The sequence below is a fragment of the Chryseobacterium daecheongense genome, assembly GCF_003729955.1.
GTDB classification, from domain to species: Bacteria; Bacteroidota; Bacteroidia; order Flavobacteriales; family Weeksellaceae; genus Chryseobacterium; species Chryseobacterium daecheongense.
Map to the genome: position 1 here is coordinate 576716 of NZ_RJTX01000002.1, position 57671 is coordinate 634386.

General features: G+C 35.0%; 53 protein-coding genes and 1 tRNA gene (2 of these 54 running past the window's edge). 24 read left to right on the plus strand and 30 right to left on the minus strand.

What is annotated here, in order from left to right; translation table 11 throughout:
• A protein-coding gene (locus EGI05_RS11165; protein WP_123263104.1) for a hypothetical protein crosses the window boundary here: on the minus strand, nt 1-260 show its 5' portion. 7 nt of this gene lie to the left of the window's left edge; the window shows 260 of its 267 coding nt (coding positions 1-260); its start codon is at nt 258-260; its stop codon lies off the left edge, out of view.
• A 159-nt stretch (nt 261-419) separates the two neighbouring features.
• On the opposite strand from EGI05_RS11165, the gene EGI05_RS11170 reads away from it, so the two are divergent.
• The 3 genes from EGI05_RS11170 to EGI05_RS11180 all read left to right on the plus strand — a co-directional run bounded on the left by EGI05_RS11170 (nt 420) and on the right by EGI05_RS11180 (nt 4359).
• Nucleotides 420-701 (plus strand): helix-turn-helix domain-containing protein, encoded by a 282-nt coding sequence (locus EGI05_RS11170; protein WP_002980966.1) that lies wholly within the window; start codon nt 420-422, stop codon nt 699-701.
• 98 nt (nt 702-799) lie between these two features.
• On the plus strand, nt 800-2251 hold the full coding sequence (locus EGI05_RS11175) for a DUF3945 domain-containing protein (protein ID WP_123263105.1): 1452 nt from the start codon (nt 800-802) through the stop codon (nt 2249-2251).
• Between the two features lie 20 nt (nt 2252-2271).
• On the plus strand, nt 2272-4359 hold the full coding sequence (locus EGI05_RS11180) for a type IA DNA topoisomerase (RefSeq protein ID WP_123263106.1): 2088 nt from the start codon (nt 2272-2274) through the stop codon (nt 4357-4359).
• Nucleotides 4360-4427: 68 nt separating this feature from the next.
• Here the strand turns inward: EGI05_RS11180 and EGI05_RS17985 are convergent, their stop codons facing one another.
• Nucleotides 4428-4568, minus strand: a complete 141-nt coding sequence (locus tag EGI05_RS17985) for a hypothetical protein (protein WP_002980963.1) — start codon at nt 4566-4568, stop codon at nt 4428-4430.
• A gap of 738 nt (nt 4569-5306) precedes the next feature.
• Between EGI05_RS17985 and EGI05_RS11190 the strand changes: the two genes are divergently transcribed.
• Nucleotides 5307-6779 carry an SEC-C metal-binding domain-containing protein gene (locus EGI05_RS11190; protein ID WP_123263108.1) on the plus strand — a complete coding sequence of 491 codons (1473 nt, stop codon included), beginning with the start codon at nt 5307-5309 and terminating at the stop codon, nt 6777-6779.
• A 128-nt stretch (nt 6780-6907) separates the two neighbouring features.
• On the opposite strand, the gene EGI05_RS11195 is transcribed toward EGI05_RS11190, so the two are convergent.
• The 10 genes from EGI05_RS11195 to EGI05_RS11240 all read right to left on the minus strand — a co-directional run bounded on the left by EGI05_RS11195 (nt 6908) and on the right by EGI05_RS11240 (nt 17523).
• Nucleotides 6908-9466, minus strand: a complete 2559-nt coding sequence (locus tag EGI05_RS11195; RefSeq protein ID WP_123263109.1) for an AAA domain-containing protein — start codon at nt 9464-9466, stop codon at nt 6908-6910.
• Between the two features lie 147 nt (nt 9467-9613).
• Nucleotides 9614-10081 (minus strand): Mov34/MPN/PAD-1 family protein, encoded by a 468-nt coding sequence (locus EGI05_RS11200; protein ID WP_123263110.1) that lies wholly within the window; start codon nt 10079-10081, stop codon nt 9614-9616.
• Complete coding sequence (locus EGI05_RS11205) at nt 10071-10514, minus strand: hypothetical protein (protein ID WP_123263111.1); 444 nt, start codon at nt 10512-10514, stop codon at nt 10071-10073. The genes EGI05_RS11200 and EGI05_RS11205 overlap by 11 nt, the downstream gene beginning before the upstream one ends.
• A complete protein-coding gene (locus EGI05_RS11210; protein ID WP_123263112.1) occupies nt 10507-11124 on the minus strand; it encodes a Cap15 family cyclic dinucleotide receptor domain-containing protein in 618 nt (205 codons plus the stop codon). Before EGI05_RS11210 ends, EGI05_RS11205 begins: the two co-directional genes overlap by 8 nt.
• Nucleotides 11114-12817, minus strand: a complete 1704-nt coding sequence (locus EGI05_RS11215; protein WP_123263113.1) for a ThiF family adenylyltransferase — start codon at nt 12815-12817, stop codon at nt 11114-11116. The genes EGI05_RS11210 and EGI05_RS11215 overlap by 11 nt, the downstream gene beginning before the upstream one ends.
• Nucleotides 12814-13821: a CBASS cGAMP synthase gene (locus EGI05_RS11220; protein ID WP_123263114.1), complete on the minus strand. Its 1008-nt coding sequence runs from the start codon at nt 13819-13821 to the stop codon at nt 12814-12816. The genes EGI05_RS11215 and EGI05_RS11220 overlap by 4 nt, the downstream gene beginning before the upstream one ends.
• Nucleotides 13814-14848: a CBASS cGAMP-activated phospholipase gene (locus EGI05_RS11225; protein ID WP_123263115.1), complete on the minus strand. Its 1035-nt coding sequence runs from the start codon at nt 14846-14848 to the stop codon at nt 13814-13816. The genes EGI05_RS11220 and EGI05_RS11225 overlap by 8 nt, the downstream gene beginning before the upstream one ends.
• 156 nt (nt 14849-15004) lie before the next feature.
• A complete protein-coding gene (locus tag EGI05_RS11230) occupies nt 15005-15541 on the minus strand; it encodes a hypothetical protein (protein WP_123263116.1) in 537 nt (178 codons plus the stop codon).
• 353 nt (nt 15542-15894) lie between these two features.
• Nucleotides 15895-16995 carry a putative phage abortive infection protein gene (locus tag EGI05_RS11235; protein ID WP_123263117.1) on the minus strand — a complete coding sequence of 367 codons (1101 nt, stop codon included), beginning with the start codon at nt 16993-16995 and terminating at the stop codon, nt 15895-15897.
• 348 nt (nt 16996-17343) lie between these two features.
• The gene (locus EGI05_RS11240; RefSeq protein ID WP_228428597.1) at nt 17344-17523 is read right to left on the minus strand and encodes a helix-turn-helix domain-containing protein; all 180 of its coding nucleotides are present in this window, start codon (nt 17521-17523) and stop codon (nt 17344-17346) included.
• On the opposite strand from EGI05_RS11240, the gene EGI05_RS11245 reads away from it, so the two are divergent.
• The 9 genes from EGI05_RS11245 to EGI05_RS11285 all read left to right on the plus strand — a co-directional run bounded on the left by EGI05_RS11245 (nt 17523) and on the right by EGI05_RS11285 (nt 25401).
• On the plus strand, nt 17523-19589 hold the full coding sequence (locus EGI05_RS11245) for a TraG family conjugative transposon ATPase (RefSeq protein WP_228428598.1): 2067 nt from the start codon (nt 17523-17525) through the stop codon (nt 19587-19589). The genes EGI05_RS11240 and EGI05_RS11245 overlap by 1 nt on opposite strands.
• A 21-nt stretch (nt 19590-19610) precedes the next feature.
• Nucleotides 19611-20243: a DUF4141 domain-containing protein gene (locus EGI05_RS11250; RefSeq protein ID WP_123263119.1), complete on the plus strand. Its 633-nt coding sequence runs from the start codon at nt 19611-19613 to the stop codon at nt 20241-20243.
• Nucleotide 20244: 1 nt separating this feature from the next.
• Nucleotides 20245-21237: a conjugative transposon protein TraJ gene (gene traJ / locus EGI05_RS11255; RefSeq protein WP_123263120.1), complete on the plus strand. Its 993-nt coding sequence runs from the start codon at nt 20245-20247 to the stop codon at nt 21235-21237.
• A gap of 13 nt (nt 21238-21250) precedes the next feature.
• Nucleotides 21251-21874 carry a conjugative transposon protein TraK gene (traK, locus tag EGI05_RS11260; RefSeq protein WP_123263121.1) on the plus strand — a complete coding sequence of 208 codons (624 nt, stop codon included), beginning with the start codon at nt 21251-21253 and terminating at the stop codon, nt 21872-21874.
• Between the two features lie 52 nt (nt 21875-21926).
• Nucleotides 21927-22154: a hypothetical protein gene (locus tag EGI05_RS11265; protein ID WP_134197423.1), complete on the plus strand. Its 228-nt coding sequence runs from the start codon at nt 21927-21929 to the stop codon at nt 22152-22154.
• 3 nt (nt 22155-22157) lie between these two features.
• Complete coding sequence (gene traM / locus EGI05_RS11270) at nt 22158-23456, plus strand: conjugative transposon protein TraM (protein WP_123263122.1); 1299 nt, start codon at nt 22158-22160, stop codon at nt 23454-23456.
• 15 nt (nt 23457-23471) lie between these two features.
• Nucleotides 23472-24374, plus strand: coding sequence for a conjugative transposon protein TraN (gene traN, locus EGI05_RS11275; protein WP_123263123.1), 903 nt, complete (start codon nt 23472-23474; stop codon nt 24372-24374).
• A gap of 1 nt (nt 24375) precedes the next feature.
• Nucleotides 24376-24936 (plus strand): conjugal transfer protein TraO, encoded by a 561-nt coding sequence (locus tag EGI05_RS11280; protein ID WP_123263124.1) that lies wholly within the window; start codon nt 24376-24378, stop codon nt 24934-24936.
• Nucleotides 24937-25008: 72 nt separating this feature from the next.
• On the plus strand, nt 25009-25401 hold the full coding sequence (locus EGI05_RS11285; protein WP_262694395.1) for a DUF3872 domain-containing protein: 393 nt from the start codon (nt 25009-25011) through the stop codon (nt 25399-25401).
• Between the two features lie 255 nt (nt 25402-25656).
• On the opposite strand, the gene EGI05_RS11290 is transcribed toward EGI05_RS11285, so the two are convergent.
• Complete coding sequence (locus tag EGI05_RS11290; RefSeq protein WP_042719913.1) at nt 25657-26100, minus strand: JAB domain-containing protein; 444 nt, start codon at nt 26098-26100, stop codon at nt 25657-25659.
• Nucleotides 26101-26717: 617 nt separating this feature from the next.
• On the opposite strand from EGI05_RS11290, the gene EGI05_RS17990 reads away from it, so the two are divergent.
• Nucleotides 26718-26879 (plus strand): hypothetical protein, encoded by a 162-nt coding sequence (locus tag EGI05_RS17990; protein ID WP_166668338.1) that lies wholly within the window; start codon nt 26718-26720, stop codon nt 26877-26879.
• A 19-nt stretch (nt 26880-26898) separates the two neighbouring features.
• The gene (locus EGI05_RS11300) at nt 26899-28473 is read left to right on the plus strand and encodes a recombinase family protein (RefSeq protein WP_123263390.1); all 1575 of its coding nucleotides are present in this window, start codon (nt 26899-26901) and stop codon (nt 28471-28473) included.
• Here the strand turns inward: EGI05_RS11300 and EGI05_RS11305 are convergent.
• Together EGI05_RS11305 and EGI05_RS11310 are read right to left on the minus strand one after the other, a co-directional pair.
• Nucleotides 28427-28506 (minus strand) — tRNA-Leu (locus EGI05_RS11305). The genes EGI05_RS11300 and EGI05_RS11305 overlap by 47 nt on opposite strands.
• A 67-nt stretch (nt 28507-28573) precedes the next feature.
• A complete protein-coding gene (locus EGI05_RS11310) occupies nt 28574-29341 on the minus strand; it encodes an MBL fold metallo-hydrolase (protein WP_123263127.1) in 768 nt (255 codons plus the stop codon).
• A gap of 55 nt (nt 29342-29396) precedes the next feature.
• Between EGI05_RS11310 and EGI05_RS11315 the strand changes: the two genes are divergently transcribed.
• Both EGI05_RS11315 and EGI05_RS11320 read left to right on the plus strand, forming a co-directional pair.
• Nucleotides 29397-30824: a TonB-dependent receptor gene (locus EGI05_RS11315; RefSeq protein ID WP_123263128.1), complete on the plus strand. Its 1428-nt coding sequence runs from the start codon at nt 29397-29399 to the stop codon at nt 30822-30824.
• A gap of 12 nt (nt 30825-30836) precedes the next feature.
• Complete coding sequence (locus EGI05_RS11320) at nt 30837-31286, plus strand: GAF domain-containing protein (RefSeq protein WP_123263129.1); 450 nt, start codon at nt 30837-30839, stop codon at nt 31284-31286.
• Nucleotides 31287-31316: 30 nt separating this feature from the next.
• Here the strand turns inward: EGI05_RS11320 and EGI05_RS11325 are convergent, their stop codons facing one another.
• The 6 genes from EGI05_RS11325 to EGI05_RS11335 all read right to left on the minus strand — a co-directional run bounded on the left by EGI05_RS11325 (nt 31317) and on the right by EGI05_RS11335 (nt 34984).
• Nucleotides 31317-32051, minus strand: a complete 735-nt coding sequence (locus tag EGI05_RS11325; protein ID WP_123263130.1) for an ABC transporter substrate-binding protein — start codon at nt 32049-32051, stop codon at nt 31317-31319.
• A gap of 21 nt (nt 32052-32072) precedes the next feature.
• Nucleotides 32073-33395, minus strand: a complete 1323-nt coding sequence (mgtE, locus tag EGI05_RS11330) for a magnesium transporter (RefSeq protein WP_123263131.1) — start codon at nt 33393-33395, stop codon at nt 32073-32075.
• A 168-nt stretch (nt 33396-33563) separates the two neighbouring features.
• Nucleotides 33564-33731, minus strand: coding sequence for a bacteriocin-like protein (locus EGI05_RS17995; RefSeq protein WP_166668337.1), 168 nt, complete (start codon nt 33729-33731; stop codon nt 33564-33566).
• A gap of 12 nt (nt 33732-33743) precedes the next feature.
• A complete protein-coding gene (locus EGI05_RS18255; RefSeq protein ID WP_245141797.1) occupies nt 33744-33893 on the minus strand; it encodes a bacteriocin-like protein in 150 nt (49 codons plus the stop codon).
• A 167-nt stretch (nt 33894-34060) separates the two neighbouring features.
• Nucleotides 34061-34210: a bacteriocin-like protein gene (locus tag EGI05_RS18000; RefSeq protein ID WP_166668336.1), complete on the minus strand. Its 150-nt coding sequence runs from the start codon at nt 34208-34210 to the stop codon at nt 34061-34063.
• A 219-nt stretch (nt 34211-34429) separates the two neighbouring features.
• A complete protein-coding gene (locus tag EGI05_RS11335; protein ID WP_123263132.1) occupies nt 34430-34984 on the minus strand; it encodes a pyruvate decarboxylase in 555 nt (184 codons plus the stop codon).
• 174 nt (nt 34985-35158) lie between these two features.
• On the opposite strand from EGI05_RS11335, the gene rpsO reads away from it, so the two are divergent.
• On the plus strand, nt 35159-35428 hold the full coding sequence (gene rpsO / locus EGI05_RS11340; RefSeq protein ID WP_123263133.1) for a 30S ribosomal protein S15: 270 nt from the start codon (nt 35159-35161) through the stop codon (nt 35426-35428).
• A 57-nt stretch (nt 35429-35485) separates the two neighbouring features.
• Here rpsO and EGI05_RS11345 read toward each other — a convergent pair whose 3' ends face one another.
• Nucleotides 35486-35845, minus strand: a complete 360-nt coding sequence (locus tag EGI05_RS11345) for a DUF4260 domain-containing protein (RefSeq protein ID WP_123263134.1) — start codon at nt 35843-35845, stop codon at nt 35486-35488.
• 189 nt (nt 35846-36034) lie between these two features.
• On the opposite strand from EGI05_RS11345, the gene EGI05_RS11350 reads away from it, so the two are divergent.
• Nucleotides 36035-38242 (plus strand): polyribonucleotide nucleotidyltransferase, encoded by a 2208-nt coding sequence (locus EGI05_RS11350; RefSeq protein ID WP_123263135.1) that lies wholly within the window; start codon nt 36035-36037, stop codon nt 38240-38242.
• A 92-nt stretch (nt 38243-38334) separates the two neighbouring features.
• The gene (locus EGI05_RS11355) at nt 38335-38688 is read left to right on the plus strand and encodes a hypothetical protein (RefSeq protein WP_123263136.1); all 354 of its coding nucleotides are present in this window, start codon (nt 38335-38337) and stop codon (nt 38686-38688) included.
• A gap of 27 nt (nt 38689-38715) precedes the next feature.
• Here EGI05_RS11355 and EGI05_RS11360 read toward each other — a convergent pair whose 3' ends face one another.
• The 7 genes from EGI05_RS11360 to EGI05_RS11390 all read right to left on the minus strand — a co-directional run bounded on the left by EGI05_RS11360 (nt 38716) and on the right by EGI05_RS11390 (nt 47679).
• Nucleotides 38716-39555 (minus strand): hypothetical protein, encoded by an 840-nt coding sequence (locus tag EGI05_RS11360; RefSeq protein ID WP_134197421.1) that lies wholly within the window; start codon nt 39553-39555, stop codon nt 38716-38718.
• Nucleotides 39556-39696: 141 nt separating this feature from the next.
• Nucleotides 39697-42114 carry a TonB-dependent receptor gene (locus tag EGI05_RS11365; RefSeq protein ID WP_123263138.1) on the minus strand — a complete coding sequence of 806 codons (2418 nt, stop codon included), beginning with the start codon at nt 42112-42114 and terminating at the stop codon, nt 39697-39699.
• 4 nt (nt 42115-42118) lie between these two features.
• A complete protein-coding gene (locus EGI05_RS11370; RefSeq protein ID WP_123263139.1) occupies nt 42119-42559 on the minus strand; it encodes a MarR family winged helix-turn-helix transcriptional regulator in 441 nt (146 codons plus the stop codon).
• Between the two features lie 137 nt (nt 42560-42696).
• On the minus strand, nt 42697-45864 hold the full coding sequence (locus EGI05_RS11375) for a M1 family aminopeptidase (protein ID WP_123263140.1): 3168 nt from the start codon (nt 45862-45864) through the stop codon (nt 42697-42699).
• Between the two features lie 2 nt (nt 45865-45866).
• Nucleotides 45867-46739: an ABC transporter ATP-binding protein gene (locus tag EGI05_RS11380; RefSeq protein WP_123263391.1), complete on the minus strand. Its 873-nt coding sequence runs from the start codon at nt 46737-46739 to the stop codon at nt 45867-45869.
• Between the two features lie 219 nt (nt 46740-46958).
• On the minus strand, nt 46959-47162 hold the full coding sequence (locus tag EGI05_RS11385; RefSeq protein ID WP_045494476.1) for a helix-turn-helix domain-containing protein: 204 nt from the start codon (nt 47160-47162) through the stop codon (nt 46959-46961).
• 1 nt (nt 47163) lies between these two features.
• Nucleotides 47164-47679 carry a DUF2975 domain-containing protein gene (locus EGI05_RS11390; RefSeq protein ID WP_123263141.1) on the minus strand — a complete coding sequence of 172 codons (516 nt, stop codon included), beginning with the start codon at nt 47677-47679 and terminating at the stop codon, nt 47164-47166.
• Between the two features lie 167 nt (nt 47680-47846).
• Between EGI05_RS11390 and EGI05_RS11395 the strand changes: the two genes are divergently transcribed.
• Complete coding sequence (locus EGI05_RS11395; RefSeq protein ID WP_123263142.1) at nt 47847-48200, plus strand: TfoX/Sxy family protein; 354 nt, start codon at nt 47847-47849, stop codon at nt 48198-48200.
• Between the two features lie 136 nt (nt 48201-48336).
• Here the strand turns inward: EGI05_RS11395 and EGI05_RS11400 are convergent, their stop codons facing one another.
• Nucleotides 48337-49719, minus strand: coding sequence for an RtcB family protein (locus tag EGI05_RS11400; RefSeq protein ID WP_123263143.1), 1383 nt, complete (start codon nt 49717-49719; stop codon nt 48337-48339).
• 431 nt (nt 49720-50150) lie between these two features.
• Between EGI05_RS11400 and EGI05_RS11405 the strand changes: the two genes are divergently transcribed.
• The 3 genes in view from EGI05_RS11405 to EGI05_RS11415 are tightly spaced (at most 10 nt apart) and all read left to right on the plus strand, a layout consistent with a single transcriptional unit that may run on beyond the window.
• Nucleotides 50151-51689: a T9SS type A sorting domain-containing protein gene (locus EGI05_RS11405; protein ID WP_123263144.1), complete on the plus strand. Its 1539-nt coding sequence runs from the start codon at nt 50151-50153 to the stop codon at nt 51687-51689.
• A gap of 6 nt (nt 51690-51695) precedes the next feature.
• Nucleotides 51696-54614, plus strand: coding sequence for a hypothetical protein (locus tag EGI05_RS11410; RefSeq protein ID WP_134197417.1), 2919 nt, complete (start codon nt 51696-51698; stop codon nt 54612-54614).
• Between the two features lie 10 nt (nt 54615-54624).
• A protein-coding gene (locus EGI05_RS11415; protein WP_166668335.1) for a DUF6443 domain-containing protein crosses the window boundary here: on the plus strand, nt 54625-57671 show its 5' portion. Its footprint extends 586 nt past the window's final position; 3047 of the gene's 3633 nt are visible here — the first part of the coding sequence; the start codon lies at nt 54625-54627; its stop codon lies off the right edge, out of view.

Below are 57671 nucleotides of genomic sequence, written 5' to 3' on the forward strand. Positions count from 1 at the left end.
GAACTTCTCATCTTATAGTCTAAAAGCCCGCCCTTGTCAGGGAATAGATCTTCGTTTAATTTCAAAAGTATGTCAGGTGATTCAACAATAATGCCTGATATTTGCGTATACTTAAAATTTTGAGTAGTTAATTCTAGATTCTTGTTCGTAGCAAAGTGTATAAACTCAAGAATTATTTTTTCATTGTCTTTTAATGCTTTTTCTGCCTCTCTTTCAAGTTGTTTAATATAATTTTCTCTAAAATCAGACATTTCACTCATAGTCGGTAGTCATTACTATTAAATAATTTGTAAGTTACAATCCTGTGGGTTAAGGTTTCTATCAATCGATATTTTTTTTCATTACTATGAAAAAGTAGTGATTTTATATGATTTCTCTTGTTCAATTTTACATCACCAGCAATCATAAAAATCACAGTTATGAATATCGAAAGAACAGAATTTATAGCCTGGATGGAAAGAATCATGGAAAGATTTGACCTACTGAAAGAACAGATGCTTAAGAACCAATCCAGATTTATAGAAGTAGACGGAGAGCAGCTTCTGGATAACCAGGATGTTTTACAGCTTTTAAAAATAAGTTCCCGATCATTACAGCGGTACCGGACTGATAAGAAACTGCCTTACTATACTATCAGCGGAAAGCTGTATTATAAGCTTTCTGATGTCCATCAATTGATCCGGGAGTGTTTAAACTCTTGATAGTAGCAAGACATCCACCGCCAAATCATTCATCACCATTCCAATCTTTACGAGTCACTTAATTAAGCCTATACCTTCGTTCCATTAAATAAAATACAATGGAAGATGAATTGATAAATTCACAGGAATCTGGTGGACTCAAACCATCAACAGACACTTTGATAGTGCTGAACATTCATACCAACCAGGTTGAAATGGTTAAAGGAATTGATCAGGATGGCAATCTGCAAAAGGTTCCTCCACAGGAAAAAAAGGATAATGAGCAGTTGATCAGGGTTGATAAACACGGCGATCTATTCTCCAATTTCTTTTCCAACTTTTACCGGCAGCTTAAAAACCCCACGCATTTCAACTTTTTCAAAGTTTCAGAATATGATGCTGTCAATACCGCCAAGGATCTTCAAAAATATGTTGATCAGGCATCCCCCGAAGAAAAAGAAAAGCTGAAAGACTACGAAGTTTTACCTCGACACAACAACAATCCAAAAAATCAATATACGATGGACAACAACACAGACAATCAGGAATATCGTTTTCAGCCAGAACAGATCGACTGGAAAACGATGGAAAAGTTCGGCCTTAATCAGGAGAAGCTTGAAAAGATGAACGCTATGGATTCATTACTCAGAGGTTTTAAAACCAATACATTAATTCCCATCACCATAAACCTTGGAACGGCGGTCAGTAAGATGGATGTCAGGCTTTCCCTTCAGACAGGAGATACAGGGCAGGTTGCCGTTCATCTGCACGGTATTCGGAAAGAACCTAACCTCAATAATAAATTCCTGGGTCATCAGTTTAGTGATGAAGACAAAAAGAACCTGAAAGAAACCGGGAATATGGGCAGGGTAGTGGATCTGGTCAATCCTAAAACCGATGAAATCATTCCATCAGTCATCAGCCGTGACCGTTTAACCAATGAACTGGTAGCTTACAGGGCGGAGTACATGAAAGTTCCAGATGAAATCAAAGGTATACAGCTCAATGAACATCAAAAACAAATCTTACTGGAAGGAAAACCTTTATATCTTGAAGGCATGACCTCCAAAAAAGGTGAGCTTTTCGATGCCATCGTACAATTCAATGCAGATAAGCGGTATGTGGAATTTCTGTTTGGCAATAACCAGGCACCGAAGCAAAGTCAACATCATCATTATAACCAACAGCAAACCCAGCATACGGATCCAGAAGCACCTAAAGTATTCAGAGGAAAAGAACTGGACGATTCACAGTATGAAAAGTTCAAAGCCGGGCAAACCATTTATATTGACGGCCTTACGGATGCCAAAGGCAAAGCCTATCAGGGGTATATTACCTTCAACAAAGAAACCTCCAAAACCGAATTCTCCTTTACCCATCCTAATAAACTTAAAGAGGCAAAACCTACAGAGGATCACAACACCCAAACCGCGGTTAACACCCAGGGTAAAACCAATGAAGCTACTAAAAATGTGAAGGAGCCTTTAGAATCAAAACAGCAGCAGCCTGCCAATCAACAGCAGGAAGATCAGCAAAAAAAGGTTAGAAAACCAAGGGGGCTAAAACTATAATCAATATTTAAATCCTTCATATGAAAGCAATCATCGCAGAAAAACCGAGCGTCGCAAGAGAAATTGCACATTTGTTAGGAGCTCATGAAAAAAAAGACGGTTACTTGTCCGGTAACGGATATTGTGTCACCTGGGCATTGGGACATCTGATCGCATTGGGAATGCCGGAAGATTATGGTATAAAAGGCTTTAACAAAACCTCTTTGCCTATCTTTCCAGACCCTTTTATTCTGACTCCTAAAAAACTAAAGAAAGCAAACGGCTATGAGCCTGATCCTTCCGCTTTAAAACAACTCAACACCATAAAACAAGTCATCAATCAATGCAGCAGTATTATTGTCGCCACAGATGCTGGAAGGGAAGGAGAGCTGATCTTCCGCTATATCTATCACTACCTACAATGCAACAAACCTTTTGAGAGACTATGGATAAGCTCCCTTACCGAAAAGGCAATACAGGAAGGTTTTACGAATCTTCAGCCAGGCGATGCTTTTGACGGTTTGTACGAAGCTGCTAAAGCCAGAAGCGAAGCGGACTGGCTGGTAGGAATCAACGCTACCCAGGCATTAACCATCGCCGGAAACCAAGATGTTTATTCATTAGGCAGAGTGCAAACACCAACCCTTGCTTTAATCTGTCAACGGTTTCTTCATCATCAAAACTTCAACAAGCAAAAGTACTTTCAAATCCAGCTGAGCCATAGAAAAGAATATACAGACTTCACCAGCCTTTCACAGCTGCAGTGGGAAGAAAAGAAGCAAGCAGAACAAATCCAAAAATTCATAGAGCGGGAGGGAAGAGGTGTCGTAGAGGATGTATCCATTCAAACAGTGCAGGAACAATCTCCGTTACTTTTCGATCTCACGGAATTACAGAAAGAAGCCAACAGAAAGCTTGGCCTTTCTGCCGATGAGGTTTTACAGATTGCCCAAAGCTTGTATGAAAAGAAATTTATTACCTATCCCAGAACCGGCAGCAAGTATATTCCTGAAGATTTATGGCCTGAAATTTCTGAGCTGGTCAGAATCCTTAATACATCCGACCCATTCAAAACTGCCATAACCCATTTAAAATTTGGAAACTTCAACAAGCGGATCGTCAATGATGTAAAAGTTACCGACCATCACGGATTACTCATAACAACCAAAACACCTTCTGCACTTAGTACTACCGAAAAAGCCATTTATGAGATGATTGCTTACCGCTTATTGGAATCCCTATCCCATGCCTGTACAAAGCAAGTCAGTCACATCACCATCAAAGTTCATCATTATGAATTCCAAATCAAGGGATCAAAAATACTCAGCAAAGGCTGGCGAGCGATAAAAGGAATCCTTTCTGACAATGAAAATACCAATAATGGTGACGAAGTCCTTACTGAACTTCCGGAACTCAAAATCGGCGATGAACTGAAGATCACAAAAACCGACCTATTGGAAAAAACTACACAACCTCCCAATCTTTATACAGAAGCTGATCTCTTATCAGCGATGGAAAACGCAGGCAGATCTATTGAAAACAAAGAAGAACAGAAAGCGCTATCCAATATCGGCATCGGAACCCCAGCCACCAGAGCTTCCATTATTGAAACCCTGCTCAGCAGAAACTATATCATCAGAAAAAATAAAATCCTGCATCCCACCGATAAAGGTTTACAGGTCTATAACCTTGTCAAAGACCAGAAAATTGCTAACGTCCAAATGACCGCAGAGTGGGAAATAGCACTGGATAGAATTGAAAAAGGTGAACTCAACAAAGACCAATTCATCAACGACATCCAACACTACACAGCAGAAATCACCAGCGAACTTTTATCACTCCATATTCCTCAAGAAAATATTCCACAACTCAACTGCCCCAAATGCCAACAGCATACTCTTATTATCAAAGACAAAATCGTAAAATGCCCGGATGAACAATGCAGTTGGATTCTCTTTAGAACTATCTGTGGAATACAGCTAACTATTAAAGATCTTACTTTATTATTAACTCAAAATAAAACATCACTCGTCAAGAACATGAAAAGTAAAAACGGGAAGAAGTTTGATGCTTTTATAGTTCTTAAAGAAGATTTTAGTACATCATTTGAATTTGGAATCAGAAATTAATTTCAAAAAAATAATATAGTAAAGAAGCAGCCGATGAGCTGCTTCTACATTTTACTTTTTATCCAAGTCTAATCCCCTTTTTCGTGTTCGTGAGGTTTTAGCTTTGGATGTTTCGGTTGATTGGGGGGTGTTACCCTTCTTCTTCTGTCAGGTTCTCCATCCGGTTTTTTAGGCTTAGGGCCTGGCTTGATTGCTTCGATTGTATTCATAGTACAATAAAGATTAATTAATAATTATTTTGATATTAAAACAGATTAATACCAGATCAAAAGTAAATTTTTGGTCATCATTTTCATTACGGAAATCCGTAATCATTGCTTTCTGAAAGGATTGACAAAACAATTTTGATTGCAACTATCTCCTTCTCGGTGCACTCCTTGTATGAGGTCGCACATAAGTTCCATCTTTTCGCGTATAACCTTTAACATGTACTGAACCACCTGAATTTGATTGAGAACTGTAACTAGAGGATGATCTTATTGGTGAAGAAGAATACGATGAGGTTTTAGAATAACCGCTATAAGCTGTGTAGCTGGGTTTATAGGCCCACCCGTAATAATTTTCCCATTTAAGTTTGCTGTAATTTTTCTTACCAGCTTTTGAAGACAAGAAAACTTCCGTATCTTTAGGAATAATGGTAACTGATCTACTGCTGTCACTGCTGTAGTAAAGAGGTGTATCTTCCTGTAGTCTAACAGTGTAATAGTTTGTACATGAAATAACGGAGAGAAGTAATACCAGATAAAGTAACGATTTTTTCATTGTAGTTAATTTTATGTCTACAAATCTAAATGAACTTTAAAGGAACTAATTACGGTTTTCCGTAGTCTCAAAAATTTAACGTTAGTAATGTTTAAAACCTTGATTAACGAATAAAAAAAAATTAAAACTATAGTAGACTCACTAAATAATTGCTACCTTACATTATCTTTTAAAGATTAAAACTAATGGCAATTGAAAAATCTACGGGTTATACTGAAACAGAAAGGATATTAGCAAAACTATGTGATGCTACTTTCTTAAAACTATGGTCTTATCCAAATCCTTATAAAGAAGATACAAAGGAATTGTGCGATTTAATGGCTGTCTTTGACAATAAGATTTTTTTATTTTTTGATCGTGAAAGCAGGAAATTCGATAATTTAAAAGGAGATATTAATGTGCAATGGAAACGCTGGTACAAAAATGTAATTGAGAACCAAATAAGAACAGCGGAAGGAGCAAGAAGATATGTACTTGAAAATCCCGATAAAATATATTTGGACAGTAAAAAAACAATACCTTTTCCTATACTCATACCTCATGACAATCTAACTATATATAGTATTATTATTGCTCATGGAGCAGCGGAAGCTTGTTTGCGACATTCCCCCGAAAATATTAACGGAAGTCTTGCTGTAACTTACAGTAAAATGGAAAAATTAGGGCTTGATATTCCTTTTCTCGTGGAGCTTGATAGTAATAAACCTATTCATATTTTTGATACCTTTAATTTAGAAATCATTCTTAAAGAATTAGATACTGTATACGATTTTTCTGAATATCTTTCAGAGAAAGAGAAGGCTTTAAAACACTATGATAGTATTATTTATTGCGGAGAAGAAGACCTGTTAGCTAATTACTTTCAAAACTTTGATTCGGTAAAGCAAAAACATTTTGTTGGAGTAACAGATGAAAAAGCAACCAGTATTATGATTTCCGAAGGTGCATGGAACTCCTTTGAAAATTCAGCTTTGTACAAAAGGAGAAAAGAAGCAAATAAAACATCTGAGCTGTGGGATAATCTACTTCAATATACTACTCAAAATGCCTTAGATCAAACTCTTAAAGGAAATAGTAACATCTTTAAAGGTGAAAGCGCCATTTGTGAAATGGCCAAAGAGCCTAGATTTTTTAGAAGAACGTTGTCTGATCTTATGACACGAGCTATAGAGGGATTTCCTGGAGATGGGACAACGCTTATGCGTAATTTATCTATTATGCCATCCTTTTATAAAAATACAGTTTATGTCTTTTTACAATTACACGATCCCAGAAATAAGGATTACGATAATGAATATAGACCTAAAAGACAAGCGCTGCTTGAAATCGCCTGTGGTGTTACAAAAAACAAATTTCCTAAATATGAAAAAATAATAGGGATTGCTATCGACGCTCCTAAATTTACTCAAACCAATTCTGAGGATTTCATTCTACTTAACGCAACGGATTGGTCCGAAGACGATATTTTGTATTATTCGGACGCAAATAAAAACATTAATTTCTTAGAAACTAAAAAAATGGTTCGGGAAACATTAACTGTTAGGGATTTTCCAATTAACAATAATTTGAGTCGTCATAAAAAAATTGGTAGAAATGACCAATGTCCTTGCGGCTCTGGAAAAAAGTATAAGAAATGCTGTATTGGTCTCAAGAAGTAATATAGTTGGTCTATTCATTGGTACAGAGATGTTTTTATTAAATACTTATCTATCTGTGTCGTTAAGCATTATATAATTTTATCTTCCAAAAAAGAAACCGATTTGCAACTTTTATGAGGGGTTTATTATTAGCCTATTAATGTTTTTAGGATGCTTATCAGCTTTTCTCTTTCCCCACTTCCCGTAGTCGAAAACCTTACCAACGGAATTCCATACTTTTTTAAAATTTCATTTTTCATGACATCTCTTTCAGCTTGTCTGCTTTCCAATTTATGGTACTCATAACCATCAACTTCTATTGCTAATATTGGATTTTTCCCGAGCCTATTGTAGATCAGAAAATCCAGATGAGTTGCGTGATGTCTTGCATATTTTTCTTCGTCGGAACTTAATCTGGAAAAATCTAACAGTAAATTTCTCAATGGATGATGCAGGATAACTCCATATTTTGAAAATTGATCATCAGATAAAACTTCCTTGATTAACGCATACATCAGATTCTCGCTGTCGAAAACAGATTTCTTTTTTTGATCCAATAAAAGTGCTCTTCTTTTTTCTTCATATCCTTTGTACAGGTAATCAAAAATAGAATGTACCTCACTGTTGATCGTGCTGAAATTATTGTAATCAATATAGCGTATCAGATCTGAGATATTCGTGTCATTGTCACTTTCATTTCCGTTTACCAATAGAATCAGCTGATCTTTGGCTCTGGAAATGGCTACATTCAGTCGGTTCGGATTGTCGGTGAATTCAGAGATTTCATTATCTACTGTAGAGAGAATGATCACATCATTTTCTCTTCCCTGAAATTTATCTACCGTATCGGCTTTGATATCTGTTCCCTGAAATGTTCCTTGCAGTGCTAAGGTCTGATTACGGTATGGCGTTACAATTCCCAGATTCACACCTTCCAGCTTTTGCTGTGGAATGATTTCCTGAATAATCACATCAATCTGTCGCTGATTCTCTCGTTGACGGGCATGATTGCCTTCAGTTGTTTTATAGACTAATAAAGGTTCTCTTTCCGTCTGTCCTTCTGAAAGGATGATCAACTGATCATTATAAAACTTACGGTTACAAAAATCAATGATTTTAGGATGGCAGCGGTAATGTTCCTTTAACAGTGTTTTAGACACCTTGGGAAATACTTCTATCACCGAAGAAAGCAGGCTATGGTTAGAATACCGATAAGGTTCCGGAATATAATAGTTCTTAAAAATCTGATCTGTATTTTCTGCTGTTTCAGAATCCACTACATTGGGGAGCTGTTTTAAATCTCCCACAATGACGGCCTGTTTTGCACAGGATAATGCGAGCACACCTGTTGCAAGATCTACCTGCGAAGATTCATCAACAATGACATAATCGTAGACTACATTTTCAGCAAGGCTTCTTCTTAATGAGTAGGTTGTACTCATGATGACGGGATAATCTTTAATAAATTCTTCTGATTTAAAACGAAGATCCCATTCAGTATATTCTGAACGTTCCTGTCCTTTATATTTTTGGTAGAGTTTGTTTTTAAACAGCTGCATCGATCCTTCCGTATATTCTTTCATTTTATCATGGAAGGAAAAATGCTGTAACGTAGTTTGCAGCTCCTGCTTTCTAAATTCAAGCTCTGAAATTTTTATCCCATAGTATTTTGATTGAACAATCCTGATCATCTCTTCATACGATAAGGTATAAAAAATCTTATCTCTCACTCCGTACAGAAAAGGAAATATAAGTTTACGCCACCAGTAAAATCTCTTACCAGTTTTCTCATAGTCTTCCAACGTCACCCATAATGAAAGCAGCTGGTCTGAACTGATATTCTTTTTAAAACGGATTTCCGTTGCCAAAGCGACATCATCTGTAAAATGCTGTTGCTCTGTTTTGATCTTATCTATTTCCAGCGTAAGTAAAGCCAGTTCATTCTTTAATTCCAACTTTTCAGCAAGCTCGGCAAAAAGAAGGGGAGTAGACTTAATAAGAGATTGTTCCTGTTTCTCCTCTAATCTAAAATCTGATAGATCCGGGATTTCAGTCTGAGCATCGATAAATTCTTTTTTATTCTGGCTGCTTCCCAACAATGCCGCTATAAAAGAAACTCCATTGCTCTCCAACTTTTCAAAAACATTTTTGGTCGCCGAATTATTGCTTGAAACAACAGCCACACTCTGATTATTCATCACCGCATTGGCAATAATATTAAGAATCGTCTGGGTCTTTCCAGTACCGGGAGGCCCTTCAATAACACTTAGCGGATTTGAAAATGCATGATCAACTCCTTTTCTCTGGCTCAGATTAAAACCAAAAGGAAAGATGTCAATAGGAGAGGCGTGGTAATTCTTATTGGGATCTTTTCCATTAAGGAAATTATACAGAATAGAAGTCTCAGGAATAAAAGATATCTTCCCATAGCTATTGGCAAGAATATTATTGCCTTCCTCTGTCTTCAAACCAATACTTTCTGCAATCGCCTTTAGATAAGAAAAAATATTTCTTGCTCTCTCACTTTGAATAGCAGATCTCACCATCTTAATTCTATGTTGAGGATAAGAATAGGCCTTACCACTGCTTTTATACACCACGACACACTTATTGCCCTCAAAAGAATAAGATTCTATCTCATCAGTTTTGTCTTTACCATCAATGTAGATGGCTTCTTTTCTAAAGGTATGTGGAGTGGGTTTTTGCATCAATTATAAGTTGTTTACAAATATAACAACTCAAGGTGGAATTTTTAAATCGAAAATAAATTACATTATTTATTGTAATCATTATTTTTTATATAAATAATTTATAAAATATTCATATTAATATTGCGAAATTTTTTGATGTCCTATTTATTCTAATGGTATTTTGCTTTCATAACAAACTTTTCCTTTTTTGTTATATATAGCTAAATAATAGCCTTTTGTCCCGACTATAATCATGAAAAATAATTCGGAATAAAATTTATTGGTTTTAATTGTTTTTTTAAAGCTCACAATGTCACAATAAGATGGGGTAGGATATTGCTCTGGATGAGTATGCCATTCTCCTAGGTAGATTTCTCGACCATCACTTATCTTAAATCGATTAATAAGAAATTCTTGTGCAGCGATTTTTGACCGAACAAAATTATATCTGCTACGTCTATCATGTGAACTTGGGACTGAACAATTACATACTTCCACCATATCCTTATAGATTAACCCTGTCAATATTCCCCCAGCTTCATTTTTTTTTTGATCATCTTGAATATATTCATTAAATATATCCAGCAAGCTCTCATCTATAGTAATCTTAATATTTTCAAACTTAAAATTCATCTAATGATAGTTCTTTTCCTTTTACAAAAAATATAGGCTCATAAGAATATCCAATTATGACAGTACATTGTACATCGCCTAATAATGAACCATAGAATGCTGTTCTATACCTGCTTCCTCTTTCCAATTTAGGTTTGAATGTTTTATTAATTGGCGTTGAAAAATAGTAGGATAGATGTGTTAAATTTATATTTTTATCTAAAAGATGAAAACCATCATGATAGATACAACTTTTTTTATTTATTAATAGAAGTTTTTTAACTATATCATTATCATCAGTAATATCCGATTCTATTAAATTATTATTTATCAATGGTTCTACAGGTAAGGAAGGTAAATTTTCATATATAATTAGTCCTGTACCACTGAAAGATTTATCCTTATTCTCATTAATAAGATTAATTATCTTTTTTAATTTATATTTATTATACATTAAATCTACCTTTTAATTTTTTAGATTTTAAATTTACTTCAATAGAACCAGTATTGCTTCTATCGTTAAAATACTTACCCTTCAATGTTTTTATATCAGGAAAAAATTCAAGATATGCTGTACCTTTATGACCTCCTTTGTTTGGTTGGCTAGACTCATTCTCATAATTATAATAAAGCCTATAAAATCCATTTTTTTGCTTTTCTAATTCTTCACAAATTGTTATGGATTTTGATGATTGAATATTTTGAAAATCACCTACATATGTGCATACATGCACTGTAGATGCTGTTTGTGTAATCTCCATTACACATTTAAGTTTTATATTATTATATGAAGATATCATTTCTCCCTCATATCTTCCATTCAAGTCAGGAATATTTATAATTAAGTTGGATATTTTATACTTCCAAAACTCGTGGTCAATTAGTTTCAAGCATAAAGTAATTAATCCTAAAACGGAAAATATTGAAATATAGCTAGAAATACTTTTCAAAGTTTCATTACTATTTATTAAACCTTCAAATTGATTATAAAATAGTGTAAGTAAAATTGTTAAAATGGGTACAAAAGCAATTAAGTTATTTGTTTTATAATATTTAAAATTCATGGTTTATTATTTTAAATGAAAATGATTCATCAATATTATCTTTTAAAGTCAGCTCTAAGCTGTTTAAAAAATTAATATCACCATACCAACTTATGGTACATGATTTATTATTGCTATTTCTAAAAATTATATCATAAATATATGGAAAACACGATGATAAAAACAATACTAAATAACTTTCTGAATATGGATAATAACCAGATTGACACGATCCTTCTTTTATATATAATTTATCCAAATTCTCTGCTGATTTTAATATATGATGTGGATAATTTAGTAACAAATCTTTTGCTTTCACTATATCCTTAGGCTCAATATACATTACTTGTCCACTTGCCATATATGGTTCTACCCAGATAATAAACAAGGGCTTGTCAGTATTAGTTTTTTGCAAGTAATCCAAAATATATAATTCTGATCTCGTATTTCCGGTTATGAGGAAGCTGTAATCATTATCACTAAAAAAAGAAGGTCTTTTTTTTATCACATCAGTAATATTCTTCTCAAATGTATTTATTTCTAAGAAAGGATTTTTATTAAGTAAATTATATTGTATAACTCTGGTTTTGTATTCATGTATGAAGTCTAACCCATAATTATATCTATATATATTTTCGATACTTAATATGTCAGGATCAACCAAATTGATTTCTTGGATATTTAATTTTGATAGAAAATGTAAGAAATTTGATCCCACGCTGCCTAGTCCAATCACATTTATTGATAAATCTCTACTTCTGTTTACACCATCTGTCCTTTTAATTAAACGGTTGGGAGTGATTTCCGAAAATGCAACTCTATCAACTTTTTTCTCTTTTATTATTGGAGATGTTAGTTTTTCCCAGTTGCTCTTATTTCTAAATCCATTAATTTTTTCAAAGTGGGGATATTTCCATCCATAATATTCATTTTGAATATTTTTAAAAATAATAAGAAAATCATTACCCTTGAATTTATTAAATTGTTTTTTTATATTTGGAAAACTATCATTTCCTAAATATTTTTTGGATTCTTCATATGTTATATCAAATGGAGGAATCTCTTTATTATAATTAACTTGAAATATTGGAATTGGAATATATGCAATCTTTCGCTTCCTTAAATAATCCGAAAATTTATAAAAAAGATTCTGATCATTATAAATTAAATATTTATAATTTCCAATTCCTCCTGCAAAATAAATTGCTTGTATTTCATTATCAATAGTATGGTCTATTAATGCTAATCCGTTTTGATTGCATTTATCGTCTTTTGAATATGAAATGCTCCAATAAGCTTGAAATTCTCGAGCAAATTCTTGTTTGGAATATTCCTTATTCTCTGTATCTCTAATAATAGCTTTTGCTTTCGAAATCAACTGTAAAACAATTGATGGAAGTTCATCGGAATTATAAAAAAAATTCAATGATTCATCAATAGTACAAACACTTAAATCACTATTTATGTGGGGAATATACTTTAATGGTTCATAAGATAATTTGTCGATGTATACTTTTGGTAAGTTTATTTCTAAGTTCTCTTCAAAACAAATGTATAGCGTTATCTCAATTAGTCTATGATCAAAAGATATTTCAGTATCAACGGAAATTATAGTATGATACCCGTTAAATTTTTTGTCATTTAAGGTACTTTTATCTACGTATTTGCAGTTTTCTGTTTTACTTAATTTATCAAAGATTGCACTAATCATCATGCAGACCTATTATCAATAAGGATTCTTTCAACTTGACTGAATTTTTTAGCTGATGATTTAGATTCATCATCAGTAATATTTGAACATGGGAATCTATCTCCTAAATGTTTTTGCCATTTTGAGCATGCATCTTTTTTTGATTCCAATTCTATAGCCTGATCTCCTGATTTAATGAAACTATCTAATGCATCTAAAAAGTTACTTTTTGTAGTGTTCGCAGAATATTTATCAAGTAAATTCTCAGAAGTATCTGTTGTTGGTCTATAACAAGAATAACTGGTGAAAAACTTATTGTTATCAATTTTTTTCTGAATTGCTTTTAATGTTTCCAATAAAGAAATATCATCCCTTGTATCAGCATAATAGTTTTCGCTAGCCAAAATTGTAAAAATCATTCCACTAGGAAATTTTAAAGAATTATTATCTTGTTGTTTTTTGTTTGACCAAGCTTTGAAATATCTAACTATTCTTTTTAACTGAGGTTTATCTTTAGCTTGTTCATCAAACCAAATTTTAAATTTATATGGGTCACTTTCAATCCATCCTTTTGATTTATGAGCTAATAAAGGTGGTTCTTCTAAAAAAGTATACTGGTCTTCATTTCTATCAAATATATAGTAAATAGGTAAATCAACATGGTAATCATTTTTATATATTACTCTAACACAAGTATTTTTATCTAAAGGCTCAGAACTCGTTCTATTTTTGACTGCGTCATAAATCCAATTATGTGCTGTTTGTACAGAAGGTTTATCTTCTTCTTTTCCAAAAATATATACTCCATCATCTATGTCAAATTCTTTGGACAATGGTTCGATAGTAGTATTCATCATATATGACCCTTGCCCTTTGAAACTGACAGTGTGCTTATCACGATTATTATTAAAATATGTACGGATATCTGTTCTTACAGAATTCCTAGATGTTTTTAATTGTTTTTTTTCTGTAGAATTTAATTTTATACAGTCATTAAATTCAATAAATGTAGAATGTAAATCAGCCATGGTTAATTGTATATGTTTTTTTTGTTGTAAATAATTTGTTTATTTTTTCATCTTTTTCATAAACTAAAGATTGTTCTTCAGCTTTTATTTTCATTAAATCATACGCCTCTTTGTTTGCAACATCTAGTTGTATTAAACTTTCTTGATCTTTTGAGATGCTAACAGACGGTATTCGGATATAATCAATGTTTATATCACTTATTTCGGTAATTTTTTTTAAGAAAAAATCCGTGAAATATGATTGTCCATTCATAGAAGTTTCAAATAAATCAGATCCCCAATCTTTGAAAGACCGCTCATTTTTTAAGCCTACTGGATTTCCTCCTGTAATGCTCAAACTACTTAATGATAAAATACTTATTTTATTATAATTCTTATTTGTTCCTACAAAATTGTTTAAGGCTTCCAATAAACCCACTAATGTTGGATTATTAGCCCAAACACCCCCGTCTATGAATTGTTCATTATGGTAATATTCTAGTTCCGCCATTGGAAAATACGTAGGCGCCGCAGACGTTGCTAATGCAATATCATACATAAGAGCACCATTATCACGGGATAAATTACCTTCAAGATGATCGTATTTAAAAACCTTTGGTTTTGCTTCTGTTACTGAATAACTAGGTATGCATAATAAGTTATTAGAATCTCCAATTTTTCTGTCTTCAAAAATTTCTATAAGAGATTTTTTTAGACCTTCTTGTTTATATTTACCTCCTTTTGCTATCTGCTTTAAAAATCCTATATCTATTTTACCGATAAAAGGAAGAGTTCTTACGGGATGCTTTGGGAATATTAATTCTCCTTTTTCCTCATAAAACTTACATATTTTATCAGCCGGTATCTTAGATGCTATAGCCAAAGCGATAAGACCTCCTGTAGATGTTCCACAAATCATATCGAAATGATCTGATGTTAAGCAATTAAATTTTGCTTCTAATCTTTTTAATATAGATGCAGAGTATAAACCTTTTATTCCTCCACCATCTACGGATAGTATTTTAAATACTTTTTCGTCTGGATTCATTATTAGTGTAATATTGTTAGCACTTTAAAGAATGCTTGACACCATGGTTACTGTGCAATTTAATAACAGAGAATTATAATTAAAAGTAATAAATCCCATCGTCCATTGGTGTTTTAAATCGTATACTTTGTTTCTAATGCAAAACATTTATATTTTTTAATAAAATTTTATTGTATCAAGTTTATTAAATAAATTTTTATGTCGCAAATAGTCACAATAGCCTACAAAATACTGGTTTTTAATACTATCTAAAGTGAAATCTTGATAGATATTTATTTTCTTTCTAAAGATCTCAATTTCTTGTCCATAAAGTGTATTTAGATCTATTTTTGAAAAATCAGGTCTAATTTCTAAGTATGCTTCTTCTTTTGGTCTATTGATAAAATGTAAAATCCTTTCGGAATCAGAATCGAAAATTATTTGATAGTTCGTAATAAAAGAATTAGGATATTTATCTCTAATTGAGTTTAATATTATATCATCAATTTCATCTGTTGGAAAACAGTTTTGCTTTGGATAGTTTATTAATTTCGTTATTCTATGTTCATCCGATCCATCATTATACTTGTATTCATCATTTATATCTCTTTCATAAATTATTTGCCCAATAGCAATGTCAACAGCATAAGAATTTTTTGAGATGATATTAATTTGTTTAATAATTTTCCACTCATTCGATTCAAGTAATTTCATATTTATCAGTATATTTTGTATATATCAAATTTATAAAACATTATTTACAATATTTTATGGATTCCCGCAAACAACAAAAATAAAAAATAGCGTAAAGTTTTGAGTCAGTATTTTCACGGAATTTCTCTAAGATTTCAAATGCTTTTCAAAAAAAATCCCGACTTTCGTCAGGATTATCGATAATCATTAAATTTTGAATATTATTATTAATATTTCCGAAGGGGAATCACTTAAGAATTATTAACATTAATATTTGCAATAGTACGAACATCATTGTCAATACTAACACAGTTTTGTATGTATCAGTTAAGCTAATAGTAATTAGATTCAAGAATTCTATTTCTAGTTAATTATTACTTTCTTCTATCGGATTCATAAAGATAATCCTGATCATCCAGCATGGTATATTTAGGATTTGAAATTCTTATCGACTGCTTGACTGCCTTAAAATGTTCCTTATCAAAATCAAAAAAAATATTATTCGGTAAATTGTGTATCATTCTAAATTCAGAAAAAAATTTATTTTTCTCCCAATTATAACCATAACCAGAATACCAATTGTAAAATAGCATTAACTGCTCGTAATTGCTTAACTGAGCTCTTAGTAATCTTAAATATTTTCTTTTATCTCTGTATTTTAAGACTGCAGAATCATAGTTTGCGACAAACTTAACAGACTGATATAGGTGTCGATAATAATGGCCTAATTGATTTTCGTGCCCCTGAAATAATTCATATTTTGCAATTACAAAAATACCTTCGAAGATGTTTTGCTGTTTTATTCTAGTAGGCTCTAAAAAGGCATCTCTAAATCTTTGTCGAAAACCTGTCAATTCTAGTAGATTATCTTCAGCTATATCTAAACCATTAAAAAAGATTCCGTACGCTTCTTCAAATGCTATTTTTTTGTGTTCTACATATTTTAAGACGTTTCTGTAGGTCATCTCCAATTCATTAGATAAAATTTTAAAAACTTCCCGACCTTTAATTGATTTTGATTTAGGCATAAATGATAATGGTGTCCCAGTACTACTTAATAATCTTTCCATCTCAATTTGAGTAATTTCAAGCTCGTTAACATTTTCCTTGTGTAATCTAATCATTTCATAAAATTGTGATTCAAATTGCTGAATTTTAAATTGATTTGTAATTTTTCGATTTGCAACGAATTGAATGTAAAAAGCTAAAAATGTTATAAATGCCGCAGTAATTCCTATAAGAGGATTCATTACTCCACCGAAATAATCACCATACTCATTTGGATCAAGTTGCTGTTTGTTAGATATATTAAAGTTTGTAAAATCTAAAATACAATCTACAGTTGAATAATAGCTATAAAGTAATTTACTTGAGAAGATAAATAATATGAGACCAAAAATTGAAAGTATAAATGAACCAAAGTTTTCTTTAATAATTGAAAACAATTGTCGCAGAGACGAATTTAAAATTTTCATGTTTGTTTTAATGTTATTAGTTGTTTCACAAATTTAGGGATTTTAGACCCCGATAATTTCTGAACTCGAAAAATTATGATGAGTTCTAGATGTTATTGGAATTTAGAAGGATTCTTATATTTTGATGAATTATAGTGTAATTATTCAAACAACTTTTTTTAAAGTTGCTGTTTATTAACAAAGATTTGAAAAAAAATATTTTCACTTGTTTTTTTTAATGAGTTTGAAATACTTTTCTTACTACATCAAAGCCAAAAAAGAATTTAAAGAAACAGAAAAAGTTCTAAAACAATGTTCCGAACCTTACTACGAAGCATTTCGTAAATAAAAGAAAATCCTAACTGGAAGTTAGGATTTTTCAGTATCGTATTTTTCAAAATTAAATTTAAAATCTAGCAAATCTTTCGGTTTGACTTTTAATGCGCTTGATAATTTAATTAGAGTTTTCATAGTTAGGTTTATTTTACCTAACTCATATTTGTTAATGTCACTTGAATCAATTCCTGTCAAAAATTCAATATCATCCAATGTTTGTTCTAGAAGCTGTGGACCAGTTGGAACGGATAATGAATGACAGCGGTTATATCCATCTCGAAAGAATAAATGAAGATGAGATATCAGGAACTTCAGAAAGCTCAGGTTTACTGGAACAGTATCTCACTTTATCTCGTGAAGCCAATCCCTCATTGCAGGACATTAAGTTGGGATCTGAAGAAATGCGGATTGGTAACAACCGTATTAGTATGCATACGTTGTCTGACACTGAAGATTTGCCAGGCACTGTTTCATCACACAGCCGTTATGAAAAGTTGAGTACGGACCGCAGTGATTGTCTGCTGTCATTTGCTTCCCCTGTGGGACTTCTACTAAACTGCAATCATATATACAACCAGTATCTGTTCATTGACAACAGTGATGAAAATCTTAGGCAGTTTGAAAGATCCGCAAGGAAAATGCATTCACTCGCAAGATACAGCAGAGCCAATCAGATCAATAAAGAGTGGATTGAAAAGTATCTGAATGAAGCCCATTCTTATGGTTTACAGTCTATACGTGCTCATTTCAATGTGATGTCGTGGTCTGACAATCCTCATGAGCTAAAGCAGTTAAAGAATGATACAGGCAGTGCGTTAGCATTGATGGAATGTAAGCCCCGCCATAATACTACCGATACAGCGACATTATATTGGGCTGGAATTCCGGGCAATGCAGGAGATTTTCCAAGTGAAGAAAGTTTCTACACGTTTATTGAACCTGCATTGTGCTTTTTTATCGAGGAAACCAATTATCAGGATTCACCGTCACCATTTGGTATTAAAATGGCAGATCGCCTGACCGGAAAACCGATTCATTTGGATATTTCTGATCTGCCGATGAAGCAAGGGATCATTACCAACCGGAATAAGTTCATCCTCGGACCTTCAGGCAGCGGTAAGTCTTTCTTTACAAACCACATGGTGCGTCAGTATTATGAACAGGGTGCTCATGTTCTTTTGGTTGATACCGGAAATTCCTACCAGGGATTATGTGAATTGATTAAAGGAAAAACCAAAGGAGAGGACGGGGTTTATTTTACCTATACAGAGGATAATCCCATTGCTTTCAATCCATTCTATACTGATGACGGCGTCTTTGATATCGAAAAAAGAGAGAGTATTAAAACCTTGATTTTAACGCTTTGGAAAAGAGATGATGAACCACCGACCCGTTCTGAGGAAGTGGCATTATCCAATGCAGTAAGCGGTTATATCGAAAAGATTAAATCCGACGAACAACAACCCTCTTTCAATGGATTCTATGACTTTGTCAAAGAGGATTATCAGAAAGTACTTGAGCGAAAAAAGGTCAGAGAAAAGGATTTTGATATTGCGAACTTTCTCAATGTGTTGGAACCTTACTACATAGGAGGGGAGTATGACTATTTGCTCAATTCGGAAAAGCAGCTGGACCTCTTATCAAAACGTTTCATTGTCTTTGAAATCGATGCTATTAAAGATCATAAAATTCTCTTTCCAATAGTTACCATTATCATTATGGAGGTCTTCATCAATAAGATGCGAAGACTTAAAGGAATTAGAAAACTAATACTAATTGAAGAAGCATGGAAAGCGATTGCTAAAGAAGGAATGGCGGAGTACATCAAGTATTTATTCAAAACGGTAAGGAAATTCTTCGGGGAAGCCATAGTAGTGACGCAGGAAGTCGATGATATTATCCAGTCACCGATTGTGAAAGAAAGTATCATTAACAATTCGGATTGTAAGATTCTTCTTGACCAAAGGAAGTACATGAACAAGTTCGATGATATCCAGGCAATGCTCGGATTGACTGATAAAGAAAAATCCCAGGTTCTTTCAATTAATATGAACAATGATCCAAAGCGACTGTACAAAGAGGTTTGGATAGGATTAGGCGGAACGCACTCTGCGGTCTATGCCACTGAAGTGTCCAGTGAGGAATATCTGGCTTATACCACCGAAGAAACTGAAAAAATGGAAGTGATGAATCTTGCATCAGAACTTGACGGTAATGTAGAACATGCCATCAGGAGGATATCTCTTAAGAGAATCAAATCGAATACAAAAGACCATTAAATCATTTAAAATTTTATAACAATGAAAAATTTAATCATTAAAACAGTAATGGTAGCATTCTTCGCTACCGTAACATTTGCGAAAGCACAATTTGTAGTGACTGATCCAGCTAATCTGGCATCAGGTATTTTGAACTCTGCCAACGAAATTGTACAGACTTCGTCAACGGTGTCCAACGTTGTTAAGAACTTCAACGAGGTCAAAAAGGTGTACGAGCAGGGTAAAGAGTATTATGATAAGCTCAAAGCTGTCAATAATCTGGTAAAAGATGCCAGAAAGGTCCAGCAAACTGTTCTTTTAGTGGGTGATGTTTCTGAAATGTATGTCAATAATTTCGGCAAAATGCTCAATGACCCCAACTTTAATGCGCAGGAATTAGCATCTATTGCGAATGGTTATTCTGCTCTTTTGACGGAGAGCACGGAGCTGCTGAAAGAACTCAAAGAAATTATCTCATCCAACGGCCTTTCCCTCAACGACAAAGAAAGAATGGATGTTATTGATCGAGTGTACAAAGAAGTGAAAGCATATCATAATCTTGTACGCTACTATACCAATAAGAATATTTCAGTAAGCTATCTGAGGGCAAAAAAACAGAACAACACCCAAAGGGTGTTAGATCTTTACGGAACCTCCAATCAAAAATACTGGTAAGATGGAACCGAACAATTTACACGAAGTACTGCGTTCCGTTTATGAAGAAATGATGCCGATGTGCGCTGATATGGCTGCTGTAGCAAAAGGAGTCGCAGGATTAGGCGCTTTATTCTATGTGGCATTAAAAGTTTGGCAGTCATTGAGCCGTGCGGAATCCATCGATTTGTTTCCAATGCTGAGACCTTTTGCCATTGGCATCTGCATTATTTTTTTTTCAACATTGGTATTAGGAGGATTAAATGGCGTTATGAGTCCGATTGTTCAGGGAAGTCATTCAATGTTGGAAAACCAGGTATTGGATATGAATGAACTACAGCAGAAAAAAGATCTTTTAGAGCGGGAAGCCATGCTCAGAAATCCAGAGATGGCTTATTTGATTTCTAATGAAGAGTTTGACAAAAAACTGGAAGAACTTGGATGGTCACCATCTGATTTGGTCACGATGTCAGGAATGTATATCGAAAGAGAAATGTTTGCGATCAAGAAAGATATCAGAGATGGTTTCCGCGAGTTTCTTGAAATCCTTTTTCAGTCAGCAGCATTGGTTATCGATACCATCAGAACCTTCTTTCTGATCGTTCTTTCAATCCTGGGACCGATAGCCTTTGCGATTTCCGTCTGGGATGGTTTTCAGACCACACTGACCCAATGGCTGACAAGATATATCAGTGTTTATTTGTGGCTTCCTGTTGCCGATATATTCAGTGCCATTCTGGCGAAGATCCAGGCCCTTATTCTGGAACGGGATATAGAGATGCTTGCTGACCCCACTTTTATTCCTGACACTTCAAATACGGTTTATATTATTTATATGGTGATTGGCATCATCGGCTATTTTACAGTACCAACGGTTACAGGCTGGGTGATACAGGCAGGAGGAGCAGGCAATTTCATGCGTAATGTGAACCAGACCGCTACAAAGTCGGGTAATATTGCGGGCGCTGCAGCAGGTTCTGCAACAGGTAATATTTCGGGAAGATTATTAAAATAAAAAATACAGTTCTATGGAATTTAAAACTTTAAGAAATATTGAGAGCAGTTTCAAGCAGATCCGATTATTTACGTTTGTTTTTGTGGTGTTGTGTTTTGGTGTTGTAGGCGTGGTGGTATTTAAATCCTACCAGTTTGCCGAAGAGCAGCGTCAGAAGATTTATGTGCTGGATAACGGTAAATCATTGATGGTAGCACTTTCACAGGATATGTCGATCAATAGACCGGTTGAAGCTAGGGAGCATGTGAGAAGATTTCATGAATTGTTCTTCACGATAGCTCCGGATAAGAATGCGATTGAAAGTAATGTCAAAAGGGCTTTTAATTTGGCTGACCAATCCGCATTTAACTACTACAAGGACCTCCAGGAGAAAGGATACTATAACAGAATCATTTCCGGTAATATCCAGCAGAGGATTGAAGTGGACAGTGTTGTTGCCAACTTCGATAATTATCCCTACGCCGTAAAAACTTATGCCAGACAGTTTATTATCAGATCCAGTAATCTTACCATCAGAAATTTGGTCACGAACTGCTCACTGGTGAACTCCGTACGGTCTGACAGCAATCCACAGGGATTTACGATAGAAAAATTCAACGTGATTGAAAACAAAGATGTAGAAACTGTTGAACGCTAACCTGACCGTAATGAAAAAATTAAGAGATACAATCGAACATTATGTTTTAAAGATGGAAAATCATTGGAAGGTTCTTCCTATAGCGAAGCAAAGATTGCTAACCAAAGTTTTCTTTGGTGGTTATGTTCTTCTAACAATCATTGTCATTATCAACGTCTTTATTTCGACAGGTCAAAGAAGGAATACCATGTCTATCAATCATATTGACGGAATTTCTAAGAAGACTACCGGAAAAGGATCAGGATATTATGATATAGTACACTCACCAACAAAAAAATAGAGCATGAAAGATTCAGATAAAATTAAAATCACAGAAAATGATCTTCCTCAAAATTCCAATGAATTGAGTGACCATCCCAAAGCCCAATGGGAGAAAGTGAAGAAGCCGGTTTTTTATTTCCTGATGGCTGCCATTTGCGCAACTTGCTTTTACCTTATTTTTAAACCAAAATCCAATAATACCCTAGTTGAAGAAGCAGGTTTTAATGCCGTTATTCCACAAGCAAAGGATGGACAGTTGCAGTCGGATAAGCAAAAGGCTTACGAGCAACAACTCTTGGAGCAAAAAAATGAAGAGAAAAGAAATACAATAACCACTTTATCGGACTATTGGAATGACCAGAGTACTTTAAATTCGAATGGGAATACTTCTGCTTTAATATCTAATAAGAGTACTCTTCAACAATCCGATCAGAATGCTATAAACAGTTATCGCAGTGCACAGCAGACATTGAGTTCTTTCTATGGCAGAGATGATCAGGAAGTCAATAATCTAAGGAAAGAAATCTCAAGATTAAAAAATGAGGCGATGCAGAACAACCCTATTCCAGCAGGTCTTGGAATGAACGATCAGTTAGAACTAATGGAAAAATCGTATCAGATGGCAGCCAAATACCTTCCGACAACTCCAAGAGAGGAAGAGTCTGCACCAAAAGAAGAGCCTAACAAATCTACTGAAAAGAAAGTTAAACTTACTTCAGTAAGACCTGCATATTCCAATATTGTTTCCTCATTATACAGAGAGATGTCAGACAGTGCTTTTGTTGCAGGTTTGAATCAAAATAGGTTTTATAATGCTCAAAATGAGACTGTAATTTCAGTTCAATCTAAAAATGCGATACAAGGTATTATCTATGAGACTAAGACTATAGTCAATGAAAGTACACTACCCATAAGACTGATAGAGGCGTTGCAGCTAGGGCGTACAGAACTTCCTCCGGGTAGTTTGCTTATCGCTTCAGGTAAATTTCAGGGTGGGCGACTTCAGTTAACAATATCCTCCATTCAATATAAAGGCAGCGTCTATCCTGTAGAAATCAATATCTACGATAATGATGGGCAATTGGGGTTATATGTTCCGTATTCACCGGAGCAAAATGCGGTCAGCGATGTTGTTGCCAATATGAGTCAGGCTTCCGGTACCAGCATTATGATGACCCAATCAGCAGGACAGCAGGTTGCTGCCGATTTAAGCAGGGGTATTGTACAAGGGTTGTCTGGTTATTTTCAAAAAAGGGTGCGACAGCTAAAAGTAACTGTAAAAGCAGGCCATCAGGTCTTGCTGGTACCCAAAAATAATTAATCAAAAAATTAAAAAATGAATACACTAAAGAGCCGTTATATTCTCATTATTCTGTTTCTGCTGTTTATAAGCAGAGCATTTGGTCAGGATTCCGTGATGACCTATGTTTCATTGGAAGGGGCAAAGCTGGAACCTTTCAGGATGCAAGTGACTTACAGTAAAACCACTCATGTGATTTTTCCTTCCACAATTAAATACGTTGATCTGGGAAGCGATCTTTTGGTTGCTAATAAAGCAGAACCTATCGGAAATGTTCTTCGGGTTAAGTCGGCCGTCAGGGATTTTGAAGAAGAAACCAATTTTTCAGTCATTACAGAAGATGGAAAATTTTACAGTTTCGATGTCTTTTACAGTGCATATCCTGATATCCTCAGTTACGATCTTGTCAAGATGCAGAGAAGCATTGAAAGGGAATATTCAACCGATGTACTTTTTGAAGATCTCAAAGGAAGCTCTTCATCACTTACAGAATTGATTATGGAAAGCCTGTATCGAAAGAGCCGAAAAACCATTAAACATATTGCGTCAAAGAGCTTCGGTATTCAGTTTTCTGTCCGTGCATTACACGTGAGTGACAATAAATTCTACTTTACCTTACAGGTTGATAACAGCAGCAATATAGCTTATCATATTGATTTAATCAATTTTAAAATTGCAGATAAGAAGAATTTAAAGAGAACCGTTATTCAGGATAAGTTGTTGGAACCAATTAGAGTTTACACTCCTTCTGTGACTGCAACTCGCCATTCCAATCTTATAGGAGTTTATTTACTGGAGCAATTCACTTTGTTAGAGGATCAGGTTTTGGAGATTGAAATTCTTGAAAGAAACGGAGGACGGCACCAAAAAATTCAGCTTGAGAATAAGGAACTGATCCATGCGAAACCGATCAATAGTTTAAATTTTAAAACCAACTAAGATGAACAGATTATTGATAGCAATGCTTTTCGTTTTAACAGTGAGTTCAAAGTCATTTTCACAGCAGATGACTCCGAAGCAAAAAGGATTTGAAATATCCTATTCTATATATCCTAGTTCTCCCAAAAAACAAAATTATGTTTTAACAGCAGGGCTTATTTCTTATGGAAAGAACGGGAATTATTTGTTTGGGCTGGCAGAATATAGCAGAAATTATCATGAGTATGCCAACTACGAAATCCCGATAGAAATGTTTCTGTTCAATGGAGGATACAGTTTTTATATATGGGGGGATATTATGAGAAATATCAATCTTAATTTGGGAATTGGCGGTCTGGCAGGTTATGAACAGGTTAATAAAGGCAATGAATTGCTGTATGACGGTTCAATGCTTACTGTAACAGATAACTTTATTTATGGAGTAAATGGTAAGTTGTCTATTGAAAGCTATCTGACACCGCATTTGGTTTTTCTGGTCAACGGACAACTTCGCTATTTGAAAAATAGTCAGATGGCGCAGTTACATGCTCTATTTGGTGTTGGAATAAGATGTAATTTTTAAAAATAATATGAAATGCAATATATACTTAATCATAAATTTAAATTATTGTTCAAGTGTTTCATCATTCCAGTGATGATCTTATTACTTATACAATCATGTGAGAAGGATAATTTGGAAATTCAGCAGAATTTTCCTTTTGAGGTAGAGGTGATGCCTGTTCAGAAATACATTTCTAAAGGTGAAACTATAGAGATCAGATGTCGTATTATTCCGGGTGGGAATTATGTGGGTACTACTTACTCGATACGATATTTTCAGTCTGAAGGGGTTGGAAGTCTGCGGTTATTTGACAATCCATCCTTTGTTCCTAATGATTTCTATCCACTAAGTAAAAAGGAATTCAGATTATACTATACTTCCGAATCTTCAGTCTCTCAAAGCTTTGATATTTGGATTTCGGATAATATGGGTAATAAGCAGGAAGTTAATTTCCAGTTTAATCCCCAAAGTATAGGAACTTTATAAGAAATCATCATTTAAAATTTCAGGCTATTTCATCAGAAATGGCCTTTTGTTTTTACATATGAGGTTATAGCGGATAACCTTACCATTTACCTGTAACCTTTTTAGAAAATTGATCTAAGCTAATATTTCAATAGGGTTACTCCTCAAGATGCGCGAAAAGACTTTTCCGACCAAGGGAAGGAATTGTCTTTTCGCCAAATTTTAAATAAGCGACAATGAAGAATTGTCGCTTATTCTAGTAATTGTAAAACTTATTCAAAGATGTCCTTCATCGGCAAACGACATATAATCTGTTGAAGTTAAAATACAATGATCTAATAATTTAATATTTAAAAATTCTGATGCACTTTTTATGCTCAGAGTAATTTTTAAATCTTCCGCTGAGGGTTTTAAATTTCCTGAGGGGTGATTATGTGCTACTATAATGGCAGTTGCATTGCACAATAGGGCTGCTTGCATAATAATTCTTACATCAACTATTGTTGAGGTAATACCGGATTCAGATATTTTCTTGATACCTAAAACTTTGTTTGCCTGATTTAGATACAATGCAAAGAACGATTCTCTATAATCTATTTCATCAGAGTCAAAGTATTGACGAAATACATCAACGGCAGCACGTGAACAGCTTATTAATTTCTCAGAATTTCCTTTTCGTGAGTAGATTAATTTTATTTCATTGACAATATTAAAATCCATGTGATTGCTCTTGTACGGCAGAGACTTGAGTTTCCCGTACCTGTTATATTTTAGATTTATTCCCATCCCTTCCCCAGCTTATTCCTTAAAGCCTTTCAGGCTTCGCTGAATATTTTTCAAAAGAAAACCGGAAAAAAGAAAGCAGATATGAAGTGTTGACAAAGAATAAAGACCAAAAGGAAACGGAATAATTGGAGGGTACCTTCAGGGAGGAAACCGTTTATGCCGTAGTCTTTTGGTGGGATTAGCAGATGGCTGACAACAATACCTTAGCTGCCTTTTTACCGGTTTTATTATGGAAAATATTAAGTCTAATAACAGTCAATAACCTGTTTTTGTATATGAAATAAATGTTTAAGTTAACATTGTTGATTTTATTTGTATTTTAGTTGAATCTAAGAATGATGAATTTCTTTGCATCAATTTTCTCTTGTTGCACTTAAAAAATAAATTTAAACGTAATCACATCTTTTGCAAATAAAATTTTTGTTACCTGATGGTGGATGTTAAGTGTTTTTAAGCGTCACACATTTATACTTAAAAGCCAAATGCATCAGATAAGTGTCTGGATTTACTTTCAGAACAGTTGTCCAATACTTTTATTAAAAAGTATTGGTATGAAGAAGAAAGTTGAAATTAGTAACATAACCGTTGAGGAGATTATCAAAATTTTTAAAGAAGAGGAGGGAATTGAATTAAGCATTGAAGAGGCGAAAGATATTTTAAGCTTTCTGACGATGCTCTTAAAAATTACTATTGAGAGTTTTTTAGAACAATAATATTTTCTAAGGTTTATATATGAAAAAAGCCGACTTATATATCCGTGTGTCAACTGATGAGCAAGCAGATAAGGGATACTCGCAAAGAGATCAGGAGGAACGATTGAAACGTTACTGTGAAAACAATAGCATTACAATTGGTCAAATCATTTATGAAGATTATTCAGCAAAGACCTTTAACAGACCAGAGTGGATCAAATTAATGGATACACTTAAGAGAAAAAGCTCAAAAACAAATCTGCTGCTTTTTACAAAATGGGATCGCTTCAGCAGGAATGCTGGAGATGCTTATCAAATGATTAATATACTTAGGAAAATTAACGTAGAACCGCAGGCCATTGAACAACCTTTAGATCTTTCAATTCCAGAAAATAAAATGATGTTGGCTATATATCTTGCTGCGCCAGAAGTTGAAAACGACAGGCGCGCTTTGAATACTTATTATGGAATGCGCCGTGCTAAAAAAGAAGGCAGATTAATGGGAAGGGCACCTTACGGCTATGTTAACAGAATAACGGAGAATGGAAAAAAGTATGTAACCCCGAAGGAACCGGAAGCTTCTAACATGCAGTGGGCATTTAACGAAATGTCCAAAGGCGTATATTCAGCGAGCCAGATAATGGATATGATGAACAGAAAGGAAGGAAAGTCAGTTAAGATAAGTGCCTTTCTTGCTAGTTTACGCAATACTGCATATTGTGGGAAAATTTACGTCGAACAATTCAATGAAGAGGAGGCTCATTTTGTTACAAGTATTCATGAGCCTTTGATCAGTGAAGAATTATTCGAAAAAGTTCAGTGTATAATGGATGGAAATGTAAATACAGCCAGACCCAACGTAAAAATATTGTCTGACGATAATTTACCGTTACGAGGTTTTCTAGTTTGTCCAGAATGTGGTCATTTGGTTACCGGTAGTGCATCTACGGGACGTTCGGGAAATAAATATTATTACTACCATTGCAAGTCTCCGTGTTCATACCGTTACAAATCTGAAATTCTAAATTCTAAATTTTTAGAGATATTGCAGTCATTGGAAATGCGCGCATCTATAAAAAATTATTTGAAAAAGGTGCTGGAGCGAAATTTTGAAAAATTAATCAATAATCCCCAAAAAGAAAGGAAAGCAATTCTATTAGAAATAGATCGTTTAAACAGCAGATTGAAACAGGCAAGAAATAAACTGATGCAGGAGGTAATTGATGATGAAGATTATCTTGAAATTAAGACCGATTGTAAAAGGCAAATTGAAAAGCTCGAAGCTAAATTAACTAAAGGAAAAGATAATAAGAAAATAGATTTTCAAAAACTACTAGACCAAGCATTATCGAACCTAGTAGACCTCGGGAAAGTCTATACTGATGGGGATATCGAGGTAAAACGTAAAATAATTGGTTCGATATTTCCTGAAAAATTGCAATTTTCAAAAAATCATTATCGAACCACCCGGCCCAATGTTTTTCTCTCTTATATATATCAGATAAACAATGAGTTAGGCGCGAAAAAAAACCGGAAAGAAAGTGAATTATCACCTCTTTCCGGTCTTGTACCCAGGACCGGGATCGAACCGGTACTCCTAAGAACTGGTGTTTGAGACCAGCGCGTCTACCAATTCCGCCACCTGGGCTGCTTTAAATTGGTGTGCAAATATAGAAACTTTTTTTGCTATCTGGCAAGTTTTTGTGAAGATTTCTTTAAAATTCTATTTCCAGGCCATCATAGGCAAGATGCATTCCCGCCGGAAGTTCTTTATCTTCAATATCATGCAGCCCCAGATGATGACTGATATGGGTTAAAAATAATTGTTTAGGTTTTAACTCTTCATAAAGCCGGATGACATCAGGAAGAATGAAATGAGCCGGGTGTGGATCAAATTTTCGGATGCAGTTAAGAACTAACACATCTAAGTTTTGTAATTTTTCCTTTTCTGTATCAGAGATAAAATTGGCATCCGTGATATAGGCCAGGTTTTTAAATTTATATCCGAATACGGTAATTTTATAATGAATCACTTCAATCGGAGTGATTTCAGTGTCTAAGATGGTGAAAGGATGGTTTTCTATTTCATGCAATTCAAAAGCAGGAGCTCCCGGATACCTTATGTCTGTAAAAGCATAAGGAAAACGGTTCTTGATCTCATGGCCAACCCGGTGATAACAATAGATAGGCATATCTTTTCCGCTTTTAAAAATAAGCGGCCGCATATCATCAAGCCCAATCACATGATCATTATGTTCATGGGTAAGAAGAGTAATATCTACATGGTGCTCATGGTTCAGCAACATCTGTTGTCTGAAGTCCGGGCCGCAGTCGATGAGTATTTTTTTGCTTTCTTCTGTAGTGATCATTACGGAAGACCGGAAACGGGTATCTTTCGGATTATTTGAAGTACATACTTCGCATGTGCAACCAATCACGGGCACGCCCTGAGAAGTTCCGGTACCTAAAAATTTCAACTTCATTTTATTTTTGAGGTTGGTTTAATTTTGGTAAATTTACAAAAAATTTAATGTTCTAATGTATCAGAAACTAACTCCTAAGCAAAAAGCATTAACAATTAATCTAGATCCTACTATTTATGGTACTTTCGCGGAAATTGGGGCAGGGCAGGAGACTGTTCGACATTTTTTCAGAGCAGGAGGAGCTTCCGGTACGATTGCTAAGGCAATGTCTGCTTATGACAAGGATTTTAGTGATGCCATCTACGGAAAAGAAGTAAAAAACAGATACGTTACGCAAAACAGACTTCGCAAAATGCTTCGCTATGAAGTAGCTTTGATTGAAGAAAGAATTTCCAGAGAAAACAATCCCAACAGAAAGTTTTTTTCTTACGCCAATACGGTTACGACCATTAATTTTGATAAGACTCAAAAAGGTCACGGTTGGGTAGGAATCCGTTTTCAGGTAGCCGAGAATGAAGATTATAACGAAATCGTCATTCATGTTAAGTTTAAAGAGAATGATGCTACTTTACAGCAGGAAACATTAGGCAACTTAGGGGTAAACCTTATTTTCGGGGCATTTACCTATTACGACAATCCAAGAAGACTGATTGAGTCATTATATGATGATGTAGCAAAGGATAACCTTGAAATAGATATGATCGATTTCAGTGGGCCGGCTTTTGCGTATGTAGACAATAGATTGATGTCATTACAGTTGGTGAAGAACGGAATGACAGATGCCGTGATCTTCAACTCAGAAGGTAACAATATGCTTCCGGCAGATATATTATACAAGAAAAATATTTTTGCGGTAAGAGGTAGTTTCAGACCGGTAACCAAAGTAAACATAGACATGCTTCAGAATGGTATTGATATGTTTTTGAAAGATGCTACCTGTACCCAGGAAGAAACAGAAATCCTTATTGAAATTACCATTTCCAACCTGAGGGCAGATGGAGACATTGATGAAAGAGATTTCCTTGACAGGGTAGACATTCTGGGTAAGTTAGGATATACGGTAATCGTTTCCAACTTCTCCGAATATTACCGTTTGATTGATTATTTTGCTTCCTATACAGGAGGAGATATTGGAGTTGCCATGGGGGTGAATAATTTATTGATGGTATTTGATGAAAAATATTATAAAAACTTATCAGGCGGAATCCTTGAAGCCTTTGGTAAATTCTTCCGTAACGGAATGAGAGTATATCTGTATCCTTATAAAGATCCGGAAACCCACGAACTTTTAGATGCATCTAATCTTAAAGTGGAAGAAAACTTAAAAGAGCTTTACAAATATTTCAAGCTGAACAACCGTATCGTAGATATCAAAAACTATAATCCGGAATTTCTGGAAATCTATTCCAGAGAGATATTAAGAAAAATTGCCTGTGGTATCAAAGGATGGGAAAATCAGTTGCCTGACGGTGTTGCAGAAATGATCAAAGAGCGCGGAATGTTTGGATATAAAGAAGAACTTTCCTTAAAACAATTCTCCTAAAAACAAAATATAATGCTAGAACTAAAGAAGAGACTTTCTTCTATCCTTGAAAGTCCGAAACATAATACTGAAGAAAAGCTTCAGAAAGTTTGCCATCTGCTGGATCAGGAGATTCCTTATTTCAACTGGACAGGTTTCTATTTTAAAAACGGAGACAAAGACGAACTGATCTTAGGTCCTTACGTGGGGGCTCCTACAGATCATACCATTATTCCTTATGGAAAAGGAATTTGCGGACAGGTTGCCGTTTCCAATGAAACATTTATTGTCCCGGATGTGAAATTGCAGGATAACTATTTAAGCTGTTCCATTGATACCAAAGCGGAAATAGTAGTTCCGATCTTTAAAAATGGGGTTAATATTGGACAGATTGATATAGATTCTCATACGCTGAATCCTTTCACGAAAGAAGATTTGGAAATGCTAGAATGGCTTTGCCATGAGGTTTCCAAAATAGTATAAAAAATACAGAGTGGGCTTTAGCCCACTTTTTTATTGAAATGAATTTATTTCTGAGAGTAACTCATTAAAATACTTCCCACACTTCGCAATATGCGTTCCATACCAGGAAAAAGCTTCCCCGTCCACGATCATAATTTTTTTATCCGGATAAAATGCTTTCAGCTCTTCCATATGTTTTTCCTTGAATGGAAACGGCTCGGAAGAAAGCATGATAATATCCGTTTTAGCTAAATCTTCAACTTTAATTTCAGGATACCGGATTTTATCTTTAAAACTATTTTCAAAACCTATTTCCGTTAAAATATGGTGGATGAAAGTATCGGAACCTATTGTCATGTAAGGATTTTTCCAGATCAGATAGGCTACTTTTATGCGGGAATTGATCTTTGCCTGGTTGAGAACCTCATAAGTCTTCAGATTATAGGCTTTGGCCTTTTCTTCTTGACGAAATATATTCCCTAAACTTTTAACTAGATAATAATTATCTTCAACGGTTTCCACATGAGTTACCATCACTTTGAAATCATGCATCAATGCTTCTACTTGTTCCTTAACATTTTCTTCTTTGTTGGCTAAAATCAGGTCAGGCTGTAAGCTTTTGATTTTTTCAATATTGATATTTTTCGTGCCACCAACAATTTCAACATTTTTGATCTGCTCATGAGGATGGATACAGAATTTTGTTCTTCCGATGACTTCATTTTCCGTTAAACCCAAATCAAATAATGCTTCCGTAATGGAAGGAACCAGAGAAATAACTTTCATTCAAATAGACTTTGCCTAAAATTACAAAAGTTTACCCGTAAGGAAAAGTCCGGCAACGGAAAAATAGATAATTAATCCCGTAACATCCACTAAAGTTGCTACAAACGGAGCGGAAGAGGTAGCTGGGTCGAGATTTAATTTTTTAAGGATAAAAGGAACCATAGAACCGGAAAGGGTACCCCAAAGTACGATCATTACTAAAGAAACACCCACACTCAATCCTACGAATGGCCAGTAAACGCCATAATCAAAAAGCCCGGTTTGATGCCAGATCATAATTCTTAGGAAACCAATAATTCCAAGGATCCCTCCAAGAAATAAACCAGTAAATATCTCCTTTTTCATGACATACCACCAGTCTTTCAAGCCGATCTCCTGTAACGCCATTGCTCTGATAATAAGAGTGGCAGCCTGTGAACCGGAATTCCCTCCACTGGAAATGATTAACGGCACAAATAAGGCCAGAACAACTGCCTTCTGAATTTCATCTTCAAAATAACCCATAGCAGAGGCCGTAAGCATTTCGGAGAAAAACAGGATGATCAGCCACATGCCTCTTTTTTTCACCATTTCGATGAGAGAAGTCTGTGTATAGGGTACATCCAACGCTTCAAGACCCCCGAACTTCTGAATATCTTCAGTATTCTGTTGCTCGATCTGGTCAAGAATGTCATCAATCGTTACAATTCCTACCAAAACACCTGCTTCCGTAATGATTGGAAGAGCAGCTCTGTCATATTTTTCGAAATAAGTAACCGCGTCTTCCTTAGAAGTGGTAGTTGTGATGGCTACAAAATGATTGTCGGTAATTTCAGAAATCAGAGTGTCTTCTTCGGCCAGTAGCAAACTTCCCAATGCAATATCATCAATCAGCCGGTTTCGTTCATCCACTACATATAGGTGGTTCATTGTTTCCACTCTCTTACCCACTTTTTTGATCTGTTGCAGGCATCGTTTTACCGTCCATTCCTTACGGATCTGAATGTAATAAGGCGTCATCAGACGGGCAATGGAATCAGAATCATAGCCCAAAAGTTTAAGAGCAATCCTTCTTTCCTGCGGATTAAGATGATTGATGGAATATTTGATCAGTTCATCCGGAAAATCCTCGAACAAAGCCGTTCTGTCATCCGGAGTCATGGCATTCAAAATTTCGGAAACTTCATCACTTCCGATACTTCTGATGGTTTCTTCCTGGAAATCAGGGTCTAGATGTGAAAAAACTTCAGCTTTGTATTCTTTCGGAACTTTCAGAAATGCCAATAATCTCTCATCAGCAGGGAGTTCGCTGAGAGTTTCGGCAATATCGGCAGGATTAAAGATAAGTTCGTCTGTAGAATTCAAAACATGAAATTTTGGCTATGCAAAAATAATTCAAATTTTTAAGATGTAATAATGATGCGGAAAAATTAAGGATTAATTAAATTTCATTTTTACGGATAATCAAAGAAGCACCTGTAAAACAGATGCTTCAAAAATTAAAATTTAAAATTACATAAGGTTACACATTCATTATTCCAATATAGGTTCACATATCGGATAAGGTGAAGCAATACACATTCCGCCACTACAACATTCGCCTGCCCAACACTGGGATGAATCCCTGCATTTTCTGATCAATCCGCCACCATTGATTTCTTTTTGCTCTTGTCTGCTGAGCTTTTTTAGATTTAATTTCATTGTTGTCAGATTTTAAGGTTCTATACAGGCATATTCTACACATGTGTAATTGCAACACCATCCAATGATACATTGCTCATGGCTTGTACATTGTTTGAATGCACCGCCGTTGATCTGCTTTTGCGCTTCTCTGCTAAGTTTTTTTAGATTTGATTTTTTCATATTATTTAGATTTGAGTAGAACTAAAGTAATAAAATGTTTTAAATTATTCACTGCCTTATGAATTTTTTCATACTCATTTACTGGTATTATGTATACGAAGTATTAAGCAAGAAAATAAAACACCCGCATTTGCGGGTATCTGTAAAATTGCCTGTCAATCTGTAAATTATAAGTCAGGATCAATACATGCCTGTGGAGAGCATATACCGTTACAGCACCATCCAATGGTACAAGGTGAAGTTCTGCTACATCTTCGGATGGCCCCACCATTAATGTGTTTTTGTTCTGATCTGCTGAGTTTTTTTAGATTTTTCATAATATTTTGTTTTACAATGTGCCTACTCTATATGCTTTTGGGCAACCGCATTTATTAGTTCATGCAAATATTATCATACTTGTGTATCCAAAAAAACTTTAGCCTGAACATTTTATAAAATGTTCAGGCTAAAGTGATATTTAACTGTTTTATTTACAGGGTGTTTATTTGTTGGTGAGAAGAAGTGATGCCGATGTCAAGTAAGAATTTTTAAATGATTTATAAATCCACTGTTGAGGACGGATTGATCTTTTTTAAATTTTTAAGAATACCTTTTAAGGCTCCATTAGTTCCAATTTTAATGGAGTTCTCGGTAGACCCTAAAAGACGCATGTTTTTTCGATAAGTATCGTAATCTGTTTCTGTAATGAAATTTCCTCCGGCATCAAAAAGCTTCATACTTACAATAACCTGATTGGAGAAAACATATTTACCTAACCCGACCTTAAAATATTTTACTTTAGGAACAATGGCGAAATCTGCATCATTATTAACACAATAATCGATAATGGTTTGCTGATCTACACTGTCAAAAGGAATCTGTACTTCCGCTCTAAGCATTTTGTTTTTTCTGTAGCTGCTTACTTTATCGGAAACAGCACTGAAAAAGGCATTATTGGTAGGTTCCTTTATTTCTTCAATATCGGGTTCTACTTCAGGATTAAAGTACAGGACTTTCCTGATCTTATCATCAGCATTTTTCTGGGCTTTTACAATAGCCATACCGATAAACAGAAAAGAGGTAAACGTTGTAAATAATAAAACTTTTCTCATCACTAATTCGTTTGCAAAATTACTGCCTTTTAATGGGATAGCATATAATTTATTAAGAAATTTTTAACATTTTTTTCTATCAATTTTGATATATGAAATCAATAATGTTTGCAGACTTAGAAAATAGTCGTATCTTTGCACCCGTTACATAATAATCATTTAAATAATATTGGAATGTACTTAACAACAGAAAAAAAGCAGGAAATTTTCTCAAAACACGGGAAATCTGCACAAGACACAGGAAGTGCTGAAGGACAAATTGCACTTTTCACTTTCAGAATCAACCACCTTTCTGCTCACCTTAAGAGCAACCACAAAGATTACAACACAGAAAGATCTTTGGTGAAATTGGTAGGTAAAAGAAAAAGATTACTAGATTACCTTAAAAGAAAAGATATCGCAAGATATAGAGCAATTATTGCTGAATTAGGTTTAAGAAAATAATCTATAAAGATTTTCAAAATAAAAGCAACTTCGAAAGAGGTTGCTTTTTTGTTGATATCAGGTTTTATCTTTTCCGATTTTTCCTAAGTGGGTATTTTGGAAACTGTCCGGGTATTTTAAGCCATACCCTAAAACCCTGTCAAATGCAGAATGGGTGAATAGTATTGCCCCAATCATATTTAAATAAGGAAGTGAGAATAAGGTTCCAAGTAAATATACGATAATGGCAATTCCAAAATGATGAAAAATGTTGTAGCAAAATGCTCCGACTTTATTATTTATCACATATCCCAACATAGAAATATCAGGAGCAAAGAACAGGCCTGCAAACCACCACCAGGAGAATTCAGTGTGTTTGAAAGCAAGAATTCCTAAAATGATAAAAGCTATATATTCCAGCTGCAATTGAGTTTTCATATTATATTTTGTTTTTAATAGATAATTCTGTTCTGCTAATTTCACTTTTTTCTTTAAAATTACGGTTTAAGGATAGATATTTGTCACTAAAATTTAATAAACCGTTAGAATACATTATCTTTGCATCTGAAAATTTAAAGAGTTTAAATATTAATCGTACTCAATACGGAGTACACAGAAGACAAATTTATGAGTATACCTCAAGCGTTTACAGAAACGATTACTCTTGCAGACGGCAGAGAGATCACTATTGAAACGGGGAAGCTGGCTAAGCAGGCAGATGGATCCGTAGTTGTAAAATGTGGCGGAACAATGCTTTTAGCGACTGTTGTAGCCAACAAAGAAGCAAATCCAGGTGTAGATTTCTTACCATTAACGGTAGATTACAGAGAAAAATTCTATGCAGGTGGAAGAATTCCGGGGAATTTCTTCCGTAGAGAAGCAAAACCTTCTGATGATGAAGTTCTTACTATGAGATTGGTGGATAGAGTATTACGTCCGCTTTTCCCTGAAGATTTCCACGCAGAAGTACAGGTGATGATTTCATTGATTTCTTATGATAAAGCGGTAATGCCTGAAGCTTTAGCCGGTTTGGCAGCTTCTGCGGCAATTGCTATTACAGATATACCTTTCGACGGACCAATGTCTGAAGCAAGAGTAGTAAGAATCGACGGAGAATTATCAATCAACCCAAGCTACGAAAATTTATTAAAGTCAGATATTGATATCATGGTGGGAGCTACTAAAGATTCCATCGTAATGGTAGAAGGAGAGATGAAGGAGATTTCCGAGCAGGAAATGTTGGAAGCTATTAATTTTGCTCATGCTGAAATTAAAAAGCAGATCGAAGCTCAGGAAAGATTAGCTGAAAAAGTAGGAAAATCTTTTCCTAAGAGAGAATACTCTCACGAAGTTCATGATGAAGCGATCCGTGAAAAAGTATGGAACGAGTGCTATAACAAAGTATATGAAGTAGCAAAAACTCCATCCAACAAAGAAGAAAGAGGAGAAAAATTCAAAGCAGTTCTTGATGAGTTCTTAGCTCAATATGTTGACAATGCAGAAGAATTGGAAAGAGTAACTCCTTTCGCTAAAGTGTATTATCATGATGTAGAGAAAGAAGCGATGCGTCAGATGATTCTGGAAGAAAACATCCGTCTGGATGGTCGTGACCCGAAAACGATTCGCCCAATCTGGTCTGAAATCGATTATCTTCCAGGCGCTCATGGTTCAGCGATCTTTACAAGAGGTGAAACTCAATCTTTAACGGCTGTAACGCTAGGTTCTATAAAAGATGCGAACATGATAGACAGCGTTATTACGCAACATGATGAGAAATTCTTCTTACACTATAATTTCCCTCCATTCTCTACCGGTGAAGCAAGACCTTTAAGAGGAACTTCAAGAAGAGAAGTAGGACACGGAAACCTTGCTCAGAGAGCTTTAACAGCAGTGATCCCTGCTGAAAATCCATATACGATCAGAATTGTTTCTGATATTTTAGAATCTAACGGTTCTTCTTCCATGGCAACAGTTTGCGCAGGAACCTTGGCATTGATGGATGCAGGGGTAAAGATCACAAAACCTGTTTCAGGGATTGCTATGGGACTTATTACTGATAAAAAATCAGGAAAATGGACTGTTCTTTCTGATATCTTAGGAGATGAAGATCACCTGGGAGATATGGACTTTAAAGTAACAGGAACTGCAGATGGTATCACTGCTTGTCAGATGGATATCAAAATCCAGGGACTTTCAATGGATATCATGGAAAAAGCTTTGATGCAGGCTAAAGACGGAAGATTACATATCTTAAATAAAATCACTGAAACTATTTCTGAACCAAGAGCAGATGTGAAGCCTCACGCTCCGAAGATGGTAGTAATGGAAATCCCTAAAGATTTCATTGGTGCAGTAATCGGACCTGGTGGAAAAATCATTCAGCAGTTACAGAAAGATACTGAAACGGTTATTGCTATTGAAGAGCAAGGTGAAATCGGACGTATCGAGATTGCAGGGACAGACAGAGCTAAGATTAATGAAGCAGTTGCGAAAATCAACGAAATTACTTTCGTTCCGGTTGTAGGAGAAATCTACAAAGGAAAGGTAGTGAAAGTAATGGATTTCGGAGCATTCGTTCAGTTGGCAAAGGGAACTGAAGGTCTTCTTCATATCTCTGAAATCGAGTGGAAGCGTCTTGATAAAGTTCCATACAAAGAAGGCGATGAGGTAGAAGTGAAATTCATGGGGTATGATGACCGTAAGAAAATGAAACTTTCAAGAAAAGTTCTTTTACCAAGACCTCCGAAGCCGGAAGGAAAACCAAGACCGGAAGGACAGTCTAAACCAAACACTGAGCAGCCTGCAGAAAATCAAAATCCTTCAGCTGAAGTTTAAGATTATTCTTATATATAAATGAATCCCTCAAACTGAGGGATTTTTTTGTTCAATAAAAGTTCAAAATTTAATTATCTTTAAAATAAAAATTTATGAAAAAACTGGCCATACTATCCTTGATAAGTTTCGCTTCGTATTCATGGGCTCAAACTGTCAACGATGTACCTATTAAGGATATTGATGTAGATTATGTTCAGATTATCGGAACAGGGAGATCTTTAAGTACAAAAGTGAATGTGGAAATTGATTTCGGACAGGAAACAAAATCCATTTCATTCAAAAACGGAACAAATATTAAAGATGAAAGAGGCCGGAATATGAAATTTAACTCCATGATGGATGCCCTTAATTTCATGTCTGCCAATGGCTATACCTTTCAGTTTGCCTATACAACGAATGATGAAAAAGACCGAGCTATTTATTATATTCTGAAGAAAAACAAATAACCACCGGAATTTCCGGTGGTTATTTGTTTATTTAGACTTTAACCAGATCTCAAATCTGTTTTTGAGTTTTTTTGGATTGGAGTTTTTCACTGTCTGGACATCTTTTATACCCAAAGATTCCAGGTCTTTTTTTATGCTTTCTGCCTTATCGCTATCTTCAGAATTAAAATATTTGACCAAATTATTGCTGATTGGGAGATCAACGTATTCAGGGCCATCTGCATTATAACCCATTTTATCCAGTTCATTGATGATATTGTCTGAAAAATCCTTCAATTCTTTATTGGTATATTGAATATAAATAGGAACTTCTGTATAAAAGCCAATACCTTTGTTCAGGATTATATTTTTATTCTGGTTTTCTAAGAGCTCATTCTTTTTCTCAATAAGCTCAACATTAGAGATCTTTTCAACCAGCTCCAGGATTTTTTCAAATTCTTTTATATACTCTTCTTTAGATAGAAGGTTAGGATTGTTAAAATTAAACTCATTGAGCCGATATAAGGCGTCCCTTAAAATTACAATGGTTGTATTTCTTTTAGTAAGCTCAGATATGGCTTGGGTAAATTGCAAAGATTGCGAAGTGTTAAATTGCCCATTTAGTTCAAAACTGTTTTTAATTGCTGAGGTAAATGCAATAATTGCATCAGGTGGTGGTTCAGATAAAATTTTGATAGGGCTTTTGCTGTCTTCAAAATTATGAATGATTAAGCTTCCCCTTCTACTGGCATCATAATCTGCAAAATAAATAGATTGCTTAGTGTCCTCTTCGTATTGTTTCAAATGAATTACATTTACCTTGTGTGCTTTTTGTGACATAAAAAAAGACGAATAAAGTAAGGCCAAAAATAAAATTAGTGTTTTCATCAGTGATAAATTAATATCAAAATTCATCATAATATTTATTGGAATCAATTACCTTTTTGTGTGATTTGATCAGAGATGAGTAAAAGAAAAACTCCACAGGAAATTGTGGAGTTTTGATGGAATGTTCTCTGGTTTGGCTTTTTACCCGTTTCCGATTCTTTGTTTTAAATCTTCCGCACCGCCTGTTTTTCTGGGTTGTCCGGCTTTTCCTGATCCAAAGTTATACGTGTAAGAAAGGGTGACTACACGGCTGTCTCTTTCCACTACAAAGTTTTCTATATAATTATTGAAAGTCGTTCGTGCTTTAGGATTGCTGGTAAAGAAAATGTCATTGAAAGCAAATTTCAGTGTGCTGTTGTTCTTGAATTTCTTTTGTGCCCCGATATTCAAATACCAGTTGGGCTGTACATCCATATAGGCATAGACTTCTCTTGCCCTGTAATTTCCGGTAAGTTCAGCGGTAAATCCATTTCCAAGCTTAAAGGAATTGATGCTGTTCAGGTTGAACGTAAAATTGCCCTTATTGTTGATCTGTGTTCCCGAAACATTTCCTGTATATGAACCATAATAAAAGTTAGCGCTGTTATTCATATCCCACCATTTAGTTACTTTTACCGGAGCAATCAGGTACAGTCCGAAGTATGAAGCGGAGTTAAGATTATCATTGGTTTGAACGGTAATGTTCTCTCCGTTTTCAACGACGGGTTTAATCACATCTGTAATATTATCAGAAGTTTTACTGTAGCTTAAAGTAGCGAAATACTTATTGCTTAAACTGTAGGTAAACTCATAATTCATCGTAGTCTGCGGATCAAGGTCCGGGTTTCCGGCTTTGTAAGTGGTAGGATCAAGATAGAACTTGAATGGATTCAATTGATTATAGCTTGGTCTTGTAATTCTTCTGCTGAAATTAAGTTCCAGATTATTCTTCTCATTCAGGTCATAAGAGAATACAGCACTTGGAAAAATCTGGGTGTAATTCTTTTTGTTGATCTGATTTGTAGTGAGCTGAGTTCCCGTTACATTTGTGTTTTCCACTCTCAATCCGAAGGTAGAACTGAATTTCTTCCATTTTTTAGATACATTTCCATAAGCAGCATTGATGTTTTCTTCGTAAATGTAATGATTGGTTTTGGTGACATCCAGTATCGGAGTTCCGGAACTTGCATCAAAGAACTGAAGATCATTATCTGCTTTTACAAAACTTGTTTTTACTCCTCCTTCCAGTTTCCAATCTCCTTTTAAAGCCTTAGTAAGGTCAGACTTAAGGGAGAAAATATTAAGATTTCCATTGATGTCACCTTTCAGAATATCCACATTTTCCAGATTTCCTGACACACCATACGTTCTTGTATCAAAATTCTGCAAAGACGTGTTGGAATAATTGATATAATCGAAATCGGTAGTGATCTCGGAGCCTAAGGAATCAATGGTGTATTTATGATTCAGATTAAAAGTAGCATTCTTCCAATGATCATGCGAACGGTTTTGTGTGGTAAAGCTTCCCGTAGGAAGATGATCGCTGCCGAGAATCAGGGAAGAATTATCCCCTTTTGGGTCAAATTTATTGCTGATGAATCCAACGGAAAAGCCCAGGATATTTTTATCATTCATATAATAATCCATTCCTGCTTTGGCAATGTGATTTCTGAAATTCAGCTTTAAGAAATTATCCTGCACATAAGCTTTTTGAAAATTTCCATTCTCATAGAAATTTCTGTCCAGCATCAGATGATTGAAAAATTCTCTGTATGCAAAGCTGTAATTGGCAAAAACATTCACCTTTTTATTTCTGTGGTTGATGCTGAAATTATTATTGTTTTTGATAAACCTTCCGGTTCCTAATGCTACGGATGCGCTTCCATTAGTTCCTTTTCTCTGATCTTTCTTGAGTTTGATATTGATAATGGATGTTCCTGCCGCATCGTACTTTGATGAGGGATTTGTAATGAATTCGATTTTTTCCACGCTTGCTGAAGGGATCCCACGAAGATAATTCGCAAGATCCGAGCCTGTCATCGGAGTATTTTTTCCATCTACCTGTACCAGAAGATTTCCTTTTCCGCGAAGACTGATGTTGTCATTGCTGTCAATATTCACTCCCGGCGCCTTTTCTAAGACTTCAAATGCAGAATTTCCGGTACTTGCAATGCTGTTTTCCACATTCAGGATCATTTTTCCTTCCTGTCTTTCAATATAAGGTTTAGTTTTAGTGATCGTTACACCTTCAATTTGTTTTTCATTGAGTTGAATTTCAGGAAGGGTAGTGTTGCCTGCTATTGAAATAGGCTCTGATTGATAAGCTTGTGTTCCGTTTTTATTGATTTTTACATAATAATTTCCGGCGGCTAGGTCATTGAAACTGAAATTTCCTTTCTGATCGGCAACTTCCGTTTTTACCAGTTTGTTGTCGGAATTGAACAAATTGATCTCCATCTGATTCACTTCTGTGGAATTGATGTTTCCTGATAATGAAAAATCCTGTGTGGTCTGTGCAGAAAGCATACTGCTGAAAAGAGTCAGGATCCAAACAAACAGGAATAAAAATATTCTGGCCATTGTTTTATTTTTTAGTGTTTAAACAGTTATCTGAAATGGTAAGTAATGCTGAATTCATTATTTCCAAGGTGGTTTTTGAAATACCTTTTAAAGCGGTTTTTCTATTGGTCTCAATCAGGCCTTGTACATCTTTAATGATCTTCTTTCCAGAATCCGTTACTTCCAGATTGGTTTTTCTTCGGTCTTCAGGATGAGGATGACGAATGATAAATCCTGATTTTACGATCAGATCAATGATCCGTGTTACAGATGCGTTATCCTTGAAAACCAGATCCCCGATTTCGCTCTGGGTAATTCCTGGATTTTCAAGAATCGCTTTTATGATCAGCCATTGATCGATAGTAATATTGAAACCATTGGCTTTTAATTGTCGCTGTGCATAGCTTCTGTAGGCTCTTATCGCTTTATCTATATTATAGAATATGATTGAATTTAATTTTTCCATGATAAAAAGATTTAAATATGATTTATCAATTATTGATATATCAATTAATATGTTGCATAAAATTTTATTATGTTACAAGTACAGGGCAAAATTTTTAGTTTAATGGAAAAACCACCGTTTTTACGATGGTTTCAGGTTTAAATAGTTTTAAATAGCATATCTATTTTCTTCTTTACATGTTCATTCGGGGCCATTGTATAGAATTCACGGAGGAGATCTAAAGTGGTCGGCTTTTTAGGATACCTGTTATTTTGGAGGAATCTTTTCAAGGCTAAATTCACTTTTTCTTCACCTAGCAGTTCACTAAGTTTCACCATAGCAATAGCACCTTTAGAGTAAGAAATATGCGTATTATTTCCGGTTACTTTATAAACCGGTTGTTCCTGGGATAATCCTTTCTCATTATCATAGATCTGTTGATGAACTTTTATTCTTTCTATCATTTTATTCTTTCCATGCATTTTTTTGTACAACATCATTTCGGTATACATGGCAAGAGTTTCCGTGAGCATAGGAGAGCCTTCTCTTTCGTCAGGATCAATCTGGCTGTTTCCCCACCAAAGATGAGAGAGTTCGTGGCCTGCAAGTTCATTAATGACATCCTGCTCCTCATCTGCATGAATGTTCGCATGGAAAATCATATCTTCAGGCATAAAAACAGCAGAAGGATAAGCTGTTGCTGCAAAACCTCTGGTAAATGAGGATATTTCTGCAAAATTGATGGTTTTGAAAGGATAATTTCCAAAATTCCGAATACAGTAATCCAACGTTATTTTCGCATTGTTGATGAGGTGGTCTACATTTTCATCATGCTTTTCATGATAGAACACATTGATTGTTATGCCTTTATAAGAAATATTTTTTTGTTTGTATTTTGCTGAAGATACTGCAAAACGGAACGGAATATTCTTCGATTGATAGTGAAAGAATTGCCTTTCTCCTCTTGTAAACTGATCAGTAAGATCTCCTGTTCCGACTGCGGTCTGATCTTTTTCTGTGGTGATCATCATATTTAAAGTAATGAAATCTTGCCTGAAAACTTCCGGGGCTTCCAGCTTTTTTAAACCCTGTAGTTTTCCAAGCTTGAAGGCGTTTCTTTGTTTTTGATCTTCAATTTCATTGTCTTTTTGATACCCTATTGTAGGATAATACCTGCTGATCCTCATAAAAGAACCGTTTTCTACAATGGCATTAAATGATTCATGGCCATTAACAGCAAACCACTTATAAGAGATTTTGAAATTGAGATGAGCAGTTTCATTGGGTTGTAATGGCTTCTTTAATTGAATTTCAGTAACTGTATGATCAATTTTCTTTGTCTCAGAGCTAGTTTGAAGAATGGCAGATTGTATCTGCAAATCAGGATGAAAATTAATGAGAATCTTATCAATAGCTTTGTCAGTTGGATTGATGAGAGTATATTTTCCACTGATTTCATAAGACCGTTGAGAAGGATAAAGATCAATCTGAGTTATAACATCGGTAATAACAGGTTGCGGAAGGTTTTCATACTGTCGGTATTCTTTTTCATAATTGACTGCTTTTAGAACGGATTCTTCTTCATTTTTAGGCAGATATCCTTTCATAAACTGATTTCCTGCAAAACATCCGGTGATAAGTACAAAAGCTGTGAAGATCACTTTTTTGAAATTCCATTTTTTAGTTTTAAACCATTCATTGCTTATCCATAAAAAGAGAATAATGCCTGATCCGAATAAAAGTCTTTCGGCAAAAGCGGAGGAGTAAATTCCATATCCGTTGAAATCACTGTAAGTACCCTTAAAATCTGAGAACATTCTCAGTAACGGATAAGATATGATCTTCTTTGTGATGGGGGTTGCCATCATTATAAGAAACAGAACAGAAATCCCTAAAGCAACAAACCGGTTCCGGATATTGTCATTGATAAGGAGTACAAAACCGGAAAAAAGGATAAGCGGAAATGTATTAAAAAGAATAGTGCCTAAATAAGCATTCCAATCTGTATGAAAATAATGGTACCCCCACTGGAAAATCAATCCCTCAAGAATCAATAACCCGTTAAAAAAGAAAATCAGCACAGTGATGGACAAGAAATGACCGGCCAATTTATTTTTATGGAAATAAGTGCTTTTTTCAATCAGTGAAAATCCTGAAGAATGACTGCTCCAGTAAAGATCATTGATGAAGTAAACAGTAATCAGCAAACCAAATAAGTGAAAATTCTCTGAAATAGTATTGGCCATCAAGCCGGAACTTGCATATTTCTGCGGAAGCCGGATTCCTTTTTCAATTTCAGCGTACATTTCCATTCCGACAAAAAATAGAAGAAGAATAGAAACCGCCACCATAATAATACCTTTAAAAAGATAGATCAGATCAATTTTAGCAAAAGAAAAGACTGACCGCCAAGTTGAATATATTCCAAAATCCGGTAATGTAACAATATATGTTTTTAAGCTTGTTTCTGAAAGTGGAGGAGTGGTTTCAACTTTTTTCAGCTTTTTACCAGGAAGTCCGGAAAAAGAAAAAAAACGATAAGACAGAATTAAAAATAGGACCGAAATAGCCAGGAAAACAGCTCTGTTTATTAATAAAAACCACGAAAAGGGAATTGTTGATTCATTCTTTTCCAGAACAGATAGGTTTCTTCCTTCAAAAAAATAGGCAGATAAGCCAAAAGGGTCTATCAATGCAGATAATTGTTGAGCTTCTAATGATTGTGGAATACTCCCTGCCATAAAAGGAGAATTTGAAAACAGTAAAATAATCATGTATAAAACATAAAGCAGCAGTCCACCAATGACGACCAAAAGTTTTTTCTTTGTGGTCAGTGCAATAAAAAATAAGAAGCTGCAAACCAAAAGACAATTGATCCATCCGAAAATCAAAAAAGGAAACAGATAATACCAAAGGTTAAAATAAGGTCGTATTTCACTTCCGGTACGCATATTCTGACCGGCCATAAAACCGATCATTAAGAAGGTGAAGCTTAAGAAGGTAAGTAAAAAGAAAGAAGAAAATCTTCCGCTTACATAGTCCCATTTTGAAAAAGGAAGTGAAAACAAGATCCCATCAAATTTTGAATCGTGGTCTTTAAAAAGTTGCTGACTGGCCAAAATAGTAGCAAAAAATATTACTGCCAAGCTCAACATACCGGTCATAAAACCAATGGTGTATGGAGAATTCAGATAAATGCCTTCTCCAACCGTGAGATTGAACTTATTTCCGCAAAATGCTCCGATACCGATCAGAATAAAGGCAATAAGATAAGTAAGCCAATGCTTTATACTGCGCTGGACTTCGAATGAAAGTATGGCGTTCATGATTATATTTTTTGAGTAAGTGAATGAAAATAAACGTGCTCCAATAAAGGATTTACAGGATTAAAATCTTTGGGCTTTTCTTCAGAGAACGTGGTAATATATAATTCTCTTTCAATCAATTGCTGACTGATGATTTGATATGCTGACTGATAGCTGTCTAGTTCGGTTTTATCAATGGATTTTGACCAGATTTTCTGATCCAGTTCAGCAATCAGATCATTGGGTTTTCCTTTTTTTAGAACTTCCCCTTTATTCATGATGGCCATTTCCGAACATAGATTCCGGACATCTTCCACGAGGTGGGTGGAAAGGATGACGATTACCTCCTTACTGATGTCATTCAGTAAAGTATTGAAACGGTTGCGTTCTTCAGGATCAAGTCCTGCCGTCGGCTCATCCACGATGATAATTTTAGGATTGCCCAACAAAGCCTGTGCAACTCCGAAACGTTGCTTCATTCCTCCGGAAAAGGTATGAACTTCTTTGTTTCTGAAATCAGAGAGATTCACTTTTTCAAGCAGGCTTAAGATTTGGTTTTTACGCTCAGAACGGTCTTTAATGCCTTTTAAAATGGCAATATGTTCCAGAAGATCAAATGCGGAAATTTTCGGGTATACTCCGAAATCCTGCGGTAAGAAACCAAGGTTTTGTTTGATGTAATCAGGATTTTCGGAAACATCCGTTCCATTGAACATAATATGTCCTGAAGTGGGTTTCTGAAGACCTACAAGAGTTTTCATCAGGGATGACTTTCCTGCTCCGTTAGGTCCTAAAAGTCCGAACATTCCGTTGCCGATTTCCAGGGAAATGTTTTTAATAGCCTGAAAACCATTTTTATAGGTGAGGCTGAGATGATTAATGGATAAAGTATTCATATTGTAGAGTTTGGATAATAGGATTACAGGCAATGTTTCCATTGCTTAAAAAGATGAGTAAAGTCTGTTAAATATTCAGGATAACCCACAAAGACACAAAAGTTTGAAATCTATTGAGGCATAAGGGATTATGCTTTAAAGTGTATATAAGTTATCAATTGAAATGAAAATATTTGTGATTGTGGTTCATCAACGATCAATGAGCATTGATGAATCATTTCACTCCTTATATTCCAGAATATCTCCCGGCTGACATTCCAGTATTTTGCAGATCGCTTCCAACGTATCGAAACGGACTCCTTTGGCTTTGCCTGTTTTTAAAATAGAGAGATTTACAGGGGTGATTCCCAGTTTTTCTGCCAATTCTTTACTCTGCATTTTACGTTTGGCAAGCATTACATCTAGGTTGACTATAATTGGCATTTTATATAAATAAATCTTGTTCGTTTTGCAAATGTAATCCTTGCGTAAAAATATTCGCAAGAAATAAACAGAAAATTCCCAGCATGAAATGGATGAAAACCAATCCCCATATTATACTTTCCACCTCCACAAAGAAGCTTGCGATAATTACCATTGGTAATGGAAAGAAAATATTATATATGTAAAATCTTTTCAATTGCACCGTATTTTCTTTTGTAAAGAGTTTCGGTTGAAAAAAAACTTTAAACACCTTGGCAGAAAGCCAAAAGAAAATTCCATATCCCGTTAAAACCAATAAAAAAGAAAAGATGATATACGGATAATTGTTATCAATATTCAGAAAAGGTTTTTCCGTCAATGGATAATTGATATGCAAATATTTATTTTGGTTGTAAGGGGTAACTCCAAAACCCGTTATCAGGCAGATAGTTGCATACAGTGCAGTCATTAGATATCCCACAGATAGTATCAGACAAATGTAATAGAGGATCCTTGAGATGATTTTAGTCTGGTCCATGTCAAAAAATAATTAATTGATATTGCAAATATATAATTAATTATCGTAAAACAATAAATATTTTAAATAAAATTTTATTTAATTGAATTTTAATTGAAACTGAAATCAGGAAAAACCTCCAGGATATGGCAGTTTTTAATTAACTTAGAACTAACAAATTTTGGATAATGGCATATAATATTGAACTTGCAGACAGAATACGTGAACGGCTTTCTGAGATCCCGGGACTTGATATTGTTGAGAAAAAAATGTTCAGCGGATTATCTTTCCTGGTGAATGGAAAAATGTGCATCAATGTAAGCCATGATAACCTGATGTGCCGTTATCATCCTGACCTGGAAGATGAAGTTGCGGAAAGAAAAGGGTTTTTGCCCATGATTATGAAAGGAAAGCAGCTGAAAGGATATTGCTATGTGGAGCCCGAAGGTTTTCAAAAGCCAGAGGATTTTGAATACTGGATAAGAATATGCCTGGATTATAATGAAGTGGCTAAAGCTTCAAAGAAATCAAAGAAGAAATAGCCACTGCCATTATAAACAAATTGTGAGTGAAGTGAAGAATCTCTCATTGTAATACTGTGAAGATATTATTGATACAATTCTTCTCTGATCTCCACCAGAATTTTTGTTTCTTTTGTTTCAAGACAAAAGAAAAATATTACGCTTTTCTAAACTTCTTCTTTTTCTTCCACGGCGCATTTTTCTGCACATCTCCCGCCATTATACATCCATAAGGCATTACTTCATCCAAGACTTCACATAGTCCGTATTCTTCTATCTGAGCTCTTACGTTTTTAGCGCTTTTATAGGCTGTCGGAAGTTCGGAAATATCAATTTCATTGGAGAAGAAACGAACGTCAAGTCCTTTGGTTTCTTCCGCAAAAACTTCTTCAATGGTTTTATGAGCCAATGATTTTTTATGCTGGCTTCTGCTGAAATTTCTTCCCGCCCCGTGAGGAGCAAACCCTAAGTTTCTTTCATTGGTTTTTCCCTGCACAATTAATACAGGTTCTGCCATGTTCAAAGGAATCAGTCTAGGTCCGGTAATATCAGGCATGAATTTATCATCCAACGGAGTAGCTCCTTTGGCATGGTAGAACAAATCTTCATCTTTGAATACGAAATTATGTTCGTTCCAGTATCTGTTTTCCTTTTCCATTTCCAGTTTGTTTAAAACAGCGTCATGAATGGAAGTATGGTTTTCCTTTGTCCATTGTCTGATCAGCTGTAGCGCTTCCCAATAGGCTTTTCCTTCTTCCGTATCATAAGGGATCCATGCGTTTTCTTTTAATGTTTCAGGAGAGATTTCCTGTCTGAAACGATTGGCTACTTTCATTCCTTTATCATACAAAGAGGCTCCCGGAGCTCTTGAACCATGATGAGTGACCAACATGGTATTTCCAGTATTTTTGGAAATCCCCACAAAAAGGAAATGGTTCCCGTCTCCCTGAGTTCCCATATGAGAACGGGCAATGCTGATCAGTTTTTCATCATTCAGGAAATAATTTTCTCTGAAAGCATCCATCAGTTCCTGAGACATTGGCATCTGTTCTCCTCTCGGTCTTCCTCCGTATCCGAAATGCGTTACAGAATGAGCCGCATCTAAAACTTCTTTAGGATCAGCTTTTCCAAAATCTGTCAACATTACGGAACAGCAGATATCTGCACTATGGAATCCTGGATGGATCGCATTTTTAGCTACAACAACACCTCCTACAGGAATATTTCCTTCCGGTCCGGTAGGACATGCATCAGGCATTAAGGCACCTCCAACCAAAGTTGGCGTTTTCATTAAAACCTGCATGGTTCTGATTACTTTTTCCACATTGTCGGTTTCACTTTCATGTTCTGCTCTGATATTGATTACAAAATCTTTGGGCGAGTCATGAAGGGGAATTAGCTCAGGTTGTTTGAACTGTGCAAGATATTCTTTGATCTGTTCATCATCCAGGTTGTTTTCATTAATATGATCGATGGCTGTTTTAAACCATTTGGCTGGTCGGTACCCTAATTCAATTAAATGATTTCCGTTAAATTCCATTGTTTTTTCATTTTGATGATGCAAAGTAATATCATAAGTGCGCAGTATTTTTGCGTAGTATAATTTTTTAATTATTTTTATCAAAATCTTTCATATAAATTACTTTCTTTAAAACTAGTATTCCAAATAGGGACTGGACTATGCGTAAAGCTTCTGGAAACCGTCAAAAATTAATGGAATAGTTTATTCCTTAACATAAGCGCAAAAAATAAAAGACGAAGAAACCCTATTATTGTTGAAGATAAGCAGCATCCCGTGTATTAGCTTTGCATCATAGCATTAAAAAAGAACTGTGTAAAACAAAGAAAAAAACACTAAAGCGTGATAAAATTCACATTAAATCTTTTTAATGTGAATAATTATTAAAATTTGTTAAATTTGCAAATTATTAATAACAAACACTAGTATTAACTTTTAAATACACAAGATAGATGAAAAAAATCTACATGAGTGCATTCTTCTTATGCACTACCGCTGTGCTGTATTCTCAAAATGTATTGTGGCAGAAAGACATCAAATCCACTACCCAGGATTTTCTTTCACAGGTAACCACTACCATTGACGGACAGTATCTTATCTCTGGAAGCAGTATTCAGGCTTCCAAACAAGCAGAAAGCAAACAGAATAACGGTTACGATTTCCATTTGGTTAAACTCAACCAACAAGGTGAAGAAGTCTGGGAAAAATACTTTTCAGGACAGAACCATGATTTCCTTTCCGCTGCAGTGAATACCCAGGAAGGAGGTTTTCTTCTGGCTGGAACTTCCTATTCAGGAAAAACAGTGGATAAAAAGGAAGAATCTAAAGGAGGATCTGATCTGTGGCTCATCAAAATCAATGAATTTGGAGAAGAGCAGTGGCAGAAAACTTTAGGAACTGCCTCCGATGAAGAAGCCAGAGCGGTGATTCAAACGACAGACTTAGGCTACTTTGTAGCAGGAAATGTTCAGAACTCAGCCCAAGGATTTGGTTCTAAAGACATTTGGATCATCAGATTGGATAAAACAGGAAAACAGACTTCAGAACTCATCTTAGGAGGAAAAGGACTCGATGAAGTGGAGAAAATGATTCCTACCAAAGATGGAGGTGTTTTGCTAGGGATCTATTCAAGAAGTACAATTGGAGGTTCAAAGAAAACAGAGAACTATGGTGAAGGCGATTACTGGATCATCAAGCTGAGTAAAGACGGAAAAGTAGAATGGGAAAAGAACTATGGAGGGAAAGCAGATGATCATATAAGAACCCTTGCTTTAACTTCTATAGGATATGTGATTGGTGGAGAATCAAGATCAGAAAGATCAGGAAACAAAACCACGGGAATAGAAGAAGGAACCGACTTATGGCTGATTTCCTTAAATGAAAGAGGAGAAGAATTGTGGCAGAAATCCTACAACTTTAAGAACAGGGATGTTTTAATGGGAGCAAGTGTTATTCATACTTCTGATGATAATGGTACTAAAGGAATATTATTAGGAGGTTATACTCAGGCAGAAGGAAGAATAGAGAATGATGATGAGACGTTCTGGATGCTGTATCTGGACCAGGAAGGGAAAGAACAGTGGAGAAAGCATGTGAAAGGAGAATCCAGAAAGAAGGAAGAAAGATTATCAGATATTAAGCTTAACAGAGACGGTTCTATTATACTGGCAGGGACCAGTGCAGAGGAATTAGGAAAAGAAAACTGGAAGATTGTGAAGCTGGGAGACGGACAGATCGATCAGTTGATCGAGAAGCAGGATATCAGAGTCTATCCAAACCCTGTATCGGATTACACGTATGTAGAGATTGGCTATGAGTTTAAGGAAGCGGATATTTTGCTGTATGATATGAGTGGTAAGACGTTGCAGCAGACCAAGACCAAAAATAAGGTAACCAAGATCAATACTCAGCCACTGATTCAGGGAGCTTATCTGATCACCATTAAAACAGATACAAACAAAAACGCAAGTGCTAAAATCATTAAGAAATAAAACAAGATGAAAAGAAAAATAATTATAGTATTAAGTATGATGGCAGGAGCCATTATGTTTAATCCACTCCAAGGTCAACAAGAGATCAATTTTGGAGATTTTTCCAGACCTGTGTCGTCGGTGTCATCATTGGCAACCTATAACAATACACCAGTATCAATGGCAATAGGCACTACAAATGTTTCCATGCCATTATTAAATTTACCTTCGAAATCAAAAAATATTTCTACTCCATTACAGTTATCCTACAATCCTATGAATTTAAGGGGTACAGAAGCTGCAAGTGAAGTAGGAAGCGGATGGTCATTATTTGCGGGAGGAGTTATTTCCAGAGAAAATATTGATGCCATCAACGAAGCCACATATCGTCCCAATGCCACTGATTATAAGGCAGACGAATTCAATGATATATATTATTATAATTTACCCGGAATTTCAGGGAAGTTCAGATTTAACAGAAATGTTGCAGGTAATACCATTGATATTGAGAACTTATCAGCTAACAAGGTTAAAATCTCTTATGTAAGAGACTCTAATCTCGGATTTTTTAAAATCAACAGTTTTACTATTACTGATGAAAAAGGATACAAATATATATTTAGTGATTATAGTGAAAGTTCAAGAGACGAAATCGTTTTATACCGATCTGCTTTCTTTTTGACCCAGATTAAATTACCGAATGATACTTCAGTAGTAAATTTTGAATATAGAAAAGATGATAAACATGAAAGCGACGATCCTCTTTCCGCAATTTTATACAGAAGCTGTAAGCTTACCAAAATAAATGCAGATGGTGTAGGCTCCATAAATATTACTTATGTATATGATTCTACCAAAGAAAACACCATGAACGATCCTTATAGTATTTCTCAAATTATTCTTAAGAATTCGCAAGGTGAAGCGATATCAGGGTATAAATTCTCTTATATAGAATCAGGATTATATTTAGGAGAAACAACAGGTCGGAGAATGCTTGAGAAAATGACTAAACTCAACAAAGATTTGGTAGAATATGAAAAAACAAGCTTTCACTATTATACTAATACCGGAGGAGAGACATATGGCTACGGACCTTATAATTGGGCACAATCTTTTGATCCTGCCAATTATGGTTCTTATTTCATTCCGGGACTACTGAAAAAGATTATTTCTCCTACTGGCGGTGTTATTGAATACAATTATGAGCCCCATGAGGTGTTTTTTAACAGAAGTACTCCGGAATATTTAGAAAAAATGCAAACCAGTCAGGGAATTATTGATCCTATCATGCAGTATCAAGGAGATTTTATTCCGGTTGTAAATGTTGATACTAATCAAAACACAACTTATAGTTTAACTATTTCAGGAGACCCTACCAAGCAGAAAACTGTATATTTTCAGTTTGCCATTGACGAATATTATCAACCGGGTATTTGGGTTCCGGATCCGCCAACAGATCCCAATGATCAGCCAGACCCCAATGATCCTGGTGGTGGTCCCGGAGGGCATTATCATACTGAACTAAATTATGTATTAAAAAAAGATGGGGTTGTTATTACTTCTTTTGAGCTAGCAAGTTATTATTTATATCCAGGAAATTATACTATTGAGGTAACTGGGACAGGAGGAAAAGCAAGACTTCTGCAGGCCGAAATAAAATTAAAAAATCCCCCTTATATCAATAAAAATGATGCAAAACAGTATGGGGCGAGGATAAAAAATATAAAATATTATAACAGCATTTCGGAAACGACCCCTTTGAAATCGGAATATTTCTCATATAATAATTTCAACGATGCTAACAGTTCAAGTGGATATGTTTTCAGAAATGAAACTGAGGAAAGTACTGTTTTTCCGGGTTATGTTTTATATAGAAATGTTTCAACAACCGATGGAGAAAACGGATATACAAGGTTTTATTATAAATCCCCGGATGATTATCCTAAAACTCCCTATACAGTAGATGGCAATAGTACAGAATTTTGGGCGTATTATATGATCGCTAAATCCGGTATTTTAGAGAAAAAGGAAATTTTCAATGCGCAAAACAACTTGTTATCTTCTACTGATTACAGCAATACATTTGAAACATTAACCAACCTTCCTGAATTGAAAATCAATGGATTTGACGGGATTCCGACAAGATATACAAAACCTGCCTATATAAAAGATTCAAAAACAATTACTAAAAATTATATGGGCAATCAATTTGTTGAAAGTAAAATGGAAACCACCTTTAACAACTTAGGTAATTATGAACCAGCATATGTAAAAGAAACTTCTTCAGACGGGAAAATCTCTGAAAAATGGATCAGATATGCTTCTGACAAAAATAATACACGCCTTTTAAATGCCAATATGGTATCAGTTCCACTGGAATTTGAAGAAAAAACAAATGGGAAAATGATTGGAAAAGTTGAAAACAAATATGATGATGTAAGCAATTTTTACCCTTCATCGATTATTGCTACTAATCCAAATGATGGCAGTATCCAAACTACCGAAAAGTACGAAGCATTTGATGTCTATGGAAACCTTCGTCAAATGACTTCCAGAATTAGTGAAGTTACTGGAGATGGCGTTTCGAGTGTTGTGATCTGGGGATACAACCAAACACTTCCGATTGCAAAAATTGAAGGAGCAAAATTATCAGATATTGGAAATCTTGCCGATGATATAATTGCCAAATCCAATGCTGACATCAATTCATCAGCAGAAACTACTCTTATTAATGCATTGGACACATTCAGAAATAACCCTGCATTAAAAAACTTTGCGATCACAACTTATACACATGATCCATTAATAGGAATGACTACTGCTACTCCACCAAGTGGAATGAGAGAAACGTACCTATACGATCAGAATGGCAGATTAAAATCCACACTTAATGTTAATGGTAATATCATTAAGGAGTATAAGTATAATACGAAACCTCAACCTTAAAAACACAATTATGAAAAAGATCATATTAATAATACCTATCCTGATCGTTGCCCGGTTTCAGGCTCAGAATTTAACGCCATCAGAAAACTATATTTATAACAGAACCTATCTGGAACCGGTTACATCAGAACAGTCTAATGCAGCCCAAGTACAAAGTGTACAATATTTTGACGGCTTAGGAAGACCAAAGCAAAGTACTGTCATCAAAGCTTCTCCTTCCGGGAAAGATATGGTTGTTCATTCGATCTATGATAACGACGGAAAACAAACTAAAGCATATCTGCCTTTGCCTGTTAATTCTCAAAATGGAGCTTTCATTACAGGAATTACAGAAAATACGGTTAATACTTACTATGGGGTTAATAATGCTTTTTCTGAAATAAAAGTTGAAAAATCTCCTTTAGCAAGAGTTGAGAACGCAGCAGCTCCGGGGGCCGACTGGCAAATGAGTGGAACCAATACAAAAAAAATAGAATATCTGCTTAATGGAGCTAATGAAGTAAAAAGATTCAAAGCTTTTACGTCGTGGAATTCTTCAACACAAATTAATGACGTATCTGTTAGTATTGCTTCAGATAATACTTATACAACCAATGGATATTATAATCCTAGTATTTTGCTTAAAGTTGTATCAAAAGATGAAGATGGTAATGAAACACAGACTTTTACTAATAGTGACAAGCAGAATATACTAGTTAGGCAGATTAATAGAAAACCTGATGGTAATACAGAAAACGTTGATACTTACTATGTTTATGATGAGTTTGGAAATCTTTCGCTTATTATTCCACCTAAAGCTTCAATTTCTACATTAACATCAACCTTGCAGGATCAATTATGTTATCAATATAAATATGATAAATACAACAGATTGGTGGAAAGAAAGTTGCCGGGGAAGGATTGGGAATATCTGGTGTACGACAGTCAAAACAGATTGGTTGCTACTCAGGATGGAAATTTAAGAGTTAAAGGACAATGGCTATATACAAAATATGATAGATTTGGAAGAATTGCCATTACAGGAATCAGTACAGGTTCATCAAGAGTTGCGGAGCAAAACATGGTAAATGGGCTTGGCTTAAACAATGTAAATAGAATAGATTATGTTTTCTACAATAGACAAGGAATGGATGTATATTATGATAATCCGGATACAACATATCCTAATTCTACGAAATGGGTGTCTTTGTCGTCTGTTAATTACTATGATACTTATCCTGCTAATGCTCCTGCACAACCTACACAAATACAAAACCAGACTACACTTTCTTCAACGCCAACAGCCATTACTTCCAATGGATTGTCATCAACAAGAAGCACGAAAGCTTCTCCTACAGTAAGCTATACTAAAAATGTTGAAAATGATAACTGGTCTTCTGCCGTTATCTGGTATGATACTTTGGGTAGACCAATTGGAACTTATGGAAAAAATCATTTAGGTGGTTTTACAAAAACAGAATCAGAACTTGATTTTTCAGGGAAAACAAAAAAGATGGACACCTATCATTCCCGAAATACGGCTACAGCCGAAGTAATAATTAAAGATCGGTTTGTATATACTCCCCAGAACTACATTTCTCAGCATTATCAACAAATTAATTCTAATGCTGAAGAACTGCTTTCTGAGTATACCTATAATGATTTGGGGCAGGTTATCAATAAAAAGATAGGAAATAATCTTCAAAGTATAGATTATGAATATAATATTCGTGGTTGGCTGAACAAGATCAATGATCCGTCAAATTTAAATGGAAAGCTTTTCGGATATGAAATGAAATATACCAATACCCTTTACCCGGGTTATGCTTCTCCAAGGTATAACGGCAATATAGCACAGGTAGATTGGGCGACTGGAAATGATGGGGTTTTAAGAAGGTATTCATATCAATATGACCCCTTAAACAGGCTCGTAGACGCTAATTATTCAGAAACCACAAGCACTGTACCTGTGAATGAGTTTTACAATGAGTCGGTAGCCTATGACTTGAATGGGAACATTACCATGTTCTACCGAAATTCCAAAGGGGTAAATGGACAGCCAGAACAGATTGACAGACTTGAATATACTTATGATGGAAACAGACTATCATTCGTAAAAGATGCCAGTCATAATATTTCAGGGTATCCGGATGGGGGCAACACTATCTCATATGATGCAAACGGAAATATGACTAATCATGTGGATAAAGGTTACACAGGTATTACTTATAATTTCCTGAATCTCCCATCAAAAATCACCAATAACAATAAAGCTCTTACTACAAATTATATCTATTCGGCTGACGGAGCTAAAATGCAAATGACTAATGGATCGGCAGTAACTGATTACTTAGGCAACTTCCAATATACGAGCATATCAGGAGCAATTACTTTGTCTGTTGTTTCTAATGAAGAAGGATATTTTGATTTCGTTAACAACAGATATGTATATCAGTACAAAGATCACCTAGGAAATATTAGGATTTCTTATGCGAAAGGAAGCGATGGCAAACCAGTTATTCTGGAAGAAAATAACTATTATGCATTTGGGCTTAAACACGCAGGATATAATACCGGAGATATAACTAATAATAAATTTAAATATCTTTATAACGGAAAAGAACTCCAAACCAATGGTAATTTAGATTACGGTTGGAGACAATATATGCCGGATGTAGGAAGATGGAATGGTATGGATCAGCTTTCGGAGAAATATCATTTTTCAAGTCCATATGCTTATGTAATGAATAATCCTATTTTATTCGTAGACCCTGATGGAAGAATTTCTGATGAGTTTATGTCTGCAATGTGGAATTCTTCTCCAGCAGGACAAAACACTTTTTGGGAAAACACTGGAAGTGGTTTTGAAAGCGGCGGAGGTGTACTACTGGGTTATGAAGGAAATTATATTAGTTTAAATACAACATTAGGCGGTAACTCTGGAGGAAATGGTTTTGGAGACAGCTTTGGAAGCGCAAATGGATCTTTTAATAATTATGCAGGTATAGGCAACATATATATTCCTATAATTTATAAAGAACTTCCAATGTTAGTACTTAAAGGGGATAAATCCACATG

What these genes read in the sequence shown, in the direction of transcription:
- EGI05_RS11170 (WP_002980966.1), top strand. Translation starts at nt 420, where the DNA reads ATGAATATCGAAAGAACAGAATTTATAGCCTGGATGGAAAGAATCATG.
- EGI05_RS11175 (WP_123263105.1), top strand. Translation starts at nt 800, where the DNA reads ATGGAAGATGAATTGATAAATTCACAGGAATCTGGTGGACTCAAACCA.
- EGI05_RS11180 (WP_123263106.1), top strand. Translation starts at nt 2,272, where the DNA reads ATGAAAGCAATCATCGCAGAAAAACCGAGCGTCGCAAGAGAAATTGCA.
- EGI05_RS17985 (WP_002980963.1), bottom strand. Translation starts at nt 4,568, where the DNA reads ATGAATACAATCGAAGCAATCAAGCCAGGCCCTAAGCCTAAAAAACCG.
- EGI05_RS11190 (WP_123263108.1), top strand. Translation starts at nt 5,307, where the DNA reads ATGGCAATTGAAAAATCTACGGGTTATACTGAAACAGAAAGGATATTA.
- EGI05_RS11195 (WP_123263109.1), bottom strand. Translation starts at nt 9,466, where the DNA reads ATGCAAAAACCCACTCCACATACCTTTAGAAAAGAAGCCATCTACATT.
- EGI05_RS11200 (WP_123263110.1), bottom strand. Translation starts at nt 10,081, where the DNA reads ATGAATTTTAAGTTTGAAAATATTAAGATTACTATAGATGAGAGCTTG.
- EGI05_RS11205 (WP_123263111.1), bottom strand. Translation starts at nt 10,514, where the DNA reads ATGTATAATAAATATAAATTAAAAAAGATAATTAATCTTATTAATGAG.
- EGI05_RS11210 (WP_123263112.1), bottom strand. Translation starts at nt 11,124, where the DNA reads ATGAATTTTAAATATTATAAAACAAATAACTTAATTGCTTTTGTACCC.
- EGI05_RS11215 (WP_123263113.1), bottom strand. Translation starts at nt 12,817, where the DNA reads ATGATGATTAGTGCAATCTTTGATAAATTAAGTAAAACAGAAAACTGC.
- EGI05_RS11220 (WP_123263114.1), bottom strand. Translation starts at nt 13,821, where the DNA reads ATGGCTGATTTACATTCTACATTTATTGAATTTAATGACTGTATAAAA.
- EGI05_RS11225 (WP_123263115.1), bottom strand. Translation starts at nt 14,848, where the DNA reads ATGAATCCAGACGAAAAAGTATTTAAAATACTATCCGTAGATGGTGGA.
- EGI05_RS11230 (WP_123263116.1), bottom strand. Translation starts at nt 15,541, where the DNA reads ATGAAATTACTTGAATCGAATGAGTGGAAAATTATTAAACAAATTAAT.
- EGI05_RS11235 (WP_123263117.1), bottom strand. Translation starts at nt 16,995, where the DNA reads ATGAAAATTTTAAATTCGTCTCTGCGACAATTGTTTTCAATTATTAAA.
- EGI05_RS11245 (WP_228428598.1), top strand. Translation starts at nt 17,523, where the DNA reads ATGTTTGTTCTAGAAGCTGTGGACCAGTTGGAACGGATAATGAATGAC.
- EGI05_RS11250 (WP_123263119.1), top strand. Translation starts at nt 19,611, where the DNA reads ATGAAAAATTTAATCATTAAAACAGTAATGGTAGCATTCTTCGCTACC.
- traJ (WP_123263120.1), top strand. Translation starts at nt 20,245, where the DNA reads ATGGAACCGAACAATTTACACGAAGTACTGCGTTCCGTTTATGAAGAA.
- traK (WP_123263121.1), top strand. Translation starts at nt 21,251, where the DNA reads ATGGAATTTAAAACTTTAAGAAATATTGAGAGCAGTTTCAAGCAGATC.
- EGI05_RS11265 (WP_134197423.1), top strand. Translation starts at nt 21,927, where the DNA reads ATGGAAAATCATTGGAAGGTTCTTCCTATAGCGAAGCAAAGATTGCTA.
- traM (WP_123263122.1), top strand. Translation starts at nt 22,158, where the DNA reads ATGAAAGATTCAGATAAAATTAAAATCACAGAAAATGATCTTCCTCAA.
- traN (WP_123263123.1), top strand. Translation starts at nt 23,472, where the DNA reads ATGAATACACTAAAGAGCCGTTATATTCTCATTATTCTGTTTCTGCTG.
- EGI05_RS11280 (WP_123263124.1), top strand. Translation starts at nt 24,376, where the DNA reads ATGAACAGATTATTGATAGCAATGCTTTTCGTTTTAACAGTGAGTTCA.
- EGI05_RS11285 (WP_262694395.1), top strand. Translation starts at nt 25,009, where the DNA reads ATGATCTTATTACTTATACAATCATGTGAGAAGGATAATTTGGAAATT.
- EGI05_RS11290 (WP_042719913.1), bottom strand. Translation starts at nt 26,100, where the DNA reads ATGGATTTTAATATTGTCAATGAAATAAAATTAATCTACTCACGAAAA.
- EGI05_RS17990 (WP_166668338.1), top strand. Translation starts at nt 26,718, where the DNA reads ATGAAGAAGAAAGTTGAAATTAGTAACATAACCGTTGAGGAGATTATC.
- EGI05_RS11300 (WP_123263390.1), top strand. Translation starts at nt 26,899, where the DNA reads ATGAAAAAAGCCGACTTATATATCCGTGTGTCAACTGATGAGCAAGCA.
- EGI05_RS11310 (WP_123263127.1), bottom strand. Translation starts at nt 29,341, where the DNA reads ATGAAGTTGAAATTTTTAGGTACCGGAACTTCTCAGGGCGTGCCCGTG.
- EGI05_RS11315 (WP_123263128.1), top strand. Translation starts at nt 29,397, where the DNA reads ATGTATCAGAAACTAACTCCTAAGCAAAAAGCATTAACAATTAATCTA.
- EGI05_RS11320 (WP_123263129.1), top strand. Translation starts at nt 30,837, where the DNA reads ATGCTAGAACTAAAGAAGAGACTTTCTTCTATCCTTGAAAGTCCGAAA.
- EGI05_RS11325 (WP_123263130.1), bottom strand. Translation starts at nt 32,051, where the DNA reads ATGAAAGTTATTTCTCTGGTTCCTTCCATTACGGAAGCATTATTTGAT.
- EGI05_RS17995 (WP_166668337.1), bottom strand. Translation starts at nt 33,731, where the DNA reads ATGAAATTAAATCTAAAAAAGCTCAGCAGACAAGAGCAAAAAGAAATC.
- EGI05_RS18255 (WP_245141797.1), bottom strand. Translation starts at nt 33,893, where the DNA reads ATGAAAAAATCAAATCTAAAAAAACTTAGCAGAGAAGCGCAAAAGCAG.
- EGI05_RS18000 (WP_166668336.1), bottom strand. Translation starts at nt 34,210, where the DNA reads ATGAAAAATCTAAAAAAACTCAGCAGATCAGAACAAAAACACATTAAT.
- EGI05_RS11335 (WP_123263132.1), bottom strand. Translation starts at nt 34,984, where the DNA reads ATGAGAAAAGTTTTATTATTTACAACGTTTACCTCTTTTCTGTTTATC.
- rpsO (WP_123263133.1), top strand. Translation starts at nt 35,159, where the DNA reads ATGTACTTAACAACAGAAAAAAAGCAGGAAATTTTCTCAAAACACGGG.
- EGI05_RS11345 (WP_123263134.1), bottom strand. Translation starts at nt 35,845, where the DNA reads ATGAAAACTCAATTGCAGCTGGAATATATAGCTTTTATCATTTTAGGA.
- EGI05_RS11350 (WP_123263135.1), top strand. Translation starts at nt 36,035, where the DNA reads ATGAGTATACCTCAAGCGTTTACAGAAACGATTACTCTTGCAGACGGC.
- EGI05_RS11355 (WP_123263136.1), top strand. Translation starts at nt 38,335, where the DNA reads ATGAAAAAACTGGCCATACTATCCTTGATAAGTTTCGCTTCGTATTCA.
- EGI05_RS11360 (WP_134197421.1), bottom strand. Translation starts at nt 39,555, where the DNA reads ATGAAAACACTAATTTTATTTTTGGCCTTACTTTATTCGTCTTTTTTT.
- EGI05_RS11365 (WP_123263138.1), bottom strand. Translation starts at nt 42,114, where the DNA reads ATGGCCAGAATATTTTTATTCCTGTTTGTTTGGATCCTGACTCTTTTC.
- EGI05_RS11370 (WP_123263139.1), bottom strand. Translation starts at nt 42,559, where the DNA reads ATGGAAAAATTAAATTCAATCATATTCTATAATATAGATAAAGCGATA.
- EGI05_RS11375 (WP_123263140.1), bottom strand. Translation starts at nt 45,864, where the DNA reads ATGAACGCCATACTTTCATTCGAAGTCCAGCGCAGTATAAAGCATTGG.
- EGI05_RS11380 (WP_123263391.1), bottom strand. Translation starts at nt 46,739, where the DNA reads ATGAATACTTTATCCATTAATCATCTCAGCCTCACCTATAAAAATGGT.
- EGI05_RS11385 (WP_045494476.1), bottom strand. Translation starts at nt 47,162, where the DNA reads ATGCCAATTATAGTCAACCTAGATGTAATGCTTGCCAAACGTAAAATG.
- EGI05_RS11390 (WP_123263141.1), bottom strand. Translation starts at nt 47,679, where the DNA reads ATGGACCAGACTAAAATCATCTCAAGGATCCTCTATTACATTTGTCTG.
- EGI05_RS11395 (WP_123263142.1), top strand. Translation starts at nt 47,847, where the DNA reads ATGGCATATAATATTGAACTTGCAGACAGAATACGTGAACGGCTTTCT.
- EGI05_RS11400 (WP_123263143.1), bottom strand. Translation starts at nt 49,719, where the DNA reads ATGGAATTTAACGGAAATCATTTAATTGAATTAGGGTACCGACCAGCC.
- EGI05_RS11405 (WP_123263144.1), top strand. Translation starts at nt 50,151, where the DNA reads ATGAAAAAAATCTACATGAGTGCATTCTTCTTATGCACTACCGCTGTG.
- EGI05_RS11410 (WP_134197417.1), top strand. Translation starts at nt 51,696, where the DNA reads ATGAAAAGAAAAATAATTATAGTATTAAGTATGATGGCAGGAGCCATT.